The following is a 47,927-nucleotide window of genomic DNA, read 5'->3' on the forward strand; positions in this document are numbered from 1 at the left end:
ACGATGCAGTCGATGTAGTTGCGCTCGCGCAGCGCCTCCCGGTTGAAGGGCAGGGCGCGGTAGCCGCGCCGGCCGCCCTCCTTCTCCTCCACGAGCTCGGAGACGGCGTAGCCGAAGCGCAGCCCGCGGGTGCGCATGAAGGCGACCATGACCTCGAGGAACTCCGGCACCCACGTGTTGTCGGAGTCGAGGTAGGCGACGTAGTCGCCGCGGGCGCGGGCCAGCCCGGTGTTGCGGGCCACCGACACCCCGCCGGCGCGCTCCCGGCGGACGAGCTCGATCCGCGGGTCGCTGAGGAACGGCGCGAGGGCCTCGGCCGTGCCGTCGGTGCTGCCGTCGTCGACGATGACGAGCTGCCAGGTGGTCCACGTCTGGTCCAGCACGGACCGGACCGCGGTGAGGACACCCTCGCGCCGGTCCTTGGTCGGGATGACGACGGTGACGAGCGGGGGCTCCTCGTCCAGGGCCGCGTACTCCGTCAGCACACGGGCCTTGAACTCCTCGGCGGCCGCGTGGTCGAAGCTCTCCGAGGTGCGGGGCAGGTGTTCCCAGCCGCGGGTCTCCTCCATGAGACGGCGGGTGCGCTTGATGAAGTCGGCGAGCGGCGGCGCCGTCTCCTGGCCGTAGACGCGTCGGTAGCTGGCGAGGTCGAAGTCGGCGCTCGGCAGCGCCCCGGTCCGCCACCCCTCCTGGAGGTAGTGGCCCAGCGCGCCGCCCGGGTGCTCGGCGGCCTCGGGGTGCTGCTCGAGGTAGTACTCGGGGTCGAACATCGGGTGCGGCGGCAGGTTCCGCGCCGCGCCCCGGTTGACGTAGTGGATGAAGGGGGCGACGTCGAGCCGCTGCGGCGTCAGGGGGCTCTGGCGGTACCACTCCGTGTCGAAGCACGGGTTCGGTGAGATGTCCGTGGTGCTGCCGACGGTGACGTAGTGTTCCACCGGGTCGGTGCCGGGCGGCAGTGGGGCGCTGAGCTGCTCGCGGTACCACTCGGCGTCGAACAGGCCGCTGGCGCGGATGGCGTCGGCGATCCGCTGCTGCCGGCGGGTCTGCGGGTCGGGCACCGCGGCCTTGCGGCGGACGACCTTCCGTACGAGCCGGCGCAGACCCCCCATGTCGACCAACTGTCCTCCCAGGAAGCGTGTGCAGCTGTCAGGTGGCGCGGCGCGCGCCCTCCGTATCGTAGACGGACGACGACGGACGGGCCGGGTGGCTCCCGGCTCACCTCTCGAGCAGGACGTCCAGGGTGCGGATCATGGCGTGCATCCGTCGCCGGCTGGCGACGGTGCTGCCCCGCTTGACGGCGCGTGAGTGCCGGTAGCGCCACCCGCCGAGGAACAGGCCGAGGGCCGCGGCGACCTGCCGAGACCAGGGCATGACGGCGGTGGAGCCCACGACGGCCGACGGCGGAGGCGCGAGGCGTCCGGCCAGACCGACCGGGTCGGGGGTGGACATGACCACCTTGACGACGTCGTGCGCGACCGGCCGGTGCCCGGCGTCCTCCCAGTCGACCAGGGCGAGCCGGCCGTCGGTCAGCCGCAGCACGTTGCCCAGGCCCGGGTCGCCGTGGCTGAGGCCCACGGTGAGGGGGCGCTCGTCGGTCAGCAGCTCGCGCACCCGCCGGGCGGTGGCCCCGCGGTCGACGTCACCGGGCCAGATGCCGTCGGGCGGGTCCTCGGCGAGCGCGGTGAACGCGGTGAGGGCGCGGGCGCACTGCCGCTCGTCGAGCCTGGCGGGTGCGGTGCCGAGGCGCTGCCACATCTCGGGCAGCAGCGAGAGGACCTCCTCGGCCGTCCGTTCCGCCTCCTCCCGCACGACGGGGGCGCCGTCGAGGGCCTCCTCGACCACCCAGTCGGCCCGCTGCGCCGCGTAGTACCCCGCGTCCAGTACGCGGGGCACGACGAACGGGGTGCGTCCGGCGAGCGTGCGCTGCACCCGGGTGCCGCCCACCAGGGGGGTCGGGGTGTCCCGGTGACGCTGCTGGACGGCGAGCGAGCGGGCGGCACCGAGGTAGAACGCGCGGTACCGCAGCCGGCTCGCGGTGCGCATGGCGCCGGCGACCACGACGTCGGGCGTCGCGGTCGACCGCACCTGCGGCGCGGAGCCGGGGTCGACGAGGAGGGAACGGCCGGTCGCGGGGTCGGTGAACAGGGGGGACCCGGGGAAGCCGACGGCGGTGGCCACCCGCCGGTCGACCGCGTACTGGCGGCGCCGGAGCCGACCGAGCCCGCGGCGCCGGGGGAGCGCACGGCCGGCACGCTCGATCGCCGCCGTCCACTCCAGGGAGCGGACGGCGTCGGAGCGGGTGCGCCCCGGCGTGCGGCGGGCCATCCCCGGATGTTAACCGGCAGTTCACCGCCCCTCGGTGTGCCACTCCACACACCCGGTCGCGGTGGTCCGGCCAGGCGAGGGGCTGCACGGATATCGTGACTGCGGACGTCCGGGCCGTCCGGGCACGGGAGGAGGGCCATGCGCATCGCGGTGGTGGGTCTGGGGAAGATCGGGCTTCCCCTGGCGGTGCAGTTCGCCGACGCCGGGCACGAGGTGGCCGGGGTGGATGTCCAGGAGTCGGTGGTGAACCTGGTCAACGCGGCGCGGGAGCCGTTCCCGGGTGAGGCGCACCTGCAGGAGAAGCTGGCGCAGGTGGTGCCGGCGGGGCGGTTGCGGGCCACGACGGACTACGGGGCGGCGGTGCCGGGGGCGGACGCGGTCGTCGTGGTGGTCCCGCTGTTCGTGGACGACGCGACGTGGGAGCCGGACTTCGGGTGGATGGACGCGGCGACGCGGTCGCTGGCCGAGCACGTGACGCCGGGCACGCTCGTGTCGTACGAGACGACGCTGCCGGTGGGGACCACGCGCGGGCGGTGGAAGCCGATGATCGAGGAAGTCTCGGGCCTGCAGGAGGGCCGGGACTTCCACCTGGTGTTCTCCCCGGAGCGGGTGCTGACCGGGCGGGTGTTCGCCGACCTGCGCCGCTACCCCAAGCTCATCGGGGCGCTGGGGCGGCAGGGGGCGCGGCTGGCGCGGGAGTTCTACGAGGCGGTGCTGGAGTTCGACGAGCGGCCCGACCTGTCGCGTCCCAACGGGGTGTGGGACATGGGCAGTGCGGAGGCGGCGGAGATGGCCAAGCTGGCCGAGACCACCTACCGGGACGTGAACATCGGGTTGGCCAACCAGTTCGCGGTGTTCGCCGACCGGGTGGGGATCGACGTGTACGCGGTGATCGAGGCGTGCAACTCCCAGCCCTACTCCCACATCCACCGTCCGGGGATCGCGGTGGGTGGGCACTGCATCCCGGTCTACCCGCGGCTGTACCTGTCGGGGGACCCGGAGGCATCGATCGTGCGCACGGCGCGGCAGCACAACGCCGCGATGCCGCACTACGCGGTGGGGCGGGCGGCGGAGCTGCTGGGGGACCTGGCGGGGCTGCGGGCGGTGGTGCTGGGGGCCTCCTACCGCGGTGGGGTGAAGGAGACGGCGTTCTCCGGGGTGTTCGCCACGGTGGAGGCGCTGCGGGAGCGCGGGGCGCGGGTGGCGGTGCACGACCCGATGTACCAGGACGCCGAGCTGGCCGCCTTCGGTTGGGAGCCCTACCACCTCGGGGAGGCGGTGGACCTGGCGGTGGTGCAGGCCGACCACGCCGCCTACCGCGATCTCACCCCGGCCGACCTGCCCGGGGTGCGGCTGCTGGTCGACGGGCGCCAGGTCACCGACCCGGCCGCGTGGGCCGGCACCCCGCGCATCGCCATCGGCTCCGGCGGCTGACGCCGACCCATGACCTGGTGGGACGTGCTGCCGGACGCGCTCGTGATCGCGTTCCTCGTCGGCGTCCCCGGCGCCGTGGCGCTGCGTCTCCTCGGTGTGCGCGGCCTGGCGGCGCTCGCCGCCGCGCCACCCGTGAGCGTGGCCGGCGTCGGCGTGCTCAGCGTCGTGCTGGCGCCCCTGGGGGTGCCGTGGCGGCTGCCGGCCGTGCTCGGCGGGCTCACGGCGCTGCTCGCCCTCCTCGCCGCCGGTGCGTGGGCCGTCACCCGCCGCCGGCCCGTGGAGGACCGGCCGGATGTCCCCGGCCGGCGGCCCGCGCCGCTCGGCCGCCGGGGAGCGATCCCGGTCGCGGCAGCGGTCGTCGCCGGGTTCCTCCTCCTCGCCGCGCCGGTCGTCGCCACGCTGCCGGCGCCCGACGCGCCGCTCCAGCAGTGGGACGCCGTCTTCCACCTCAATGCCGTCGTCGCCGTCCGGGAGACCGGCGTCGTCACCCCGCTCGGCGGGCTCGCCCCCCTCTACGGCGACGGCACTCTCGCCCCGTACTACCCGACGGGGTGGCACGCCCTCGTCGCGGCGGCTCCCGGGGCCTCGGTCCCGGCCGCGACCAATGTCGCCCTGCTCGTGCTCGGCACCGGGGTGTGGGTGGTGGGCCTGGCCGGCCTGGCCCGCGAGGTGCTCCCCGCCCGGGTCCTGCCCGCCGTGCTCGCGCCGCTCCTCGCGGCCGGTTTCGTCGCCTTCCCCGTCGTCCAGCTCACCGTCCTCGCCCAGCTCGCCAACGGGCTGTCCACCGCGCTGCTGCCCGGTGCCCTGCTCCTCGTGCTCCGCGCGGTCCGCACCGTCGGCGCCCGGGCCGGTGTCGCGCCGGTGCTCGGCAGCGTGCTCGCGGCGGCCGCCGGGACCGCCGGCGTCGTCGTCGCGCACGCGAGCGGCCTCTTCTCCCTGGCCGTCCTCGCCGGGCCCGTCGTCGTCGCCGCGCTCGGCAGGTGGGCGGTGCGTCTCGTCCGGGCCGGACGGCGGGCGGCGGGTGTCGGGACCCTGCTCGCGCTCGCGGCGGTGGTGCTGGGGACGCCGGTGGTGCTGGCGAACCTCGACGCGCTCGCCTCGGTGGTCGGCTTCCAGCGCGCCAGCGGCCGCACCCACGTCGCCGCCCTGCGCGAGGTGCTGCTCGACCAGACCCTCGTCCACTCCTACCCCGGCGACGGGCGTGGCCACCTGGCCGTCACCGCCGCCACGCTCGCCGGTGTGGCGCTCACCGTGGTGCACCGCCGGCACCGTTGGCTCGCCGTGTCCTTCCTCCTCGGGGTCGGCCTCGCCGCGCTCGCCGCCGGCCCGGTGGACCACCCGCTGCGGTGGCTGGCGAGCTTCTGGTACACCCAGGCCGGCCGCATCGCACCGGTCGCCGTGGTCCCGGCGGTGCTCCTGGCCGGCTACGCCCTGACCGGCCTCGCCGACCGGGTGCGCCTGAACGTCCCCGGCCGGGTGGCCGGCGCGGCGGCGCTCGCCGCGGTGCTCGCCGTCCCCCTCGGCACCGCGGCGGCCCGGCTGCCGCTGCAGGCGCGCGTCGTCGCCAGCGCCTACGTCCCCGGCGAGCTGGCCTGGGGGACCATGGCGACGTCCGACGAGCTCGCCATGATGGGACGGCTGGCCGACACGCTGCCGCCGGACGCCGTCGTCGTCGGCGACCCGTTCAACGGCTCGGCGCTGCTGCCCGCGGTGGCCGGCGTGGACGTCGTCTTCCCCCAGCTGGGCGCCAGCGGGCTCGCCCCCGCCCACCGGCTGCTGCAGGAGCGTCTCGCCGCCGTCCACGACGACCCGGCGGTGTGCGAGGCCCTGGCAGAGGTGGGGGCCACCCACCTCTACCAGGACACCGCCACCGCCGACGACGGCGCCAAGGTGGACGACCGCACCGCCGGCATGCGTGACGTCGACGTCACCACCGGGTTCACGCGTGTCGACGCCGCCGGGGACGCCGCCGTCTACCGCATCGAGGCGTGCGGGTAGGGCACGCTCAGTCTCCTGCGCGGGCCGAGGCGGCCCCGGGGGGAGTGCGGTCCGGCTGGAGGGTGTGCCGTTCGAGCATCGCGTCCACGATCGCCGCGCCCACGTCGATGGCCCGCCCGTAGGCGGGGCGGTGGTGGACCGAGATGTTCGCGCTGGTGTTCGCCTCGAGCACCACCGCGCCGGCTGTGTCGTCCAGCGACCTCACCATGAGATCGACGCCGGCGACGCCGAGACCCGGTATCGCACGGACTGCGCGCACGGCGAGCTCCTTCACGGGTTTGGCGAGCAGGTCGGTGACGTCGACGCCCTCCATCTGCTGCTCCACCAGGATGCGGTCACCGCGTTCGCCGGTGGCGCGGGCCCGTGCCCATGCCGCTTCGAGCCCGGTCTCGGTGGTCACGGCGACGGTGACACCGCCTCCTCCACGCCCCCGCGAAGGCTTGACGACGGCGGGTGCACCGAGGCTGCGGACGAAGGCCCGGGCCTGCTCGAGCTCGCCCGGAGCGAAGTCGGCCCCGCGGGGGACCGGGACACCCGCCGCCGTCAGGAGCCCCCGCGTCAGGTGCTTCGCGCCGCAGATGAGCACTGCCTGGTGGCCGACAAGGGTGGTGACCATGCGCCTGATCCCACCGACCGGGTTCCCGCCCCGGTAGAAGTAGTGGCCGTCGGCGACCTTGACGACCTCGAGCCCGCGGGCCCGCGCGGCAGCGATGACGTAGTCGCGGTGGCCGGGGGCGTCCGGGAACGTGTTGAACGTACGTGCCGCGAGGTGCTCGGCCACGAACCTCGTAACGAGCGCGTTCGCCCGGATGTGAGGCGCCGGCGGTTCACCGCTACCTGGTCCCATCGGCCCCCGGCCAGCTGTGGTGCCCGTGGGTCCGGACGGCGCCGGCTGCGCTGCCGTCGTCCGCCGCTGCGTGCTACACGGTCTCCGTGACGCTCGCTGACTGGTCTGCGCGCGCTGTCCAGCGTGTGGGTAGGTGTGTGCTGCAGCTCCCTGCGCTCTCGGCGTGCGGCGATGATGCTGAGCCCGATGAGGGTGAAGGCGGCGTGATGGAGGGTCACCGCGGCGCTCGCGGCTGGTCCCCGCTCGGGTGAGAGCACGAAGGCGGCGGCACTCGCCAGCATGAGCACGGTGAGCAGACGCCCCGCTCGAGACCGGACCGCCCGCTTCATCTCACTCCTTGGACGCGTGGAAGGCACACGCTGGTCAGCCTATCTGCGGGCCTCGACCGCGACGCCGGGGCGCCCGGGGGGCACGTCCGGACCCGTGGCAGGATGTGGGCACCATGAGCACCACCAGCCGCGAGGTCGACGTCCTCATCATCTCCGACCTCCGCTTCCCCGGTGGCACCTCCCACAGCATCGCCACGGAGATCGAGGCGCAGCACGCGGCCGGCTACACCACCGGGCTGCTCCAGCTCAACGGCCCGCTCGTGCGCAAGGTCCGCGGCGTCAACCCGGCGATCGCGGCGCTCGTCCGGGAGGGACGGGCACGGCTGCTCGTCGGTCCGCGCCCGGTCCGCACCCGGCTCGCGGTGGTCCGCCACCCCGGCGTGCTGCAGGCCGCCGCCGACCAGCTGCCGCCGGTCCACGCCGACCAGGTCGTCGTCCTGGCCAATGCGGGCCCGCGGGACACCGACGGCACGGTCGTCTACGACGTCGCCGCGGCGGACCGGGCCGCCCGGGAGCGGCTCGGCCGCGAGCCGCTGTGGGCCCCGATCGGCCCGCTCGTGCGGCAGGAGATCGCCGACCTCGTGCCCGCCGAGCGGCTCATGGCCGAGGACTGGGTCAACGTCATCGACGTCGCGGCGTGGGCGCGGCCACGCACCGGCTGGGCGGGGGACCGCCCGGTGGTCGGCCGGCACAGCCGCCCCTCCCCGCAGAAGTGGCCGAGCGACCCCGAGACCCTCAAGGCCGTCTACCCGGTGGACGGCTCGTGGACCGTGCGCGTGCTCGGCGGCGCCGACCCCGTCGCCAAGGTGCTCGGCCGGGTGCCGCGCACGTGGGAGGTGCTGGAGTTCGGGGCGATGAGCCCGCAGGACTTCCTCGCCGGCCTCGACTTCTTCGTCTACTACCACGACCCGCGCTGGGTGGAGGCCTTCGGCCGCACCATCCTCGAGGCGCTCGCGACCGGGGTGCCCGCCGTCCTGCCGCCGCACTTCCGGGCGCTCTTCGGCGACGCCGCCCTCTACGCCGAGCCCCACGAGGTCCGGGCGGTGGTCGAGCGGCTGCGCGCCGACCGGGAGGCCTACGAGGCGCACGCCCGCCGCGCGGCCGAGGTCGCCCGCGAGCGGTTCAGCCACCAGACCCACGTGCGCCGTGTCGAGGCGCTCATCGGCGCCCCCTCGGTGACGCCCGAGCCGGGCCGGGGCACCCCGCTGGTCACCGACGCCGGCGACGACCGGCCGCGCGTCCTGCTCATGTCCAGCAACGGCGCCGGCATGGGCCACCTCACCCGCCTGTTCTCCTACGCCCGGCGGCTGGGGGACGAGGCGGCGGCCTACTTCCTGTCGATGTCGCAGGCGGTGCCCGTCGCCGCCCGGCTGGGACACCCGTACGAGTACCTGCCCTCGGCCCGGGCGCTGGGGATGCCGCCCGGGCGCTGGCGCGGGATGTACGTCGAGCGGGTGGGGGAGACCATCCGCCGGGTGCGTCCCGACGTCGTCGTCTTCGACGGGACGTGGCCCTACCAGGGCACCGACGAGATCCGCGAGCGGAACCCCGGGCCGCGCTGGGTGTGGTCCCGCCGCGGCATGTGGCGCGCGGGCCGCAACGCCGAGCAGGTCGACAAGGCCGCCTGGTTCGACGAGGTCCTCGAACCGGGGGACCTCGCCGCCGAGTACGACGCCGGCGCCACCGTCGGGCTGCCCGCGCACCGGGTCGGTCCGGTCACCCTGCTCGACGTCGCGGACCTGGAGAGCCGCGAAGAGGCCCGCGCCGCGCTCGACCTGCCCCAGGAGGGGCCGCTCGCGCTCGTGTCGCTCGGTGCCGGGAACATCAACGACACCTCCGGCGACCTCGGGGCCGCGGCCGCCGCGCTCGCCGAGCTCGGCGTCGGGGTGTGCGTCACGGTTCCGGAGATCGCCGCCGCCGGCACGCGGGCGGCCGGCGACATCCACCTCGTGCGCGACTACCCGCTCTCGCGCCGGTACCGGGCCTTCGACCTCGTCATCAGCGCCGCCGGCTACAACTCCTTCCACGAGCTGCTGCGGCTCGGTCTGCCGGCGCTCTTCGTCCCCAACGCGGCGACCGCCCTCGACGACCAGGAGGCCCGTGCCCGCTTCGCCGCCGACCGCGGCTGGGCGCACACCTTGCCCCGGCTCACGCCGGAGACCGCCGCCCCGCTCCTCGCCGACCTCCTCGCCAGGGGCGCGGAGATGGCGGCGCGGGCGCAGGCGGCCGACCCGGGCAACGGCGCCGTGGAGGCGGCACGGCTGCTCCTCGCCCTGGCGAAGGGAGACCCCCGATGAGCACCCCACCCACCGGCCGGGCGGCCCGGCTGGCCGCGACCGTCGCCCGCCGGGTCCGAGGCAACGCCACCGCCGAGCGGCTCGCCGGCCGGGTGACCGGGCGCCTGCGCGACAGCCGCACCGCGCGGGAGGTCGTCTCGCGCGTCTTCGACCTCGACGTCACCGGGGTGGGTGGTTCGGTGTTCCTCTCCGCCGGGCGGCTCGTCGCCGGGCACGGCACCGACAACCTGCCCGTCGTGCTCGTCAGCCTCGTCGGTGCGCCCGACGGCGACATCCCCACGATCCTCGAGCGTGTCGCCCAGGAGCAGGTGCTCACCGGCGGCTTCCGGCCCGTCGTCCTCCTCGACTCCGACCACTTCGCCGAGGTGCGCCAGTACGGCTACCCGGTCGACTTCCTCGTCCCCGAGGCCGCGTGGACCGACCCGCAGGTGCCGTGGCGGGACTACTTCCGCGAGCGGCTGCGCAGCATGCGGCAGCACTACGGCGCCGTCGCCCTCGTCGAGCTCACCGAGCCCGACGGCCTCGGCCTGGACATCCTGGCGAGCATGGGGCGCGCGGGCTGAACGACGGCCCGTGGGAGAATGCGGGGACCTGCCGACGACCACGTGGAGGATGGATGACGCCGAACCGTGCACGCCTGCTCGGTATCGCCCTCGTCGTGCTCTTCGCCGCGGCGGCGGGCTGGCTCTCGTGGACCGGTTTCGTCCTCCCCACCGTCGTCCTGGTCGCGGCGGCCGCCGGCTACGCGGCACTCATGTCCGTGGCGAGCCGGACCCGGGACCGCCTCGCCGCCCGGCACCCGTCGCAGGTCGACCGGTCGGCTCACTGAGGCCCGCCGGCATTCGGCCGCCGCGCGCCCACCGTGACGTCCCGGCGTGCTCGGGCCGGGGTCACCGGCGGGGCAGGCCGGCCGGTAGGTCGGGCACGACGGTCGTGGCCGGCATCGGCCGCTGCGGGGACCGGTCGTGCGGCCCGTGCAGCACCCGGAACGGACGCCCGCGGGCCAGGTCCAGCTGGAGACGCGCCTCCGCCCGGTCGTAGAGCTGCCCGAGCCGCCGGTCCCACTGCGGCAGGAAGGTGTCCGAGTCGCCCGGCAGCGGGGTCAGCTCCCCGAGCACCACCCCGCCCGGGGTGTCGTAGAGGTCGACGCGGATGAACGGCAGCGGCACGGCGAGGGACAGGACCGAGGCGATGCCGGTCATCAGGGCGTAGTGCCGTGGCGCGGCCACCGAGTCGTCCGGGGCGCGGTTGTGCCGCAGCTCGCCGAGGTCGGTGCCGTCGGCGCCGAGGAAGCGCACCCGCGACCGGGAGGTGTCGCCGTGCACCGGCATGCGGCGCAGCAACGCGAAGGCGACCTCGCCGTAGTAGGTGTAGATCTTGATGTCGTCGGGCAGCTGCTCGTGCGACCCGGGGAGCAGGGTCTCGGCGAAGAACGGGGCCCGTACCCGCCGTGCGGTGGCGTAGTGCTCGACGATCTCGTCGGCGGTGAAGTGCCGGGTGCCGTCGAGCATCTCGAAGCCGGTCGCCGTGCGGCGCAGCGGCAGGACGCCGCGGCTGGTCGAGCCACCGTTGCTCTTGAGCACGAACTCCTCGGGCAGCGCGGCCCAGTCGATCTCGGCCGGCGAGGGCCACACGCCCAGCACCTGGGGCGTGCTGACCCCGTGGCTGCGGGCCACCTCGTAGTTGTGCAGCTTGAGGAAGAGGTTGTGGCGCGGGTGGTCGGCGTAGCCCGGGTCGGTCCCGATGGCGCGCTGCACCCGCTGCTGCTCCATGACGCGCACGTGCCACGAGGGCTTGCGGGGCGGGTACGGGGGAGGGGGTGGCGGCGCGGCCCGCAACCTGTCGACCTGACGCTGCCGCGCCTCGAGCCGGCGCTCCAGCCGCCTGATCTCGCGGCGGAGCTCCTGGATCTGGGCGTCGCGGCGGGCGAGCGGAGGCAGCCGGCGCAGCTGGGGGCGAAGGACCATACCCCCGAGTCTCTCAGTCCGCGGGTGCGCCGCGGCGCAGCAGGACCGCGTCCCTGCTCAGCGGCCGTTCGAGGCGGACGTCGTACTCGGCGGTCCAGCGCTCCAGCGCCGCGCGCTCGTCCGGGCGGTGGGCGTCGTCGACGACGATAGCCGCGCCGGGCGAGAGCCGGTCCCACAGCAGTGGCACCGCCGGGAGGCGGGCCAGCGGGCCGGTGCTCTTCGGTGGGCCGTCGACGAGCAGGAGGTCGATACCGGTGAGGTCGGCGACGCAGGTCGGGTCGTACCACCGCACGGTCTCCTCCCCGACCCGCACCTCGGTGAGTGGGGCGTAGCGGATCTCCGCGGCGTCGGCCATCCCGTGCTCGGCGAGCAGGGCCCGGGTGCGGTTGAGGAAGAGCATCCGGTGCTCCAGCGCGACGATCTGTGCCCCACCCGCGGCGCGCGTGGCGTACGCCAGCCACAGGGTCGAGCTGCCGCTCCCGCACTCGACGACGGTGGCCGGGCGGTCCTGCTCGACGACGCGCCACAGGCCGAGCAGCGAGCCCGCGCTCAGCGCCCAGCCGCCCACCGCCGGGAGAGGCGGGGCGTCGGGCACCTTCGGCACCAGCTGGAGCAGCGCCTGGACCTCGGTGACGGGCTCGTGGTCGAGCGCGGCGAGCCGCTGCAGCGTCTCCTCGTGCCGTCCGGCGGCCGCGTGGGCCTCGCCGCGGACCACCCCCTCGAGCGCGGACAGCCGGTCGGCGGCGCGCCGTACCTCGGCGGTGAGCGCCGTCATCTCCCGCCCCACCGACACCTGCAGCGCCGCGACCGTCTCCTCCAGCCGCCGTCGGCCACGGGCGGCGACCTGCTGCCGCCCCCGCACGTCGAGCACCAGCGCCCCGACGAGCCCGAGGAGGACGGAGAGGACGGCGAGGCTCCAGCCGGGGCGCCCGCTCGCGGCCACGGCCGCCGAGACGACGGCCAGGGTACCGATGACCAGGGCCAGACCCCGCTGTCGTGGCGTGAGGAACGTCATGGCGAGCATCCTGTCCGACGGCGAGGGGTTCGCGCAGGCCGACGGCGACGGGCTCGCGCAGGGCGACCGGCGTGAGGCCGGCCGCACCGGCCCCGGAGGGCCGGCTGTGTACTCTGGGGCCGGTCGTCCCGAGGGGGTTGAACGTGTCCAAGAAGCTCGTGCTGGCGGCGGTGGGCGTCCTCGTCCTCGTCGCAGGTGCCGCCGTCGCGTACGCCTACGACGTCGGTGCGCTCACTGTCGTCCTGCTCGGCCTCGTCGCCGGGCTGGCGGCGCTGAGCGCCCTGGACGCCAACCAGCGGGTGCGGCAGCAGCACCGGCAGGTCGTGCGGTGGCAGAAGAGCGCCCAGGAGCGGTTGGCGGCCGTCGAGGACGAGCTGTTGCGGCGCGGCGCGCGTGTCGAGGCGGCCACCCAGGACGACGTCCTCGGCACCGTCAAGCTGCTGCAGGAGCAGTACGTCGGCCGGCTCGACCGCGCGCAGGCCGAGCTGGAGCAGGCCGCCGCGGCGCTGCGGGCCGTCACCGGCACCGCGCGCGCGGAGTGAGCGGGGTGGCTCCTCTCCCCGACGTGGTCGCCGCGTACGCGGCGGCGGCCGCGGAGCAGCAGGACGAGCTCGTCCGGGCGCTGCTCCGGACGAAGTCCCGCAGCGGGCGCGACGTGCTCGCGGCGCTGGTGAGCGAAGGGCGTGCCGGGGCGGAGGAGCTCGAGGAGCTCGGCCGCCGGTACGCCCGCGGCGAGGCACCCGGCACCCGGCTCGACCCCCGGGGCGTCATGGACTACGCCCGCGTGGTCGCGCTGCAGACGGCGGACCCGGCCGACCGCGCGGCCGCTCTCGGCCTCCTGCGCTGGGTGCTGGAGGAGCACCCGGGGCAGGTCCAGCCGGGCGATGCCAACCTCCTCCTCCAGCTGGCGATCAAGGCGCGCGACTTCCCCCTCGCCGACCGCGTCGCAGCGACCCTCCCCGTGTCGGGACGGGTGTCCAAGGTGGCCGCCGCCGACCTCGCCAACCCGTGGATCCGCCCGGACGCGGGCGACGAGCAGCGCTGGCTCGCCGCTCTCAACACCGGGCTGTTCGGTCCCGACGTCGTCCAGGCCGGGCTGCTGCCGCAGGGCGAGACCCCCTTCGACCGGCTCACCACGAGCGGGGACCACCGTGTCACCGACGAGCACCGCATCACCGTGGTCATCTCCTGCTACAACCCCGACCGCCACCTCCTCACCGCGGTGCGGTCGGTGGTCGAGCAGACCTGGCAGAACTTCGAGCTCTTCGTCGTCGACGACGCCTCCCCGGCGCCGCTGCCCGGCGTCCTGGAGGAGGTCGAGCGGATGGACCCGCGGGTGCGGGTGATCCGCAAGGCGGTCAACGGCGGCACGTACCGCGCGCGCAACACGGCGCTGCGGCTCGCCACCGGCGACTTCTTCACCTGCCTCGACTCCGACGACTGGGCCCACCCGCAGCGGCTGGAGCTCGGGGTGCGTCCGATGCTCGCGGACCCCACGCTCGTCGCCACCCGCAGCATGGGGGTGCGCGCCACCGAGGAGATGGAGATCAGCCGGGTGGGGTACGCCGGCCGGTTCAAGGCCGCCTCCTCGCTCATGGTCCGTACCTTCCCGGTGGTCAACCGGGTCGGGTTCTTCGACCCGGTGCGCAAGGCCGCCGACAACGAGTACGCGCTGCGGGTGGAGGCGGCCTTCGACGGCAAGGTCGTCGACGTCTCCAACCATGCGCTGACCATCCTCCTGGCCGACGCCTCCTCGCTCTCGGCGTCGGACTACTCACCCGGCTGGCGCCACCCCGCGCGCTCGGAGTACGTCGAGTCCTACTCCGAGTGGCACCGCAGAGTGCAGTGGCGCGCGGCGCCGATGTTCCTCCTGCCGCACGGGCCGCGTCCCTTCCCGGCGCCCCGGCGCTGGGAGCGCCACCCGCAGGACGGGCCGCAGGGCCCGCCGCTCGACGTCGTCGTCGTCGCCGACTGGCGCGAGGGGTGGGTGCGTGGGCGCACCGTGGACCGGTTGCGCGACCTCGTGCGGGAGGGCCGCCGGGTGGGCCTGGTCCACCTCGAGACGCTCGTCGACCCACCGGGCCGGGAGCTGCCGCTGGCCCGGCCGGTGCGCGACCTCGTCCACGCGGGCGACGTGGAGCGGGTCTACCTCGACGACGACCGCCGCGCCCGTCTCGTCGTCGTCGCCGACCCGCGGGTCGGGCAGTTCCCGCCGCTGGTCGACGTGCGGCTCACCGTCGACGACGTCGCCCTCGTGCGGGACCCCGCCGCGGAGACGGCCGGTGAGTACGCTCGCGAGTCGGTCGAGGTTTACGTGGAGCGGTTGCTGGGCACCCGGCCGCGCTGGACCGAGGACTGGCCGCCGGCCCCGGCCGCCGAGCCGCCGTCACCCGGCCCCGCCGACGCCACCGGCGAGGTCGTGGTCACCGACGGGCTCACCGTGAGCGGTGACCTCGTCGCCGACGGCTGGCCCCTGCGGGAGCGGGCGGACGGGGAGCGCGGCGCACGGCTGTGGCTCGTCCACGCCGGTGGCGCGGAGGAGGATGCTGCACGCATCCGGGAGCTCGCCGATGCCTGGGCGGTGGGCGAGGAACCCTGGGAGGTCGCCGCGGAGCGCTGGCTGGCCCGCGCGACGCGCACCTGGGCGGTCGCGGTCGGGACGACCAGCCGACTGTGCCTCGTCATCGCGCCCGGGGTGCACGCCGAGGTCGGGGAGAGGCGGGCGGTGCTGAGGCGCGGCGGCGACCCCGTCGGGACCGTGCTCGTCTGGCGCGCGGGGGAGAGCACACCCCAGGCCGCGCGTCCGCTCAGCGCCCGCTGAGCCGGAGCACGCGACGCTTCACGCGCCCGAGGAGCCGGCGCACCCGCGTGCGCCACGGCACCGGCTTGGGGGCCGGGCGCTGCTTCGCGGGCCGGGGCGGGGCCTCGCCGAGCGCGATCATGCCCTGCCGGGTGACGTGGTAGACCGCCGGGGTGACGCCGAGCGCCCCCGCGGGCACCGGGGTCGGCTCGGGCAGCGCTCCGGGGTCGGTGGCGTGCCGGCGCCGCAGGATCGCCCGGGTGGTCTGCGCGACGAGCGAGCGGCCCGGCGCGACGTCGGTGCGCACGCCCCCGCCCTCCCGCAGGTGGGTGAGCACCCGGCCCAGCGTGGCCCGCTCCAGCACCACGCCCGCGCTCAGCCGCACGGTCACCGGTGAGGGGAAGCCGGAGGCCGGAAGCTCCTCCACGAGGCGCACGCGGGCGTCGGAGCCGACGTAGTCCCGCAGCCACCGCGGCAGGCTCTCGGCACCGGGCACCGTGACCGCCAGGTCGGTGTGCTGCGAGGCGAGGACGCTGTCGATGGTGACCTGGACCTCCTCGGGGTCGGCGCCGTCGGTCTCCAGGAGCACCTGGACCTCGGGGACCGTCCACTGCCGCCCCACGTTCTGCGGCCGGAAGATCGGGATGGGCAGGAGGTTGGCGGCCAGCCCGGTGCGCTCGCGCTTGATCTCGTCGCCGCGGACGGCGAAGTTCCGTGCCCCCTGGTGGTAGGCGTCGGTGTCCCAGTCCGGGATGATGAGCCCGCCCGAGGTGAACGCCCGGTAGCCGAACTCGGTGTCGACGATGCCGCGCAGCCCGAGGGAGGCGAAGCCGCCGGAGCGCAGGTAGAGCTCGCGCCCCACCGAGACGTCGGCACCGACGACGGCGATGAACGTGTCGTCGGTGTCGGTGGTCAGCCGCTGCTGCAGGCGGATGAACTCCTCCTGCCAGCTGTGCCGCCGGCTGCGGCGGCCCTCGAGCAGGCGGGGCAGTGCGTCCTCGGCGACGGCGCGGGCGACGTCGTCGGGCGTGATGCCGTCGAAGTCCACGAAGCGCTTGCGGCCCAGCACCACGGCGTGCGGGGTCACGTGGTGCCAGCGGGCGTGCGCCTCCAGGTGCGTGGCGCTCACCACCATGTCGGCGTCGAGGAAGAGCACCACCGGGGCGTCGGTGCTGCGGGCACCGCGGTCCCGGGCCCGGCCCGAGCCGTGCTCCTGGGCCTCCTCCACCCGCAGCACCCGGGTGTTGGGCGGGGCCGTCGGGGGGACGGTGAGCGGTACGGCGGAGGCGTCGTCGACGACGACCACCTCGGTGAGCTCGGACGGGTAGGTCTGCCGGCTCAGTGCGGCCAGCGTCCGGTCGAGCTCGGGCTGGCAGTCCCGTGCCGGGATGACGACGCACAGGCGCAGCTGCGGCTCCCACTCCCCGAGCGCGGGGACGGGCAGGTCGGGCCACCGCTGGCCGGGGACGGTGTGCTGCCTCATGCCGGCTGCTCCTGACGCACCAGCGCGGTCACCCGCTCGGAGATCTGGCGGGCCCGGGCGTCGAAGGTGTGCTCGCGGCGCACGAGCTCGCCGAGCCTGCGGCGGGCCTCCTGCCGCTCGGGGGTGTCGGCGAGGACCTCGCGGACGAGGTCCGGCAGCTCGGCGGGGTCGCGGTAGGTGGGGACGGCGTCCCCGAAGACCTCGGCGATCTCGGGCAGGTGGTCGCTGACCATGCGGGCCTCGCAGGCGGCCAGGTCGAAGAGCCGGTTGGACAGCAGGCCGTCGCGGCGCATGTCCTCCCAGTGGTCGTTGAGGACCACGCCGGCCGCACGGTAGACGGCGGGCAGCTCGTCGTTGGGGATGTTCTCCCCCTTCCACGCGCCGGGTGGGAGCAGCCCCTTCCAGCGGTAGCCGTAGACGGCCGGGACGATCCCGCCCTCGAGCGCGGCGGCGACGGCGGGGCGCACCCCGCGGGCGTTGGCCACGGCGAGGACCTCGTGCGCCCGGTCCGGGTCGGGCGGCCCGGGCCGGAAGCGGCGGTGGTCGGTGCACTGGAGGAGGGGGGCGGCCGGCTCGTCGAGGCGGCGGCTCACCCGCTCGCACCAGCGCGGCGAGGCCCCGAAGACGGCGTCGTACTCGCGCAGCTCGGAGACGGTGACCTCGTCCGGGTGGCTGATCACCCAGATGACGTTGACGTGGGCGGGGTTCACCCGGTACGGGCCGCGGCCGCGCAGGACGAGGGTGACGTCGTCGAGGTGGGCGGTGTCGCGGTACCACGCGTCGCGGCAGTCGATGGTGACCTCGTGCCCGAGCCGTTCGAGGGAGTCACGCAGCGCCACGGCGAAGTGCCAGTCGCCCCAGCGGCCGCGGCGCGGGGCGTCCGGCGCGCCGATCTTGATCGCCCAGCGCAGCGGCCGTTCGCGGCGCTCGTGCACGAGCAGGGCGCGGAGCCGCTCGTCGGGGCCGCGGGTGAACCCGGCGATCGCGAAGCCGGCGAGGTCGGGCTCCGGCGCGGTGGTCCACAGCTGGGCCAGGCGGTGCTCGTTGTCCGCGGTGGAGACCCACTTCGAGCCGCGGGTGGTGGGCAGGTCGTCGGTCATGAGGGCGACGACGCTCTGCCCGACGACGCCGCTGGGGCGCCCGGTGTGCGCGGCCAGACGCAGCGACAGCTCGGGGCCGAGGTGGTCCTGGACGACGAGCGGGTCGAAGCCCGCGACGGCGAGGTGGTCGGAGGCACGCACCGCCAGCGCCAGCGCAGCGGCCCCGGGGACCGCACGGGTCGCCCGCACCTCGGGGGCGTCGCCGGGCAGGCCGGCGTGGAGCGGCACCGCGAAGCCGTCGCGGGTGCGCATGACACCGGCCGACCAGACCGTGCCGTCGCGGCGCAGGACGAGCGGCTGCACCGCGCCGTACTCCGTCAGCGCCGCCACGAGCGGGGCGTCCCAGCCGGGCTCCGGGGAGAGTGCGTCGGGGAGGAAGACGAGGCTCTCGCCCCGGGTGGCGCAGGCACCGACGTTCCGGGCCACCTCCATCGGCAGCTCCTGGCTCAGTCGCAGCACCCGGGCGCGAGGCTCGGACCACAGCGTGAGCTGCAGCCGGGTGGCCTCACCGGCCTCCAGCCGGCTGTCGACCACGAGTACCTCCACCCGGCCGGTGGCGGTGCGCAGCAGCCGCCGCACCGTCCCGACGACGGTCGCGACGTCGGAGTTGGCGACGAGGACCACGGAGGTCAGCCCCTCCTCGCGCGGCTCCTGACGGGCACGCTCCCAGTCCACGAGGCTGCGCTGGCGGATGAGGTAGCGGTAGCTGGCGAGCTCGTCGGTGGTGATCCGGTCGGTGCCGGTCTCCCACAGGTCGTAGCGGGTGGCGATGAACGGGGCGTAGGCGAAGTCGGTGACGGCGGAGAGGCGGATGAGGAAGTCCCAGTCGACGTTGCGCCGCAGCGACTCGTCGAACCCGCCGACCTCGGTGAGCAGGGCGCGCTCGTGGAGGACGACGATGCAGTCGATGTAGTTGCGCTCGAGCAGCGCCTCCCGCGAGTACGGCATCCCGCGGTAGCGGCGGCGGCCCTGCCCGCCCTGCTCCTCCAGCGCGGACATGGCGTAGGCGACCCGGTGCCCCCCGCGGCGGACGAAGCGCACCATGAGCTCGAGGAAGTCCGGCTCCCACGTGTTGTCGGAGTCGAGGTAGGCGACGTACTCCCCGGTCGCCGCCGCCAGGCCGGAGTTGCGCGCCGCGGCGACCCCGCGGTTCGTCTCGTGGGTGACGACCCGCACGCGCGGGTCGTCGGTGAACCGGGCGAGCACCTCCGGTGTCTCGTCCCGGCTCCCGTCGTCCACGACGATGAGCTCCCACCGCCGGTAGGTCTGGGCGAGCACCGAGCGGACGGCGTCGGGCAGCACGGCGGCCCGGTCCTTCGTCGGCAGGACGACGCTGACGAGCGGCTCGTCGCCGAGCGGGACCTGCCGGAGCTCGGCCTTGAGGGCACGCTCCGCCTCGGCGTCGTGGTCGGGACGCTCCCGGGGCAGGTGCTCGTACCCGCGGGTGGCGAGGATGCTGCGGGACGTCTTCCGGGCCGCCGCGAGGAAGGTGGCGGGGGAGGTGAGGTGGGCGAGGTTGTGGACGGCGGCGGGCGGGGCCTCGTGGCCGGCGAGGAAGTGCCCGAGCGGGCCGCCGGGGTGGCGCAGGCTCTCCGGGTGCTCCTTGGCGTAGTGGTCCGCCCGGAACCCCGGGTGGGGGGAGACCCGGTCGGCGGCCCCGGCCCGGAGGTAGTGCACCAGGGCCGGTCCGCGCAGGGTGTCCGGCGTCCGCGGCTGACCGACGTACCAGTCGGCGTCGAAGCACGGGTGCGGGGAGCGGCCCTCGCGGTGCCCGGTGGTGAGGTAGTGGGTCAGCGGGTCGGCGGCGTCGGGCACCTGCTCGCGGTACCAGGCCTCGTCGAACAGCCCGCTCGCACGCACCAGCGCGACCTGGTCGGCGAGGCGGCCGTAGTCGGTGTCGTCCGGTGCCGGGTTGCCGGCCTTCGGCACACGTCCGCCGAGCCGGGACACCTCCCGCTGCAGCGCCCGGTTCTGCCGTCTGAGCTCCACCAGCTGGGCGTCGCGCCGGGCGATCGGTGGGATTCGGCGGACCAGGCTCTTCAGCCGCACGTACGGACCTCCGGGCAGGACAGGTGGTGGCAGACGGTCGGCACGACTGTACCCGGCGGGGGTCCAGGTGCCGCTGCGTCGGGCGGGCTCGGCCGCTGCGCGGTGGCCGCCTCAGCGGCGCGCGGTCGCCGCGAGCCGGGTGTAGAGCTCGGCGTACCGCTCCCCGTTGTGCCGCCACTGGCGTTCGGCCACCACCCACTCCCGGCCCCGGCGACCGAGCTCGGCCCGTGCGGCCGGGTCGGCGTGGAGGTCGGTCAGCACGTCCGTCAACGCCTCGGCGTCACCGGTGCGGAAGGAGCGGCCGCGGGCGCCGTCGCCGGTGATCTCCTGCAGCGCCGGCAGGTCGGAGACGACGACGGGCACCTGCGCGGCCATCGCCTCGAAGGGCTTGAGCGGGGTGACGAGGCGCGCGGCGCGCTCGTCGAAGCGGGGGACGACGAAGACGTCGAGGAGCCGGTAGTAGTCCAGGACCTCCGCGTGCGGCACCTTGCCGGTGAAGATCACCGCATCGCCGGCGCCCTTGGTCTGCGCGAGCTGCTCGAGCGCTCGCCGGCGCCGGCCGTCGCCGATGACCATCGCCACGGCGGGGATGCCGCGCGCCCGCAGCCCCAGGGCCGCGTCGATGAGGAGCTCCTGGCCCTCGCGGCGGTGGTCGAGGTTGCTCACGTACCCGAAGACGAACCGGTCACCCAGGCCCCATCGGTCGACGAGCGCGGCGGAGCGCTCCCGGGGGTGGAAGTACTCGGTGTTGACGCCGTTCGGGATGACCCGGACCTTCTCGGCGGGGACCCCGCGCGCGACGATGTCCGCCTTCATCGACTCGGAGAGCGTGACGACAGCGTCCGCCTGGAGCATGCACCACGTCTCACGGGCGGTGCGCCGGGCGTACACCTCCCCCCGCTCGTCCCACCGCCGGTCGGCCGTCCACAGCGACTCGAAGAAGCCGCGGACCTCGTACACCACCGGGGTCCCGAAGGCCTGCCGCAGGGCCAGCGCGACGACGGCGGGCTCGTACCCGCGGTGACCGGAGTGCGCGTGGATGACCGACGGGCGGATCTCACCCATCCGCTCGGCGACGGCGGCGGCGTAGCGCTCCAGGTAGACGTCGGGGCGGCCGGTGAGGACGTCCTGCGGCGCGGGCAGCCGGTGGTAGGTGGTGCCGTCCACCACCTCCGTGCGCGGCGGCGTCTCGTCCTCCGGGAACCCGAGCGCGGTGACCGCCACCGGGTCCAGCCCGACGGCCCGCTGGCTCTCGATGACATACTGGCTGCGCATGGTGTAGCCGCTCTGACGGTAGGGCATCGAGGCCTTGAGCAGGTGCAGCACCCGGCCCGGCTCGGGGGCCACCGGGGCCTGGGCCGGCAGGACGGGCAGCCAGGTCCGGTCCAGCTCGCGCAGCCGCCCGACGAGCCGTCCCTCCTGCCGTTCCAGTGCGGGGGTGTCGGCGACCTCCCGCTGTGCCCGGACCGCGGCGAGCAGCCAGCTGAGGGACCCGGTCTTGGAGAACGCCTCCCGCACGGGTGTCATGAACTCGACGTCGCCCGCCATCTGGGGCAGCAGCGCGGCGCCCAGGGCGGCTGCCTCGGCGTAGCGTCGCGTGCCCACGAGCTCTTGCACGAGCCGCCGGTCGGCGTCGACCACCTGGTTGCGGCGGACGGCGCGGTAGCCGCGCAGGAAGGCCCGCGGGTAGCGGTGGAGCCTGCCTCCCTCGCGCCGGGCCCGACGCCACCCACGTCGCAGCTTCACGGAGAACGGGCGGCGGCGCTCGCTGCGCAGCGTCTCCCGTTCCAGGCGGCGGTGCAGGTCGCGCAGCTGGCGCAGCGCGCCCTCGACCAGGACGTCCGCCCCTGCCACCGGGCGGGCGGCGTCCTCGCCGGGTGCCGGAGCAGAGGCCATGGGTCGTGAGGATACCCTGGCGCGGGTACGGGCTGCCGTCCGGCCCGCTGCGCACGGAGTCTCACGAAGGGTGTCCCATGAGTCCGCTGGTCCTGCACGTCACCGGCGCCCGCCCGAACTTCCCCAAGTGCGCGCCGGTGCTCGCCGCCCTCGCCGACCGCGAGGTCCCCCAGCTGCTCGTCCACACCGGCCAGCACTACGACGAGAAGATGTCGGAGATCTTCTTCCGCCAGCTCGGCATCCCGGAGCCGGACGTCGACCTCGGCGTCGGCTCGGGCAGCCACGGCGCCCAGACGGCCGCGATCATGACCGCGCTCGAGCCGCTCTTCGAGGAGCGGCGGCCCGCGCTCGTCGTCGTCTACGGCGACGTCAACTCCACCGTCGCCGCCGCGCTCGTCGCCAGCAAGCTCGGCATCCGCGTCGCCCACGTCGAGGCGGGGCTGCGCAGCTTCGACATGTCGATGCCCGAGGAGATCAACCGCCTCGTCACCGACCGCCTCTCCGACCTGCTCTTCGCCACGAGCGCCGACGCCGTCGCCCACCTCGGCAACGAGGGGGTGGACCCGCGCAAGATCCACCTCGTCGGCAACCCGATGATCGACACGCTGCTGGGCACCATGGACAAGTTCGCCACGGCGCTGCCCGAGGAGCTCGGTCTCGACGGGGCGTACGTCGTGGCCACGCTCCACCGGCCGGGCAACGTCGACCGGCAGTCGGACGTCGTCGAGCTCGTCCAGGCCATGCACCGGGTCGCGGACCAGGTCCCCGTGGTCATCCCGCTCCACCCGCGGGGCAGGGAGCGGCTCTACGCCGCCGGGCTCGTCGACCACCGCGCCATCCACGTCGTCGACCCGCTCGGGTACATCGAGTTCATGGGGCTGGTCCGCGGGGCCCGCGCCGTCGTCACCGACTCCGGAGGCGTCCAGGAGGAGACGACCATCCTCGGGATCCCGTGCCTCACCCTGCGGCCCAACACCGAGCGGCCGGTGACCATCACCCACGGCACGAACCGGCTCGTCACCCGGGAGAACCTGGCAGCCGAGGTCGCGCAGACCCTCGCCCGGGGGCCGCTGGAGACCTGGCCGGTGCCCCCGCTGTGGGACGGCCGGGCCGGCGAGCGCATCGCGGACGTCGTCGCCGCCACGCTCTGAGCACCTGCCGGTGGGCCACCGACCGGGGCCCACCGACGTGACGACAACCACGGCCCCGGCGCCCAGGGCGCCCGCGCCGGGCGATGCCGCGCGTGTACGATGCTTGCGCAGATCGGCACAGGGGACCCCCGATGTGCCGCGGTGCGGGCGGCGGGTTCGCTCCGGACGACGCACGAGACGACTGGGAGTTGTACATGACCGTGGACCTTGCCGTGGTCGGGTTGGGCTATGTGGGCCTGCCGCTGGTGTACGAGGCCGTCCACGCCGGGATGTCCGTGCGCGGGTACGACGTGAGCGAGCGCGTGGTCGAGGGCCTCAACAGCGGTGTCTCGCACATCGACGACCTCTCCGACGCCCAGGTGGCCGAGCTCGTCGAGCGCGGGTTCCGCGCCACCACCGACTCCTCGGTGCTCGGCGAGGCCGAGACCATCGTCATCTGTGTGCCCACGCCGCTGGCGGAGGACGGTGGACCGGACCTGGGGGCCGTGCGCGCCGCGGTCACCGACATCTCCCGTCACCTGCGCCCCGGTCAGCTCGTGGTGCTGGAGTCCACCACCTACCCGGGCACCACCGAGGAGGTCGTCCAGCCGATCCTGGAGTCCGGTGGCCTGAAGGCGGGGAAGGACTTCCACCTGGCGTTCTCCCCGGAGCGGATCGACCCGGGCAACGAGGTCTTCGGGGCGAAGAACACCCCCAAGGTCGTCGGCGGCGTGACGCCGGAGTCCACCGAGGCCGCCGCCGCGTTCTACGGCAAGGTGGTCGACACCGTCGTGCGGACCAAGGGCCCGCGCGAGGCGGAGATGGCCAAGCTGCTGGAGAACACCTACCGGCACATCAACATCGCGCTGGTCAACGAGATGGCCCGGTTCTGCCACGAGCTGGACATCGACCTGTGGGACGTCATCGCCGCCGCCCGGACCAAGCCCTTCGGCTTCCAGGCCTTCTACCCCGGCCCGGGCGTGGGCGGGCACTGCATCCCGATCGACCCGAACTACCTGTCCTACAACGTGCGTGCACGGCTGGGCTACCCGTTCCGGTTCGTCGAGCTGGCCCAGGAGATCAACGCGACGATGCCCGCCTACGTGGTGCACCGGGCGCAGGACATCCTCAACGAGGACGGCAAGTCCCTCAAGGGCGCCACCGTGCTGCTGCTCGGGGTGACCTACAAGCCGAACATCGCCGACCAGCGTGAGTCGCCGGCCGTGCCGGTGGCCAAGCACCTGCGCGACAAGGGCGCCGAGGTCCTCTTCCACGACCCGCACGTGCAGACCTGGCAGACCAACGGCAGCTCCCAGGAGCGGGTTGCCGACCTCGCGCAGGCCGTGGCCGACGCCGACCTCGTCATCCTCCTGCAGCACCACCGCGAGTACGACGTCGACGAGCTGGCCAAGGGGGCCAGGCGGTTCTTCGACACGCGGGGTGTGGCGAGCGACAGCCCGACGGTGCAGCGTCTGTGACTGCTCCCGCTGCGGCTCAGGGGGGTGACTCCCCGATGTCGCCGGAGGAGGCGGCGCGGCTCGCCGCGAAGTACGGGCTCGAGCGCAGCGGGGTCCGTCCGCCGCTGGGCAGGTACCTCAGGGAGACCTGGCAGCAGCGCCGGTTCATGTGGACGCTGTCCTCGGCGCAGTCCTACGCGCGCCACCAGGACAACTACCTCGGCCAGCTGTGGGCCGTGCTCAACCCGCTGCTGCTCGCGGCCGCCTACTACGTCATCTTCGGTCTGCTCCTCGGCACCGACCGGGGGACGACCAACTACGCCGCGTTCCTCGTCATCGGGCTGCTGCTGTTCATGTACAGCGCCGGCACCATGACCTCGGCCTCCAAGGCGATCTCCGGGAACCTCAGCCTCGTCCGGTCGCTGCGGTTCCCGCGCATCGTGCTGCCCCTGTCGGTGGCGCTCACCGAGCTCATCGCCTTCCTGCCGACGATCGCGGTCATCCTCGTCCTCGTCCTGGTCACCGGGGAGCCCATCACCGTGCGGTGGCTGCTCTTCCCGGTCGCCATGGTGCTGACCTTCCTCATCAACGCCGGCATCGCGATGATCGTCGCGCGGGTGGTCCACAGCTCGCGCGACCTGCGCAACCTCGTCCCGCTCGCGGTCCGGCTGCTGCGGTACGTCTCCGGGGTGTTCTTCAGCATCGCCGCCTACGCCGGCCAGGGCGTCCTGGGAACGCTCATGCTCTACCAGCCGTTCGCGCTCGTCCTCGACATCGCCCGGCAGGCGCTGCTCGCGGAGACGGCGTACAACCCCACCGCCTGGCTTGTCGCGCTCGGATGGGCGATCATCCTGCCGGTGTTCGGGACACTCTTCTTCTGGCAGGCAGAGGCGACCTATGGCCGCAACTGACGAGCGCCGCCCCTCGCTCATCGCCTCGCACGTCGACGTCGTCTACCGCGTCTACGGCGCGAAGAAGGTGGGCACCGTCAGCGGCGCCCCCGGCAACGCGCGGCTCGGCCGGCTGCTGCGCGGCAAGGGCGCGATCGGCGGTGTCCGGGAGGTGCACGCCGTCAAGGACGTCTCCTTCGTCGCCTACCACGGCGAGTCGATCGGCATCGTCGGACGCAACGGCTCGGGCAAGAGCACCCTGCTGCGTGCCCTCGCCGGCCTCATCCCGCCCACGCGCGGCGAGGTGTACACCGCGGGCCGCCCGGCGCTGCTCGGCGTCAACGCCGTGCTCATGAGCGAGCTGAGCGGTGAGCGCAACGTCATGATCGGCGGCCAGGCGCTGGGGCTCACCCCCAGGCAGGTGCGCGAGAAGATGGACGAGATCGTCTCCTTCGCCGGGGTCGAGGACTACATCGACCTGCCCATGAAGGCGTACTCCTCCGGCATGGCCGCGCGCCTGCGGTTCGCCATCTCCACCGCGGCGGTACCCGACATCCTCATGATCGACGAGGCGCTGGCCACCGGCGACGCCGAGTTCCAGGCGCGCAGCAAGCAGCGGGTGGCCGAGATCCGCGAGGCCGCCGGCACGGTGTTCCTCGTCAGCCACAGCGACGCCACCATCCGCGCCATGTGCGACCGGGCGCTCTGGCTCGAGGGCGGGCGGCTGGTCATGGACGGCCCGGCCGACGAGGTCTGCGACGCCTACCAGCGCGCCCGCAAGTCGTCGACGAAGAAGAAGCCGGCGGCCAAGAAGCCCGCGGCGAAGAAGCCGGCCCCCAAGCCCGCACCGGCTCCCGCACCGGCGTCCGGGGGCGACTCCACCCCGGCGGAGACGTCCGCTCCCGCCGCCGAGCCCACGCCGGCGGAGCAGCCCGCACGTGCCGCTGACCCCGAGCCTGCCGACCCGACGAGGCCGCAGCCCGCGGGCCGGAACGCTCCTGCGGCGGAGCCCCCGTCCGCAGCGCAGCCCACCACCACCCCGCCCGACGGGGAGCCGCCGGCCGGCGGCCGCGACACCAAGCCCCGGGAGAACGCGCCGCGATGACGCGCCGGTCGGTCCTGGTGGTCACCGTCGTCCACCACCCGCAGGACGCCCGCATCCGTCACCGGCAGGTCCCGGCGCTGCTCGAGGCCGGGTGGGACGTCACCTACGCCGCCCCGTTCACCGGGTACGGGCTCACCGTGCCCGCTCCGCTCCGCACCGGCGCCGGCCGGCTGCGGTGCACCGACGTGCCGCGGGCACGGGGCCGGCGCCGGGGGCGTGCCCTCCTCGCGGCCCGGCAGGTGCTGGGCAGGCTCGGGCCGCGGCACGACGTCGTCCTCCTCCACGACCCCGAGCTGCTCCTCGCCGTGCCCCGGCGGCTCCGCGGGCACACCGTGTGGGACGTGCACGAGGACACCGCCGCAGCCGTGCTGGCCAAACCGTGGCTGCCCGCGCCGGCGCAGCGGACCGCCGCGGCGGTCGTCCGCCGGGCCGAGGGCTGGGCGGAGCGCCACCTCACCCTCCTCCTCGCCGAGTACGGCTACCGGGACCGGTTCGCCCGGGAGCACGTCGTCGTCCCCAACACCGTGCCGGTGCCCGCGACCGTCGCCCCGCCCGCGCCCGACCGGGTGGTCTACCTCGGCAGCATCACCCTCGAGCGCGGCGCGGAGGAGATCGCCGCCACCGCCCGCCTGCTGCGCGAGCGCACGGACGGCGCCCTCACCACCCACGTCCTCGGGCCCGCCCACGGTCCCGCCGAGCCGGTGGTGCGGGCGGCCCACGAGCGGGGCGACCTGCACTGGCACGGCTTCGTGCCCAACGACCGTGCCCGGGAGATGCTCACCGGCGCCCTGGCCGGCCTGTCCCTCCTGCGGGACCTGCCCAACTACCGCCACAGCATGCCCACCAAGGTGCTGGAGTACATGGCCCACGGCGTGCCCGTCGTGACCACCCCGCTGCCCCTGGCCCGGGACGTCGTCACCAGCGCGGGCTCCGGCGTCGTCGTCCCGTTCGAGGACGCCGGCGCCGCGGCCGACGCCGTGCTCGACCTGCGCCGCGACCCCGAACGCGCCGCCGCCCTCGGTGCGGCCGGCCACCGCGCCGCGCGCGAGCGGTACGACTGGACGACCGTCAGCGGCGACTTCGTCGCCGCGCTCGACGCCGTCGCCGCCCGCTGACCTGTCCCGGCCCGGCGGGCCGGGACCCCGCCCAGACCTGAGCTGACGCCGGTCCGGCGCACCGCAAGCCTGTGGCCTTGCCGCGGCGACGCGTCACGGCATGTCGCGTACCCGTCAGGCCCGCGCCGCCGGGCGCGCGCAACCCCGCCGCAATCCATTGACACGTCAAGTGCGCCGTCAGTATCGTGACAAGCGCAATATGTCGTAGCGCGAAACATAATGATGTGCCTCGTGCCACGGCATCCCCTCCGTCATGGAAGGCCTGCGATGAAGCAAGTCACACGAGTACGGGCAGCGGTCCTGGCCGCTGCCGTCGCCCTGGGAGCGGGCGTGCTCGCTCCCTCTGCAGCGGCGGACGAGGCCGACGACTACCACGTCCTGATCGTCGGGAAGACCCTCGGCTTCCGCCACTCCCACATCCCCCACACGACCAACGCCATCATCGAGCTCGGCGAGCAGCACGGGTTCGAGGTCGACGTCTGGGACCCCCAGCAGCCCGCCCTCACGCTGGAGTCCACCCCGTTCACGTCGGCCGAGGACCTCTCGAAGTACGCTACGATCATCTTCAACTCGCCGGTCGACGGCACCAACAACATGGACCCGGCCCGGCCCAGGCTGCTCGACGACACCGAGCTCGCCGCCCTCCAGGGCTACATCCGCTCGGGCGGTGGCTTCGTCGGGCTGCACGCCGCCACCGACACGATGCACGCCGTGCCCTGGTACAGCCAGCTCACCGGTGGCGGTGCCCGCTTCCGCAACCACCCGGCGCAGCAGCAGGCCACGATGCGCGTGGAGAACGGCGCCCACCCCTCGACGGCGATGCTCCCCGCCGAGTGGTCGCGCTTCGACGAGTGGTACAACTACACCGTCAACCCGCGCCCGGACGTCCACGTCCTCATGACGCTGGACGAGTCCACCTACAACCCGGGCAACGGGCGGATGGGGGAGGACCACCCCATCGCGTGGTGCCACAACTTCGAGGGTGGACGCTCGTGGTACAGCGGCGCCGGCCACACCGACGTCTCCTGGTCCGACCCGCTGTGGCTCGCCCACGTGCTGGCCGGCATCGAGTGGACCGCCGGGCTCGTCTCCGGCGGCGGTGACTGTGTCACCTTCCCCGAGGTCCGGGGCATCCTCGACGACGCTCCCGACGGTGCCGCCAAGGCGGCCGTGTCGGCTCTGCTGACCGACGCCCAGCAGGCGGCGGACAACGGTGACCATGACGGCGCGGTGGCCGCGCTGCTCCAGGCCCGCACCCGCGCCGCCGACCTCGGCGTCGACGGCCTCGAGGGCAAGATCGGCGACCTCATCGTCTGGCAGCGCGAGCTGTCCGACAGCGGTGGCCCGAGCGACGCCGACGGCATCCCGGTGGAGGTCTCCATCGTGGACAAGCCGGGGGTCCTCACCCTGACCGTCGGGGACTACGGCGACGGCGTCGAGCTCACCCAGGACGGCGACCGGCCGGACCGCTGGCGCTACAGCGGCGACCTGCCGACGCTGACCGTCACGGACTCGCGCAACGTCCACCAGGCCGGGAACGGTGGCTGGGCCGTCTCCGGCCAGTCCTCCGACTTCGCCTCCGACGCCGGCGAGATCACGGCCGACCACCTCGGCTGGGTCCCGCGGGTCCTGACCCCGCGCGCCGGTGTCAGCGCCGGGGACGCCTCGGTCACCGCGCTCGACGGCGGCACCGGCCTGTCCACGCCGTCCCGCCTGGCCGCGGCCGACGCGGACGGACGGCGCGGTACGACGGAGCTGGACGCCAAGCTCGTCCTCGACGCCCCCGTGGGGACCGCCGAGGGTGACTACAGTGCACGGGTGACCGTCTCGCTGTTCCCGGTGGACTGACACCGGCACAGCAGGACCGACCGTCGGCAGGCGGGTGGGCTCCGGCCCACCCGCCTGCCTCCCGCTCCCTGGAACGCTGCGAGGATGCCCGTGCTCCGCCTTCTCCGTCTTCTGGTCGCCGCCGCGTTCGTGGTCGGCGCCCTGCCCGCGTCCGCGGCCCTGGCCACCACCGGCGGCGAGGATGTCGCCGCCGGCACGACCTGGGCGCTGGAGCCCGCCACCGACGACGACGCGGCGGGACGCGTCTCCATCCGCCACGAGATCGAGCCCGGGGAGTCGGTCTCCGACGCCGTCGTCGTGTCCAACCTCAGCGCCCACGACGCCACCTTCGCCGTGTACGCCGGCGACGGCCTCGTCGACGACGAGGGGAACTTCGACATCCTGCCCGCCGAGACCGCACCGTCGGACGGCGGCGCCTGGGTGGAGATCGGCGAGGTCGAGGGCGCCACGCCCCGCCCGGGCGGCGGGATCGTCGTGGAGGTCCCCGCGTCCTCGAGCACGCGTGTCCCCCTGGAGATCACCGTGCCCGCCGACGCCACTCCGGGCGACCACCCGGCCGGTGTCGTCGCCGAGCTCGTCCAGGGCGGTGCGGCGAGCCTGCAGGTGAGCTCGCGGGTCGGGGTCCGGCTGCACCTGCGGGTGGCCGGCGATGTCGTCGCCGAGCTCAGCCCCACCGTCGAGGCCCGCTGGTCCCCGTCGTGGAACCCCTTCGCACCCGGCACCGTCACCGTCGACTACACCGTGGAGAACACGGGCAACGTCCGCGTGGGCGCGGACGTGGCCGCCACTGTCACCGGTCCGTTCGGCGCCGGGGGAGGCAGCGCGACCGGCGAGCACCGCGAGGTGCTCCCCGGCCAGGCCGCCTCCGGCACCGTACACATCACCGAGGTCTGGCCGCTCTTCCGCGCCGCGGGTGAGCTCGTCGCCAGCCCCGGCGTGGTCGGCGAGGACGACGTTGACGCCGCACTCCTCCCGAGCACGGTGACCTTCCAGGTGTGGACCGTGCCGTGGCCGCAGCTCCTCCTGCTCGCGCTCCTCGTCGCCACGGCGGTCCTCGTCGTCCGGGCCCGCCGCCGGGCGGCCGCACGCGTCCAGGCGCGGATCGACGCGGCCGTCGCCGCCGCCGTCTCGGCCCGCGACGCCGCCGCTACGGACGACGGCGCGATGGACGACGCCCCGGCCGACGACGACGCCGTCGCGGACGACGACACCGTCGCCGCTAGATGAGGAACTTCAGGCCCGACCGCACCGCGTAGTTCGCGAAGGCCCACACCGCCCGGGGCAGCGGGAGCGCCTCGACGTGCCGGTAGATGTGCCAGTTGTACCGCGCCACGACGAGCTTGTTGGCGGAGAGCGAGCCGGGCCGGCCCGCCCGGTAGAGGGCCAGCGGCTCGGAGAGTCCCCGCGCGACGTACCCCTCACGCAGGATGGCGAGCTTCATCGCGTAGTCCTGCCGCCGCTGGATGGACGGCAGGGTCCGCTTGCCGAGCACCGCCGTGTCGTAGACGGCGGTGAGGAAGCCGATGTAGTCCTGGCGCAGCATGTCGCGATAGGTCAGCCGGTCCGGGGCCCGGACCACTCGCCCGTTGGGCACGAAGTCCACCGCGTCCCCGGCGAAGTCGGGGTCGATCTTGTAGTAGGCGCTGTAGACCAGCGGTGCCCCGGTCACCTCGAACAGCGCCAGCTGCCGCTCCAGCTTGGTCGGCAGCCACAGGTCGTCGCTGTCGAGGAAGGCGATGTACCGGCCGCGGGCCGCGGCGATGCCGACGTTGCGGGTGGGTCCCGCCCCGCGGGCGCCGTCGTTGCACAGCACCCGGATCCGGCTGTCCGCCTCCGCGGCACCGCGGGCGACCGTCACCGACGCGTCGGTGGAGGAGTCGTCCACGACGAGCAGCTCCCAGTCGGGCACGGTCTGTGCCTGGACCGAGCGGATCGACGCCGCCACGAAGGGCTCCGCGTCGTGCATGGGCATGATGACCGAGACGAGGGGCGTGCCGTCCGCTCCCGCGCCCGGGCGGGTCAGCACCGGACGACGGCCCGCTCGGCCGCCTCGATCTCGTCGAAGCGGCCGGCGTCGACGTCCTCACCGAGCAGGACGAGCGAGCCGCCGCTGCGCCAGGCGGCGACTGCGTGCGCGAGCATCTCCACGTGGTTGCGGGGGCAGCAGAGCACCCGCGGCTGCGGCTCGTCGCGGTGGGAGGCAGGGGTCTGGTCCCGGCACCACTGGGCGAGCTCGCCGTAGGTCACCGGGCCGCCGGCCGAGCCGGCCACCTCGGGCCCGGACAGTGCGGCGTCGGTGTCGGCCGGCTCCTGGACGAAGCCGAGGTGGTCCCCGTGGCCCAGCAGCGCCGCGGCTGCGTCGAGCGCCCCCTCCGGGATCGGCTCGTCGACCTGGGTGGCGAGCGCCGGCAGGGCGACGACGAGCACGAGGCCGGCGCTCGGGGCACCGGCCGGGCGCGACGTCACCGCGATGTCGGGCTCCTCGGCGGTCTCGTCGGCGATGAAGCTCGAGCCCTCGTCCTCCTCCTCGAGCTCCTCGGCCTCGTCGCCGTCGTCGACGTCGTCGACGGCGTCCGGCTCGTAGGGGTCGTCGTCGAGGGCGGCGTCCTCGTCGAAGGAGTCCTCCTCGGGCAGCACGAGCTCGCCGCCGGCACACCACGTCGCCATCGCCCAGACCAGGGCGCGCCAGTGCACCGGGATGTCGAGGAGGACGCGGGTCCCCGGCTCCACCTCGCCCTCCTCGACCAGGAGGTTGGTGGCCTTGGTGACCCAGTTCGCCAGGACCCGCCCGGAGAGCTCGACGCGCTCGTCCGCTGGGCCGTACCAGGTCAGGCGGGGCTGGTTGGGCTCGTCCCCGGTGAGGAGGTCGAGCACCCTGGTCGCGATGCTCATGGGCACGAGCGTAGTCGGACCCGGCGCCGGCGCGGGAGTCGGTGCGCTCGCCCCCGTCTTGCGCGCACTGCGTGCGGCGGTACTGCCACCGGCGTGGGGGGAACTCGTGACCTGTGTCACACGGGGAGGTTCGCGACGCCTGGAGCCGCCGCCGACGACGGCACGCGGCACCCCCCCGGGCGCCTCGGCGTCGCCTCCGGACCGGAAGGGGATCTGTCCGCGCCATGACCACGGAGCGTGAGACACGTTCCGCGTGACCAACCGATGGAGTCGATGATGACAAAGCACAAAGGGCTCAGGTGGACCCTGTACCCCGCGCTGGCGGTCACGCTGGGCGTCGGGATGCTGGCGGCACCGGCCGCCGCCGACCACCTGCCGTGGCACGACCCGGACCTGCCGCCCGAGCAGCGGGCGACGATGCTGCTCGAGGTGATGAGTCTCGAGCAGAAGATCCAGCAGATCGCGATCCGCGAGATCGAGGAGGACCCGGAGCTCGAGGAGTGCGTCCTGGAGTTCGCCCAGCGCACCATCGTCGGGATCCCGGAGCTCGGCATCCCGACCTTCCGGATGACCAACGGCGGCACCGGCATCCGCGGCGGCTCCTGCCAGAACCCGCTGGCCACCGGTGTCCCGTCGACCACGGCGGCCGCCGCGACCTTCGACCGCGAGCTCAACTACGAGTACGGCACCATCCTCGGTGAGGAGGCGCGGCTCTTCGCCCACCAGGTGCTCCTCGGCCCGGCGACGAACCTCGTCCGCCACCCGTACGGCGGCCGCAACTACGAGTACTTCAGCGAGGACCCGTTCCTCTCCGGGGCGCTCGCCGTGGAGCAGATCCGGGGGGCCCAGGACCAGGGCGTCCACGTCCAGCTCAAGCACTTCGCCCGCAACGAGCAGGAGACCGAGCGGTGGACCACCGCCTCGCGCATCCCCTCCCGGGCGATGCACGAGCTCTACCTGCTCCCCTTCGAGATGGCCATCAAGGACGGCGACGTCGCCTCCATCATGTGCGCCTTCCCCCACCTCAACGGGGACTGGGCCTGCGAGAACGACCAGCTCCTGCGGGACACGCTGTACGACGAATGGGGCTTCGACGGCTGGATCATGAGCGACCGGCGCGCCACCCACAGCACGGCCGAGGCCATCCTCGCCGGCAACGGCGTGGAGCTCGACTTCGGCCCGGAGTGGTACACCGAGGAGCTCATCGGCGAGGCGCTCGACGCCGGTGAGATCGACGAGTCGGACATCGACGCGCTCCTCCACCCCCGGTACACGAAGATGTTCGAGTTCGGGCTGATGGACGAGCCCTTCGACGAGTTCGTCGAGGTGCTCCCGGGTGAGGAGGGTCAGGAGGCCGGCGGCATCCTCCTCGGCGACGAGGCCTTCTACCGCGAGAACGGTGAGGTGGCCCGGCGGATCGCCGAGGCCGGCATCACGCTGCTGCGCAACGAGCCCGCCGGCGACGACACGGAGAACATCCTCCCGCTGGACGGCGACGAGGGCGAGATCGCCCTCATCGGGCACGAGTGGTACACCGCCGACGCCAAGATGGCACCCCGCTCCAGCCGCTCGGAGAACGCCCACGTCTTCACCCAGTACACGATCAGCCCGCAGGAGGGGCTGGAGACCGTCATCGACGAGCTGGGGGGCGACTCGAACGTCACCTACTACGACGGCACGGACCTGGAGGAGGCGGCCGACGCCGCCGCCGACGCCGACGTCGTCATCCTCATGGTCGGCGACGACCCGCGCGAGACCGCGGACAAGACCACGCTCGGCTTCCCGGTGGTCCCCGAGCCCGGCACGGACGACTCCCCGTCCGAGCGCGTCGACCAGGAGGAGCTCATCGACGCCGTCATCGGGCAGAACGACAACACCATCGTCGTGCTCAAGACCTCGGGCATGGCGCTCCTGCCCTGGGTGAACCGGGTGCCCGCCATCGTCGCGGCCTGGTACCCGGGCCAGGAGGACGGTCTCGCCGTCGCCAACATCCTCTACGGGCGGGTCAACCCCTCGGGCAAGACGCCCGTGACGTGGGGCAAAGCTCCCCGCGAGGCCGCCTACACCCGGCAGACCCAGTGGCCGGGAGGGCGGGAGGACACCGGGCTGCCCGGTGGTCCCGGCTTCGACCCCGAGGACCACGTCTTCGACCAGCGGGTCGCGCGCTACATCGAGGGCCTGGAGATGGGGGATCGCTGGTTCGAGGCGCACAACATCGCCCCGCAGTTCCCGTTCGGCCACGGCCTGTCCTACACGACGTTCGAGTACTCCGACCTCGCCGTGAGCGTCGCAGTGAACGACGGCGGTGAGCCCGTGCTCGAGGTCTCCTTCACGGTGACCAACACCGGGGACATGGCCGGCGCGGAGGCGGCCCAGGTCTACCTCACACTGCCGGAGGAAGCCGACGAGCCCTCCAAGAGGCTCGTGGGCTTCGACAAGCCGTACCTCGAGCCCGGCGCGAGCGAGACGGTCACCGTGACCCTCGACGCCGGCGCCGCGAACCACCCGCTCTCCTACTTCGCGCCGGAGAACCCGGACGACATCACGCAGTGGGCGGCCGGGGAGTGGGTGACCCCGGAGGGCACCTACACGGTGCACGTGGGTGGCTCGTCCGCCAGCACCCCGCTCGAGACCGACGTCCAGATCCCTGCGCCGCCGGCGCCGCCGCAGCGGTTCGGGTTCTTCCTGACGAACAGTTGGGGTGGTGGGGATGCTGACTATGCGTTCATGTATGGGCGGCACACCGATGAGGTGTTGGTCGGTGACTGGAATGGTGATGGGAGGGATTCGATCACGGTGCGTCGGGGCAAGACGTACTTCGTGAACAACCATCCGCGTGGTGGGCCGGCGGAGTCGGTGTTCATGTACGGGCGTGCCGATGACGTGGTGCTGGTCGGTGACTGGGACGGTGACGGCGTCGACACTCTGGCGGTGCGTCGGGGCAAGACCTACCACGTGAAGAACAGCCTGCGTGGTGGGGATGCCGACCGGGTGATCCACTACGGCCGGGCGGAGGACGACATCCTGGTCGGTGACTGGAACGGTGACGGCCGGGACACCTTCGCGGTGCGTCGGGGCAAGACCTACCACGTGAAGAACAGCCTGCGTGGTGGGGATGCCGATGTGGTGTTCATGTACGGCAAGGCCGGTGACCTGGTCTACGCCGGTGACTGGGACGGCAACGGGCGTGACTCGTTCCTGGTGCGCCGGGGCAAGGAGTACCACGTGAAGAACAGCCTGCGTGGCGGTCCGGCCGATGTGGTCATGCTCTACGGGCGGGCGACCGATGAGGTCTACATCGGTGACTGGGACGGCAACGGCACCGACACCGTCGGGGTGCGCCGTACCCCGGCCACCGTGGCCGCCGCCCAGGAGGGCTGACCCCAGCCCATCTGAGCAACACGGTCGGGGCCCTGCACCACACCGGGTGCAGGGCCCCGACCCTGTCCGCCGGAGCGCCCGCGGGGCGTGACGCGTGTGGCGTATGTGACAACACGTGTGGGGAACCTCCCCTCATAGCACCGTTCCGCTTGACTGGGGAGGATGACACGCGTGTAATTCAGGTAGACGTCCGGCGAAGAGGGGAAGAGCAGTGTGGAACATTCTCGGTGATGGCCCGCTGAACACTGGAGTTCCCGCAGAGGCGCCGCAGGTGGGACTGTACGCCCTGGACGCCCTCCCCGACGAGGGCGTCCTCGGCTGGCAGGAGCGGGCGCTGTGCGCCCAGACCGACCCGGAGGCCTTCTTCCCGGAGAAGGGTGGCTCCACGCGGGAGGCCAAGCGGGTGTGCACCGCGTGCGAGGTGCGCGTCGAGTGCCTGGAGTACGCGCTCGCCAACGACGAGCGGTTCGGGATCTGGGGCGGCCTGTCGGAACGGGAGCGCCGCAAGCTCAAGCGCCGGGCTGTCTGATGCTTGATGGCGGACGCTGAGGCCGGCGGGCCCACGACGCTGGCCGTCGTGGTGAGCCCCGGGGTCTCGCCCTACCTCCCGCGCACCCTGCGCGGCCTCGCGGAGCAGACCCGCCCGGTCGGCACCGTCCTCGTCGTCGACACCAGCGCACCCGGCCGCGAGGTCGGTACGGGCGTGCCCGTCCACGACGCGATCGACGCCGCCGGCCTGCGCGAGGTCTCCACCGTGCGGGTGCTGCGCATCCCAGCCCCACGGACCTTCGGTGCGGCCGTCCGGGCGGCCCTCGCCGACCACGAGGCCTACCGCGCCGAGCAGGCCCGCCGGCGCGAGTTGCCGCCGCCGGCTCCCGAGCCGTGGCTGTGGCTCCTCCACGACGACTCCGCACCCGACCGGCGCGCGCACGCCGAGCTCCTCCGGGCCGGTGACTCCGGGCCCTCGATCGCCGTCGCCGGCCCCAAGCAGCGCGACTGGGCACGCCCGGACATCCTCCTCGAGGCGGGCGTCCGCGCCACCTCCACGGGCCGCCGGGTCCCCGACATCGAGGACGGCGAGCTCGACCAGGGGCAGCACGACGCACGGGAGGACGTGCTCGCGGTCGGCACCGCCGGCGCGCTCGTCCGCCGCGCGGTCTGGGACGAGCTGGGCGGCCCCGACCCGTCGCTCGGACCGTTCGGGGACGGCCTGGACCTGTGCCAGCGGGCCTGGCTGGCCGGGCACCGGGTGGTCCTCGTGCCCGCGGCGGTGGTCCAGCACGCCCGGGCCTCCTACCAGGGGCTGCGCGACCTGTCCTCCCCACACCCCGTCGCCCCCACCACGCCCGACCCGCGGCGCTCCTTTGCCGCCCGGCGCCGCTCCCAGCTCTTCGTGTGGCTCACGACGACGCCGTGGTACTGGGTGCCGTTCGTCGTCCTCACCATCCTGGCCCTTGCGCCGCTGCGCGCGCTGTGGCGCCTGACCACCAAGGAGATCGGGCTCGTCGGGGCCGAGATGCGGTCCGCCGCCGAGGTGCTCGTCCGGCCCGGAGCGATCTGGCGGGCCCGCCGCCGGCACCGCCGCACCCGGACAGTCCCGCTGCGCTACCTGCGCCCGCTGTGGGCCTCCTGGCGCGACGTCGCCCGCGCAAAACGGGACGAACGCCGCTCCCAGGCCGCGCTGCGCGCCCACCGCGCCGCCCCCAGCGAGCTGGAGATGCGTGAGCGGGCCGCACTCGCCCGCCGGCGCCGGGGCACCCTCGGGCTCCTGCTCCTCGGCCTCACCGCCATCTCGCTCGTCGCCTTCGGCCCGCTCCTCACGGCCGGTGCGCTGCGCGGCGGCGCCCTCGCCACCCTCGACGCCGGCGCCCGCGAGCTGTGGGACGCGGCGACGTCGGCATGGGTGGCCTCCGGCCTCGGGCACCCGGGGCCTGCCGACCCGCTGCTGTCGCTCCTCGCCGTCGCGCTGCTCCCGCTCGCCCCGCTCGGTGCGAGCGGCAACGTCCTGACGACGGCGGTGGTCCTCCTCGCCGTCCCGCTCGCTGGGCTCGGTGCCTGGTTCGCCGCCGGCGCCGCCACCCGCGGAGTGCTCCTGCGGGCGTGGGCGGCGGCGGTGTGGGCACTGGCCCCCGCCCTCCTCGTCGGCACCGGCGAGGGCCGGATCGGGGCGGTCCTCGCCCACGTCGCCCTCCCGTGGGTCGCGCTCGGCCTGGCCCGGGCCGTCGGGGTCAACCGGCGCGACGTCATCCGCTCCGGGCTCGCCGACGCCCGCCGCACCCCGGCCGACGACCCACCGGTCGACGACGGCGCAGCGGCCGAGGCCGCCGAGCGGGCGACCGGCGAGACCGCGGCCACCATCGCGCCGGCGGCATCGACGGCCGTCCCCGCGACCACCGAGGAGACCCGCCCCACCCGCCCGACGAGCGGGTCCATCGCCGCGGCCGCGGGCTCCGGGCTCGCCCTGGCCGCGGCCTGCGCCGGCGCCCCGGTCCTCCTGCCCGCGGCGCTCGTCCTCCTCCTCGGCCTGACGGTCGTCGCTCCCCGCCGTCGCTGGCTGCTCGCGCTCATCGCGGTGCCGCCCGTCCTGGTCCTGGGCCCGCTGCTCACCGCGGCGCTGGCGGACGTGCCCGGCGGCAGGTGGCGCCGGCTCGTCGCGGACCCGGGCGTGCCGCTCGCCGTCGACCCGGGTGCGGCGTGGCTGTCCGCCCTCGGTTGGCCCCTCGCCCTGCCGCGGCTCACCGACCTGGGAGACCCCTGGCCCACCGTCCTCGCCCTCGCCGGCGGCGCCGCGGTCCTCCTCGTCGCGGTCCTCGCCCTCCTGCGCGGCACCGGCCGGGCACGCGCGGTCCGGGCCGGGTGGCTCACCGTGGTCGTCGGCCTGGCGACCGCTCTCCTCTCCACCCGTACCCCCACCGCGGTGGGCGCCGACCTCACCGGGGAGCCGGCACTGGCCCACGGCTGGGCCGGTCCGGGGACGTCCCTGGTCCTGCTCGGGCTGCTCGTCGCGGCCACCGCCGCCGGTGACGGGATGCGCCGGTGGCTCCGCGAACGCAGCTTCGGCTGGCGGCAGGTCAGCGCCGGGCTCGTCACCGCGGTCATGGTGCTCGGACCGCTCGCCACCGCAGGCGCGTGGCTCGCCGGCGTCGTCCAGACCCGCGGCGCGGACCCCGCCCTGCTGGCGCTCGCGGGACGCGAGGACCCGCCCGTCCCGGCCGTCGCCCGCGAGCTGCAGACCGGGCCGGACCGGGCGCGCACCCTGGCGTTGCACGTCGACGGCGCGGCGGTGCGACCGGAGGTGTGGCGGCAGGCCGGTACCCAGCTCACCGACACCGCGGCCGCCGTCGTCGCGGGCGGCCTGACCGCCGCGGGCACCCCCGCGGACGAGGACCCGGCCGCCGCGGAGCTCACCGAGCTCGTCGCCCAGCTCGCCACCGGCACCGCCCCCGAGGCGGGGGAGCAGCTCGGGCGGCTGGCGGTCGGTGTCGTCCTCGTGCCGCCCTCCACCGACCCCGAGTCGACGCCCGTGCGGCAGGACCTCATCGCCCGTCTCGACGCCACCGCGGGCCTGGAGCGGGTCACCGAGAACGCCTCGGGGGTGATCTGGCGGACCTCCCGTTCCGCGGGGCAGCCGGGCGCGGCCCAGTCGGTGGCACGCGTCCGCGTGGTCGACGCCGAGGGGGTGGTCCTGGAGGCGCTGCCCGCGGACGACGTCACGGTCGCCGCCCGGGTGCCGGCCGGTCCCGAGGGACGCCGGGTGGTGCTCGCCGAGCGTGCCGACAGCGGCTGGCGAGCGACGTACAACGGGCACCCGCTCCGCGCGACCACCGACGGCTGGCGGCAGGCGTTCGAGCTGCCGGCCCACACCGGCGACCTCGAGATCGGCTACGAGCCGGCCTGGCAGCTGCCGTGGCGGGTCGCGCAGGCCGTCGGGCTGGGCCTCACCCTGCTCCTCGCGGTCCCGGTACGACGTCGACGGGAGGCGATGGCATGAACGAGACGAGCGACGCCCACCGCTCCCGCCGGACCGCGCGGGACGCGGCCCGCCGCGGGCGCCGGACCCGCCGGGTGGTCACCGCCGTGACCGGAGGCGCCCTCCTCGCCGCGGCCGTCGCCGTGCCCGTGGCGGGGGAGGCGTGGCCGGCCGACCCCGTCGACGTGGGCCCCGCGGCCGTCCCCGTCGCCGCCACGACCGTCACCCAGGTGTGCCAGGGACCGCCCCGGCTCGCCACCGCGCTCGCCGGGCAGGACCTGGGCTACGACGAGTTCGACCCCGCCGGCTCCGGCACCCGCACGGGGCTCGACGTCGTCTCCCTCGCGCGGGACGGTGCCGAGCCCGGCGTCCTCACCCTGCACCCGAGCCTCGGGGAGACGGCGGGGGAGGAGCTGTCCCGCACCGGCGAGGCACGGCTGGGGCACGCCACCATGCGCGAGGCCGTCCGGCTCGCGGCCGAGCCGCAGGACGACGTCGTGGCCCTGGCCAGCGGGACCGCCGTCGCCGTGACCGAGTCCGGTGACCTGCGCGGGCTCACCGCCACGCCCTGCCTCGCCCCGGCCGCGTCGGCGTGGATCGTCGGCGGGTCGACCGAACCGGGCCACAGCGCCCAGCTCGTCCTGTCCAACGCCGGCGCGACGCCCGCGACGGTCACCCTCACCGGCTGGGGCAGCACCGGCCCGCTCGACCTGTCGGCCGCGGGGGCGGTCCTCGTCCCGCCCGGCGAGCAGCGCGTCGTCCTGCTCGAGGCCCTCACCGCCGACCCCCGGCCCGTCGTCCACCTCGAGGCCGGCGGCGGTGAGGTGACGGCCGTCGTCCAGGACAGCCGGTTGCGCGGGCTCGTCCCCGCCGGCACCGACCTCCTCACCCCGAGCGTCGCCCCCACCGAGACCGTCGTCATGCCCGGCGTCTTCGTCGGGGAGACCTCCGGCGAGGGACCGGACGCACCGGCCGTCCGCATCGTCAACCCGGGCGAGGACGCCGTGACGGCGCAGGTCGAGCTGCTCGGGCAGGACGGGCCCGTGCCCGTGCCCGGCGCGGACGCCCTCGTCGTCGATCCCGGTGCCGTCGCGGAGGTGTCCCTGGCGGGGATGCCGCCAGGCGCATGGACCGCCGTCGTCCGCGGTGACGGTCCGCTCACCGCGGCCGCCGTGTCGACGTCCGTCGGCCGCGCGGCGGACGACCCGCAGCACCCGCCGGTCGAGCGCGCCTGGGCGCCGGCCACCGCCGGGCTGTCGGCGGGCGTCGCCGCCGTCCCGGCAGAGCTCGTCTCGGGAGTCTCTCTCGTCGTCGCGAACCCGGCCGACCACAGCGTCACCGTCGAGGTCGTCCCGGTGCTGGCCGACGGCACCCGCGGCACCGCGGTCACCCGTACGCTCGACGCCGGGACGAGCCTGCGCGAGCAGGTCCGCGAGCTCGCCGACCAGCCGGTGGCCGCCGTCGAGGTACGCGCCCCCGACGGCCCGGTCCACGCCGCGCTGGCGCTCAGCGCAGCCGCACCGGACGGCACCCTGCTCTCCGTCGTCCCCGTCACCGAGGACCCGCACTCGGCCCGCGCCGTGGACGTGGCGCCCGCCCTGCGTACGCTGCGCTGACCCGCGTGCCGTCACCGGCGCCGGACCGTACGCTGCGACCAGGGAGCGCGGGTGACGGAGGCGCGATGGGGCGAGCGGGGAGACCGGGCAGCCTGGCCCGTGCTGTGCTCGGGTGGGTCCTGCTCGCCGGGCTCACGTCCGCGGCGGCGGTCGGCACCCACGCCCCGCTGCGCAGTGAGCTCTACCCCGAGGACTGGCAGCCCGGGGTGCCGGACGACGCCGGACGCCTCCTGCCCGACGTCTCCTACGCCGGCTACCGGTACGGGCAGGAGCCGCCGGCGAACGTCCCCGGTCCGGTGGTCGACGTCACCGACCCGCCCTACGGAGCCGACCCGAGCGGCGAGGAGGACGCCACCGCGGCGATCCAGCGCGCGCTCGACGATGTCGGCGCGGCCGGCGGCGGCACCGTGCACCTGCCGGCGGGGACCTACCGGGTCGAGCCGCCCGACGACTCGCGGGCGGTGCTCCACATCGGGTACGACGGCGTGCTGCTGCGCGGTGCGGGGGCCGCGGCCACGCGGCTGTACAACGCCACCGCGCGCGACATGCGTGAGCGTGCCGTCGTCCTCCTCGCCCCCGACCGCCGGGACCGGGTGAGCTGGCACGAGGAGCACACCGCCGCGGCCGGCCTCCGGCTCACGCGCGACGTCCGCACCCCCACCCGCACCCTCCACGTCGCGGACGCGGAGTCCCTGGCGGTGGGGGACTGGGTGGTGGTGCGTGCCGAGACGACGGCGCAGTGGCTGGCCGAGCACCCGGTCGCCGAGGACCAGCGGTGGGACGAGGACACCCTCGACGCCCTCGTCCTCCACCGTCGGGTGACCGCGGTCGACACCGCCGCCGACACGGTGGAGATCGACATCCCCACCCGCCTGCCCCTGCTGCGCCGGGACGAGGCGCGGCTCGTCGCGGTCCTCGAGCCGCTCGTCGGCAGCGGGGTGGCCGACCTCGCCATCGGGATGCGGCAGTCCGAGCGGGGCGAGCGGGACCCGGAGGAGGACCACGAGCGGCGGGGCACCGCCGGGCACGAGGCGCACCAGGCCACCGCGGTGACGTTCAACGGCGTCGTCGACGGCTGGGTGCAGGGCGTGCGCTCCTACCGGCCGCCGGAGAACGAGGACGACGTCCACCTGCTCTCGGTCGGCATCTACGTGCGCGACGCCCGGAACATCACCGTGCGTGACGTCGACCTGCGGCGGCCGCAGTACCGGGGCGCCGGGGGCAACGGGTACCTGGTCCACCTCATGGGCAGCGACACCCTGGTGCGGGACGCGGTGGCCGTGGGGGGCCGGCACAACTACCTCGTCCAGGGGGTGCAGGCCACCGGCAACGTCGTCCTGGAAAGCCGGGCGGTGGACGGTGAGCGTGCCACCGAGCTGCACCGTCACCTCAGCGCGGCCAACCTCTTCGACAACCTGTCCGTCGAGCGGGACACGCTGGAGATGACCTACCGCCGGGCGAGCAACCACGCCCACAGCGCCACGGAGAGCGTCATGTGGAACGTCTCCGGGGAGGACTGCACCCGGGGCCGGCTGGCGGTCAGCAGGCAGTACGGCTGGGGCTACGTCATCGGGACGAGCGGCACCGGCGACTGCGCGCGGGTGGAGAACCCGGGCGGGGCCGGCACCGAGCCCCGCGACTGGGTGGAGCACGTCGGGGACGGGGACCGGCTCGAGCCCCGGTCGCTCTACCTCGACCAGCTGGCCCGCCGCACCGGCGCCGACGCCACCTCCGCCCCGCCCGCGCCCTCACCGGAGCCGACCGGTGACGACGGCGCGCCGGTGGGTCTGCTCGTCGGCGGCGGGGTGCTGCTGCTCGCCGCGGTGGCCGCGGGCGCCCTGGCCCTCGCCCGCCGGCGCCGTGTGGACTCGACGTAACCTGGGGCGGTGAGCGAACCAGACCCGGCAGCACAGGACCACGCCCGCACGCTCGTCGCCTCGTACTGCTTCCCCCCGTACAGCGACACCGCCGGCATCGTCGCCGCGAAGCGGGTACGCGAGCGCGGCGAGCCGGTCGACGTCATCGCCAACGCGATGGACTCCATCCGGCAGCAGGACAGCTCGCTCACACAGATCGGCGGGGACCTGGTGCGGCGGTTCACCGCCCTGCGGACCCCGTCCGCGTTCTCCTCCTGGCGGTCGATCTCGACCTACGCCGAGCGCGGCTACGACGTGGCACTGCGCTGGGAGGCGGAGCAGGGGCGCTACGAGCGCGTCTACAGCCGCGCCCAGTTCGCCGCGTCCCACTTCCTCGCCGGCCGGTACAAGCACGCCCGGCCCGAGACAACGTGGGTGGCCGAGTTCTCCGACCCGCTCTCCCACGACGTCCTGGGCGCGGCCCGCGTCGCCCCGGTCGGGGACGACCGGCTGGCCGAGATGGTGCCGTCCTGGGTCGAGTCGGCGGGCTTCGCGCTGCCGGACAACGAGAACATGAACGAGTGGTGCGAGGTGGTGACCTTCGCGCTCGCCGACCGGATCATCTTCACCAACGAGCTCCAGCGTGACTTCATGCTCGAGCGCTGCCACGACCCGCGCCTCGCCCGGCGGGCAGCGGAGGTGTCGGTCGTCTCGCCCCACCCCACCCTCCCCCGCTCCTACTACGGGCTGGTGCGTAGCCAGTACGCCGTGGACCCGGACCGGGTGAACATCGGCTACTTCGGCAACTTCTACGCCAACCGCGGGGTCGGGCTGCTCCTCGACGCGCTCGCCGGGCTGCCCCGCGGGCTGCGGGACCGGCTGCTCGTCCACGTGTTCACCAGTAAGGTCGATGAGCTCGCCGAGTCGGTCGGGGACGCGGGGCTCGCCGACGTCGTGCGCGTCAACCCGTACGTGCCCTACCTGGAGTTCCTCAACCTCGCCGACCGCATGGACGTCCTCCTGGTGAACGACGCCGTCACCCCGCCCGGCGGCACCGTCAACCCGTTCCTCCCCTCCAAGTGGAGCGACTACCGCGGCAGCTCCACCCCGGTATGGGCGATCGTGGAGGAGGGCAGCTCGCTGAGCCGGATGGAGGGCATCCGTTTCCGGTCGCCGGTGGAGCACTTGTCGGCGCTCCAGCAGGTGCTCGCCGAGCTCGCCACGTCCGAGTCCGCTGCCGTGCCCGTCTCCTAGGCCTCGCCGAGGACGACGGCCCGGTAGGAGTCCTCCAGGGTGCGTGGGTCGAAGCGCTGCCGGAACCGCTCCCGGGCAGCCGCCGACTCCCGCTCCCAGACGTCCCGGTCAGCGGACGCCAGGATGCGCTCGGCCGCCTCCTGCGGCGTGTCGACGGCGCACTCCGGCCCGAACAGCTCACCCACGGCGTCGAGGTGCCGGAAGGCCGGCCAGTTGCGGAACACGGGCACGGCCTGGGCCGCCACCATCTCCACCGCTCCGACGTGCCACGACTCCCGCAGGCTGCTGCTCAGCGCGAAACCCACGTCGGAGAGGTGGGCGGGCAGGTTCGTCGTGTAGCCGACGTAGCTCACCGCCCCCACGACGTCGGGCTCCAGGGCCCGGGCACGGAACTCCTGGGCGTAGCGGTGCTCGGACAGTCGACGCGGCCGGGCGGGGAAGTCCGCGCCGATGAGCTTGAGCCGCCACTGCGGGTCGTGCCGGCGGAGCAGGGCGAGCACCTCCAGGGCCCAGATCGGGTCCTTGACCTTCTGCGCCCACCCGACGAGGCCGAGGGTGCGGTGGGCGGTGGCCCCCTTGTGCTCGGGGGTGAACCGGTCGAAGTCCACGCCGTTGCCGATGACGTGGCAGCGCACGTGTGCGATCTGCTCGCCGAGCACCGACTGGGCCGCGCGGCGCATGTGCTCGCTGACGAAGATGGCGTCGGTGACCCGGCTCCAGTCGAGGAGGTGCTGCCAGGGCGAGAGCAGGTCCACCCCGTGGAGCCGCACCACGAGCCGCGCTGTGGGGGGCACGAAGAGGCTGGCGAGCACCGCCCCCTTGTCGGCCCAGTCGGCGAAGACGACGTCGGCGGCCGCGAGCTGCTCCCGCACGTCCGCCGGAGCCTCGGGCAGGGTGCCGAGGCTCGCCTGCAGGCGCTCACGCACGATGCGCGGGTCGGGGCCCGTGCTCGCCAGGGCCGGGCGGATCGACGCGAGCTGGAGGACGTCGACGTCGGCGTGGCCCTCGAGTGCGTTCGCCACGATCCGCCAGAAGCGGGGGTAGGCACCCGGCAGCAGCAGCACCCGCGGTCGTGCACCGGCGCGGCCGGTCGGGGCGTCGGTCACCGGGTGTTCCACCGGTCCGGTGAGGAGCTGCCAGGTGCGGGAGCGGCGCAGCGGTGCGAACAGGGCCTCGGGGTCGGCGAGGACCGGGGGCGCGGCCACGTTGGTGGTCGCCTCCGGGTTGAGGAGGAGCTCGAGCACCGCGCTGGCGAGGAACGCGGCGTGGTCGACGTCCCCCTCGGCCAGGGCCCGGTCGGCGGCGTCCATGACCTGTCCGGCGACCTCGGAGACGTCCTCGGGCCGGAGCGACGCGCTCTCGATCGCCTGCGCGATGTGCTCGACGAGGTCGAGCTCGGCGGACGGGTTCCCCGCCTGCCGGGCGCTCGCGACGACGGTGCGGGCCTCGGCAAGGTGCACCTTGCGCACGAGCCGCCACGCGGTGAGGACCCACAGGTGCGACGGGACGGCCGCCCTCGCCGTCGCCAGCTCCTGCGCCGACGTCGCCACGGCCTCCGCCTGTCGACCGGTGAGGTCCGCCGAGGCAGCCGCCGCTTCGAGGACCATCACGTGGAGGGCATCCGTCGGGCGCACGGTGAGGCCGGCGTGCCCGCCGATGTCGGTGCCGGCGGCGTCGACCGCGACCACGTCGGCACCGGCCGCCAGGGCGGCGAGCTCCGAGCGCTGCCGGGTGGCTGCGAGGCGGATCGCGGTGGCCGCCGGGCGCAGGTGCGGCGCGGCGGCCTGCGCCGCACGGACGGCCGAGGTCCGCAGGCGCTGGAGCTTGCGCAGGGCACCGGTTCGGGCCCTTGCGGTGGTGCCGACCGGGTCCGCGACGGTGCTCAGCTGGAGGTTCTGCGTCCTGCGGAACGCGGGGCCGAGCGTTCCGTGGTGCCAGACGGTGCTCACCTGGACCCCTGCCGAGCGGAGGAAGGTCACCTGCCGGCGCAGGAGGTTGAGCGACCGGGCGCTGCCGGCGAGCAGCAGGAGACGGCGGCGCACCGGTCCCGCGTGGTAGGCGGGGGCATAGCCCGAGGAGCGGGTCGGGTCGGCGGCCGCCGCCTGCCGCGGCGTGAGGAACACGGAGTAGTGCTCGACCACGAGCTGGACGATCGGGGCCCGGTCGCCCGGGTGACGCTGCGTTCCGGAGGTGAGGCGAGCGATCTCCCGCGCCACGCGCTCCGGCGGGTGGTCCTCCGGGCCGGGCCCGGCGACCGGGCGACCGTCGGCGGGGACCGGCACGAGGCGGTAGCTGCAGAAGCGGCGGACGAACGGGGTGTGGAGCCGGACGTTGAAGAGCAGGTCCGGGTCGAGGCTGTCCGGGTCGAAGCGCAGCCCGGTCAGCCAGTCTCGCGGGTAGAGCTTGCCGGACACCGTGCGGCAGGCCGCCACCGAGCGGTGGACGGGGACGGTGTCGGCGCCCTGGCCGTCGGTGAGGGAGGCTCGCTCCGACTCACCGACGAGCGCGGGTACGTCGATGGCGTCGGCCCGCTGCAGCAGCCTCCGCAGGGCGTCGGTGGGCAGCTCGGTCCCCGGGTCGAGGAACAGCACGTGCTGCCCGCGTGCCGCGGCCAGGCCGACGTTCCGCCCGTCGGCGACGGTGCCCTCGTGGGGCGGGAGCACCGTGGCACCGGACGGGGGCTCGGGGACGCTGTGGTCGCGCGGCGGGACGATGAGGACCTCGACGCGGCCCTCGACGTCCTGCCGCTCCAGGGAGCCGAGCGTCGGCCCGGCCGAGGAGGGGTTGGTGTCCGGGGACCAGGTCACGATCACCGAGACCTCGGGGTCCGGGGTGCGGGGCGGCTCCATGCCGGGCAGGCTCCCTTCGGCGGCGGCTCGGCGACCGCCCTACTCTACGTGTGTCGCGGCGGCGGGTGTCACAGGTCCTCCGGGTCGCGGCCGAGCATGTGCGCGACGTGCTCGCGCAGCACCTCCTCCACGACGATCGCCAGCTCGGTGGAGTTCTCGCAGCGCGACTGGATGGGCCGGCGGTAGAGGACGATCCGGTCGGCGAGCCCGGCCGCCGGGTCCGCGGGGAAGTAGCGGCCCAGCGCGATGGCGTCCCGCTCCCACGGGCTGGGGTCCGACGGGGGCACCTCCTCGACGGCGAACTCGACCGACGACAGCTGCCGCCCCCACCGCTTCTCCAGCCGCTGGACGGCGGCGAGGACCGCGTCGTCGAAGGCCTCGGCGCGGGTGCGCCAGCCCGGCAGGGTGGGCGGGAGCAGCGGCCCGCGCAGGCCGCGCCCGCGGCGGTCGCGGCGTCGCGCGGTGCGCCGGGCCGGGATCGCGGGGAGGAGAGGGTCGTCCACCCCTCGATGCTACGGCGCGGTGGGGCTGCCGCCGCCGGAGGGCAGGGCGGCACCGACTCCGGCGTGGCCGGCCGGGTGCGTCGGCGGGACGTTGTACGGTCGGGGGCGTGAGAGTCTTCCGCCACTGCACGCGTGCCGCCTGCGCCAACCCGGCCGTGGCGACCCTCACCTACGTGTACGCCGACTCCACCGCCGTCCTCGGGCCGCTGGCCACCCACCCCGAGCCGCACTCCTACGACCTGTGCGAGGAGCACGCCCACCGGCTCACCGCCCCGCGCGGCTGGGAGGTGGTCCGTCTCGCCACCGAGTTCGTGCCGGCCCCGCCCAGCCCGGACGACATCGAGGCGCTGGCCGAGGCGGTGCGGGAGGCCTCCAAGGCACGGCCGGGCCCCTCGCTCCCGGCCGACCGCCCCAGCACGGCGCCGGCGCCGGTCACCCACCGGCTCCCCGAGCCGGAGGTGGGCCGCCGCGGGCACCTTCGCGTGCTGCGCGGCGAGGCAGACTGAGCCGGAGCGGCTAGC

The 47,927-nt window shown here is 74.7% G+C and carries 33 protein-coding genes; 21 read left to right on the forward strand and 12 right to left on the reverse strand.

Annotated elements, in window-relative coordinates:
- On the reverse strand, positions 1 to 1,109 hold a 1,109-nt coding region (locus tag Q0195_RS04045; protein WP_299274905.1), incomplete at its 3' end, for a glycosyltransferase family 2 protein.
- Between the two features lie 106 nt (positions 1,110 to 1,215).
- Entirely contained in the window at positions 1,216 to 2,325 is a 1,110-nt protein-coding gene (locus Q0195_RS04050; RefSeq protein WP_299274907.1) for a phosphotransferase, read from the reverse strand.
- A 138-nt stretch (positions 2,326 to 2,463) separates the two neighbouring features.
- Here Q0195_RS04050 and Q0195_RS04055 point away from each other — a divergent pair, with 138 nt between their 5' ends.
- Positions 2,464 to 3,759, forward strand: coding sequence for a nucleotide sugar dehydrogenase (locus Q0195_RS04055; protein ID WP_299274909.1), 1,296 nt, complete (start codon positions 2,464 to 2,466; stop codon positions 3,757 to 3,759).
- Positions 3,760 to 3,768: 9 nt separating this feature from the next.
- Entirely contained in the window at positions 3,769 to 5,757 is a 1,989-nt protein-coding gene (locus Q0195_RS04060; protein WP_299274911.1) for a DUF6541 family protein, read from the forward strand.
- A 7-nt stretch (positions 5,758 to 5,764) separates the two neighbouring features.
- On the opposite strand, the gene Q0195_RS04065 is transcribed toward Q0195_RS04060, so the two are convergent.
- Positions 5,765 to 6,538, reverse strand: a complete 774-nt coding sequence (locus tag Q0195_RS04065) for a hypothetical protein (RefSeq protein WP_299274914.1) — start codon at positions 6,536 to 6,538, stop codon at positions 5,765 to 5,767.
- Positions 6,539 to 7,046: 508 nt separating this feature from the next.
- Here Q0195_RS04065 and Q0195_RS04070 point away from each other — a divergent pair.
- The 3 genes from Q0195_RS04070 to Q0195_RS04080 are packed head-to-tail and all read left to right on the forward strand — an operon-like array spanning position 7,047 to position 10,059.
- The gene (locus tag Q0195_RS04070) at positions 7,047 to 9,230 is read left to right on the forward strand and encodes a glycosyltransferase (protein WP_299274917.1); all 2,184 of its coding nucleotides are present in this window, start codon (positions 7,047 to 7,049) and stop codon (positions 9,228 to 9,230) included.
- Complete coding sequence (locus Q0195_RS04075) at positions 9,227 to 9,793, forward strand: hypothetical protein (RefSeq protein WP_299274919.1); 567 nt, start codon at positions 9,227 to 9,229, stop codon at positions 9,791 to 9,793. Before Q0195_RS04070 ends, Q0195_RS04075 begins: the two co-directional genes overlap by 4 nt.
- Before the next feature lie 53 nt (positions 9,794 to 9,846).
- Positions 9,847 to 10,059 (forward strand): hypothetical protein, encoded by a 213-nt coding sequence (locus Q0195_RS04080; protein ID WP_299274922.1) that lies wholly within the window; start codon positions 9,847 to 9,849, stop codon positions 10,057 to 10,059.
- A gap of 61 nt (positions 10,060 to 10,120) precedes the next feature.
- On the opposite strand, the gene Q0195_RS04085 is transcribed toward Q0195_RS04080, so the two are convergent.
- Positions 10,121 to 11,197 (reverse strand): ATP-grasp fold amidoligase family protein, encoded by a 1,077-nt coding sequence (locus Q0195_RS04085; RefSeq protein ID WP_299274925.1) that lies wholly within the window; start codon positions 11,195 to 11,197, stop codon positions 10,121 to 10,123.
- A 13-nt stretch (positions 11,198 to 11,210) separates the two neighbouring features.
- Entirely contained in the window at positions 11,211 to 12,212 is a 1,002-nt protein-coding gene (locus tag Q0195_RS04090) for a class I SAM-dependent methyltransferase (protein WP_299274928.1), read from the reverse strand.
- A 143-nt stretch (positions 12,213 to 12,355) separates the two neighbouring features.
- Here Q0195_RS04090 and Q0195_RS04095 point away from each other — a divergent pair, with 143 nt between their 5' ends.
- Complete coding sequence (locus Q0195_RS04095; protein WP_299274931.1) at positions 12,356 to 12,754, forward strand: hypothetical protein; 399 nt, start codon at positions 12,356 to 12,358, stop codon at positions 12,752 to 12,754.
- 5 nt (positions 12,755 to 12,759) lie between these two features.
- Positions 12,760 to 15,033: a glycosyltransferase family 2 protein gene (locus Q0195_RS04100; RefSeq protein ID WP_299274933.1), complete on the forward strand. Its 2,274-nt coding sequence runs from the start codon at positions 12,760 to 12,762 to the stop codon at positions 15,031 to 15,033.
- On the opposite strand, the gene Q0195_RS04105 is transcribed toward Q0195_RS04100, so the two are convergent.
- From Q0195_RS04105 to Q0195_RS04115, 3 genes are all read right to left on the reverse strand, one after another.
- Positions 15,020 to 16,495 (reverse strand): glycosyltransferase family A protein, encoded by a 1,476-nt coding sequence (locus tag Q0195_RS04105; RefSeq protein ID WP_299274936.1) that lies wholly within the window; start codon positions 16,493 to 16,495, stop codon positions 15,020 to 15,022. The genes Q0195_RS04100 and Q0195_RS04105 overlap by 14 nt on opposite strands.
- Positions 16,492 to 19,644: a glycosyltransferase gene (locus tag Q0195_RS04110; RefSeq protein ID WP_299274938.1), complete on the reverse strand. Its 3,153-nt coding sequence runs from the start codon at positions 19,642 to 19,644 to the stop codon at positions 16,492 to 16,494. The genes Q0195_RS04105 and Q0195_RS04110 overlap by 4 nt, the downstream gene beginning before the upstream one ends.
- Before the next feature lie 111 nt (positions 19,645 to 19,755).
- Complete coding sequence (locus Q0195_RS04115; protein ID WP_299274941.1) at positions 19,756 to 21,540, reverse strand: glycosyltransferase family 4 protein; 1,785 nt, start codon at positions 21,538 to 21,540, stop codon at positions 19,756 to 19,758.
- 77 nt (positions 21,541 to 21,617) lie between these two features.
- Between Q0195_RS04115 and wecB the strand changes: the two genes are divergently transcribed.
- The 7 genes from wecB to Q0195_RS04150 all read left to right on the forward strand — a co-directional run bounded on the left by wecB (position 21,618) and on the right by Q0195_RS04150 (position 30,312).
- Positions 21,618 to 22,691, forward strand: a complete 1,074-nt coding sequence (wecB, locus tag Q0195_RS04120; protein ID WP_299274944.1) for a UDP-N-acetylglucosamine 2-epimerase (non-hydrolyzing) — start codon at positions 21,618 to 21,620, stop codon at positions 22,689 to 22,691.
- 194 nt (positions 22,692 to 22,885) lie between these two features.
- Positions 22,886 to 24,148, forward strand: a complete 1,263-nt coding sequence (locus Q0195_RS04125) for a nucleotide sugar dehydrogenase (RefSeq protein ID WP_299274947.1) — start codon at positions 22,886 to 22,888, stop codon at positions 24,146 to 24,148.
- 35 nt (positions 24,149 to 24,183) lie between these two features.
- On the forward strand, positions 24,184 to 25,038 hold the full coding sequence (locus tag Q0195_RS04130) for an ABC transporter permease (protein WP_299274950.1): 855 nt from the start codon (positions 24,184 to 24,186) through the stop codon (positions 25,036 to 25,038).
- On the forward strand, positions 25,025 to 26,122 hold the full coding sequence (locus tag Q0195_RS04135) for an ATP-binding cassette domain-containing protein (RefSeq protein WP_366518074.1): 1,098 nt from the start codon (positions 25,025 to 25,027) through the stop codon (positions 26,120 to 26,122). Before Q0195_RS04130 ends, Q0195_RS04135 begins: the two co-directional genes overlap by 14 nt.
- On the forward strand, positions 26,119 to 27,237 hold the full coding sequence (locus Q0195_RS04140) for a glycosyltransferase (RefSeq protein WP_299274952.1): 1,119 nt from the start codon (positions 26,119 to 26,121) through the stop codon (positions 27,235 to 27,237). Before Q0195_RS04135 ends, Q0195_RS04140 begins: the two co-directional genes overlap by 4 nt.
- Positions 27,238 to 27,504: 267 nt before the next feature.
- The gene (locus tag Q0195_RS04145; protein ID WP_299274955.1) at positions 27,505 to 29,085 is read left to right on the forward strand and encodes a ThuA domain-containing protein; all 1,581 of its coding nucleotides are present in this window, start codon (positions 27,505 to 27,507) and stop codon (positions 29,083 to 29,085) included.
- Between the two features lie 90 nt (positions 29,086 to 29,175).
- Entirely contained in the window at positions 29,176 to 30,312 is a 1,137-nt protein-coding gene (locus Q0195_RS04150; RefSeq protein ID WP_299274966.1) for a hypothetical protein, read from the forward strand.
- Here the strand turns inward: Q0195_RS04150 and Q0195_RS04155 are convergent.
- Together Q0195_RS04155 and Q0195_RS04160 are read right to left on the reverse strand one after the other, a co-directional pair.
- Positions 30,305 to 31,111 (reverse strand): glycosyltransferase family A protein, encoded by an 807-nt coding sequence (locus tag Q0195_RS04155; protein WP_299274967.1) that lies wholly within the window; start codon positions 31,109 to 31,111, stop codon positions 30,305 to 30,307. The genes Q0195_RS04150 and Q0195_RS04155 overlap by 8 nt on opposite strands.
- Complete coding sequence (locus Q0195_RS04160; protein WP_299274969.1) at positions 31,105 to 31,977, reverse strand: TIGR03089 family protein; 873 nt, start codon at positions 31,975 to 31,977, stop codon at positions 31,105 to 31,107. Before Q0195_RS04160 ends, Q0195_RS04155 begins: the two co-directional genes overlap by 7 nt.
- Before the next feature lie 276 nt (positions 31,978 to 32,253).
- Between Q0195_RS04160 and Q0195_RS04165 the strand changes: the two genes are divergently transcribed.
- From Q0195_RS04165 to Q0195_RS04190, 6 genes are all read left to right on the forward strand, one after another.
- Positions 32,254 to 35,358 carry a glycoside hydrolase family 3 C-terminal domain-containing protein gene (locus Q0195_RS04165; RefSeq protein ID WP_299274970.1) on the forward strand — a complete coding sequence of 1,035 codons (3,105 nt, stop codon included), beginning with the start codon at positions 32,254 to 32,256 and terminating at the stop codon, positions 35,356 to 35,358.
- Positions 35,359 to 35,629: 271 nt separating this feature from the next.
- Positions 35,630 to 35,887, forward strand: a complete 258-nt coding sequence (locus Q0195_RS04170) for a WhiB family transcriptional regulator (protein ID WP_299274972.1) — start codon at positions 35,630 to 35,632, stop codon at positions 35,885 to 35,887.
- A 6-nt stretch (positions 35,888 to 35,893) separates the two neighbouring features.
- Positions 35,894 to 39,349, forward strand: coding sequence for a glycosyltransferase (locus Q0195_RS04175; protein WP_299274973.1), 3,456 nt, complete (start codon positions 35,894 to 35,896; stop codon positions 39,347 to 39,349).
- Positions 39,346 to 40,944, forward strand: a complete 1,599-nt coding sequence (locus Q0195_RS04180; protein WP_299274974.1) for a DUF5719 family protein — start codon at positions 39,346 to 39,348, stop codon at positions 40,942 to 40,944. The genes Q0195_RS04175 and Q0195_RS04180 overlap by 4 nt, the downstream gene beginning before the upstream one ends.
- A gap of 104 nt (positions 40,945 to 41,048) precedes the next feature.
- Entirely contained in the window at positions 41,049 to 42,821 is a 1,773-nt protein-coding gene (locus tag Q0195_RS04185) for a glycosyl hydrolase family 28-related protein (RefSeq protein ID WP_299274976.1), read from the forward strand.
- Between the two features lie 9 nt (positions 42,822 to 42,830).
- Positions 42,831 to 44,054: a hypothetical protein gene (locus Q0195_RS04190; protein WP_299274977.1), complete on the forward strand. Its 1,224-nt coding sequence runs from the start codon at positions 42,831 to 42,833 to the stop codon at positions 44,052 to 44,054.
- Here the strand turns inward: Q0195_RS04190 and Q0195_RS04195 are convergent.
- On the reverse strand, positions 44,051 to 46,903 hold the full coding sequence (locus tag Q0195_RS04195; protein WP_299274980.1) for a hypothetical protein: 2,853 nt from the start codon (positions 46,901 to 46,903) through the stop codon (positions 44,051 to 44,053). The two genes, Q0195_RS04190 and Q0195_RS04195, sit on opposite strands and share 4 nt — an antisense overlap.
- Positions 46,904 to 46,971: 68 nt before the next feature.
- Positions 46,972 to 47,406: a metallopeptidase family protein gene (locus Q0195_RS04200; RefSeq protein WP_299274983.1), complete on the reverse strand. Its 435-nt coding sequence runs from the start codon at positions 47,404 to 47,406 to the stop codon at positions 46,972 to 46,974.
- 107 nt (positions 47,407 to 47,513) lie between these two features.
- Between Q0195_RS04200 and Q0195_RS04205 the strand changes: the two genes are divergently transcribed.
- Entirely contained in the window at positions 47,514 to 47,912 is a 399-nt protein-coding gene (locus Q0195_RS04205) for a DUF3499 domain-containing protein (protein WP_299274986.1), read from the forward strand.
- Positions 47,913 to 47,927: the final 15 nt, after the last annotated feature.

This window comes from uncultured Georgenia sp. (genome assembly GCF_937958535.1).
In the GTDB taxonomy this organism is placed as follows: domain Bacteria; phylum Actinomycetota; class Actinomycetes; order Actinomycetales; family Actinomycetaceae; genus Oceanitalea.

Excerpts from the sequence above, each read along its gene's own strand:
- Q0195_RS04050 (WP_299274907.1), bottom strand. The coding sequence starts at position 2,325 with ATGGCCCGCCGCACGCCGGGGCGCACCCGCTCCGACGCCGTCCGCTCC.
- Q0195_RS04055 (WP_299274909.1), top strand. The coding sequence starts at position 2,464 with ATGCGCATCGCGGTGGTGGGTCTGGGGAAGATCGGGCTTCCCCTGGCG.
- Q0195_RS04060 (WP_299274911.1), top strand. The coding sequence starts at position 3,769 with ATGACCTGGTGGGACGTGCTGCCGGACGCGCTCGTGATCGCGTTCCTC.
- Q0195_RS04070 (WP_299274917.1), top strand. The coding sequence starts at position 7,047 with ATGAGCACCACCAGCCGCGAGGTCGACGTCCTCATCATCTCCGACCTC.
- Q0195_RS04075 (WP_299274919.1), top strand. The coding sequence starts at position 9,227 with ATGAGCACCCCACCCACCGGCCGGGCGGCCCGGCTGGCCGCGACCGTC.
- Q0195_RS04080 (WP_299274922.1), top strand. The coding sequence starts at position 9,847 with ATGACGCCGAACCGTGCACGCCTGCTCGGTATCGCCCTCGTCGTGCTC.
- Q0195_RS04085 (WP_299274925.1), bottom strand. The coding sequence starts at position 11,197 with ATGGTCCTTCGCCCCCAGCTGCGCCGGCTGCCTCCGCTCGCCCGCCGC.
- Q0195_RS04090 (WP_299274928.1), bottom strand. The coding sequence starts at position 12,212 with ATGACGTTCCTCACGCCACGACAGCGGGGTCTGGCCCTGGTCATCGGT.
- Q0195_RS04105 (WP_299274936.1), bottom strand. The coding sequence starts at position 16,495 with ATGAGGCAGCACACCGTCCCCGGCCAGCGGTGGCCCGACCTGCCCGTC.
- Q0195_RS04115 (WP_299274941.1), bottom strand. The coding sequence starts at position 21,540 with ATGGCCTCTGCTCCGGCACCCGGCGAGGACGCCGCCCGCCCGGTGGCA.
- wecB (WP_299274944.1), top strand. The coding sequence starts at position 21,618 with ATGAGTCCGCTGGTCCTGCACGTCACCGGCGCCCGCCCGAACTTCCCC.
- Q0195_RS04125 (WP_299274947.1), top strand. The coding sequence starts at position 22,886 with ATGACCGTGGACCTTGCCGTGGTCGGGTTGGGCTATGTGGGCCTGCCG.
- Q0195_RS04130 (WP_299274950.1), top strand. The coding sequence starts at position 24,184 with ATGTCGCCGGAGGAGGCGGCGCGGCTCGCCGCGAAGTACGGGCTCGAG.
- Q0195_RS04135 (WP_366518074.1), top strand. The coding sequence starts at position 25,025 with ATGGCCGCAACTGACGAGCGCCGCCCCTCGCTCATCGCCTCGCACGTC.
- Q0195_RS04140 (WP_299274952.1), top strand. The coding sequence starts at position 26,119 with ATGACGCGCCGGTCGGTCCTGGTGGTCACCGTCGTCCACCACCCGCAG.
- Q0195_RS04145 (WP_299274955.1), top strand. The coding sequence starts at position 27,505 with ATGAAGCAAGTCACACGAGTACGGGCAGCGGTCCTGGCCGCTGCCGTC.
- Q0195_RS04160 (WP_299274969.1), bottom strand. The coding sequence starts at position 31,977 with ATGAGCATCGCGACCAGGGTGCTCGACCTCCTCACCGGGGACGAGCCC.
- Q0195_RS04165 (WP_299274970.1), top strand. The coding sequence starts at position 32,254 with ATGACAAAGCACAAAGGGCTCAGGTGGACCCTGTACCCCGCGCTGGCG.
- Q0195_RS04175 (WP_299274973.1), top strand. The coding sequence starts at position 35,894 with ATGGCGGACGCTGAGGCCGGCGGGCCCACGACGCTGGCCGTCGTGGTG.
- Q0195_RS04180 (WP_299274974.1), top strand. The coding sequence starts at position 39,346 with ATGAACGAGACGAGCGACGCCCACCGCTCCCGCCGGACCGCGCGGGAC.
- Q0195_RS04195 (WP_299274980.1), bottom strand. The coding sequence starts at position 46,903 with ATGGAGCCGCCCCGCACCCCGGACCCCGAGGTCTCGGTGATCGTGACC.